This is a genomic window from Brevundimonas sp. UBA2416, from assembly GCF_002343105.1.
Lineage (GTDB): Bacteria > Pseudomonadota > Alphaproteobacteria > Caulobacterales > Caulobacteraceae > Brevundimonas.
Map to the genome: position 1 here is coordinate 55482 of NZ_DDRM01000036.1, position 53583 is coordinate 109064.

Below are 53583 nucleotides of genomic sequence, written 5' to 3' on the forward strand. Positions count from 1 at the left end.
CTGCCCCACCGCAACGAGCCGCGCGGCACGGGCGGTATCTTCTACGACCACCACGACAGCGGGGACTGGAGCCGCGACTTCGCCTTCACCCGCGACGTCGGCGTGCATTTCCTCGATGCCTACGCCGCCATCGTACGCGGACGGATGGGCGAGCCGTGGACGGAGGCGGAGCGCGAGGAGCAGCTGGTCCGGCGCGGCCGCTATGTCGAGTTCAACCTGCTCTACGACCGCGGCACCATGTTCGGCCTCAAGACCGGCGGCAACGTCGAATCAATCCTCAGCTCGATGCCGCCCGTGGTGAAGTGGCCGTAACGAACGCGCTGATCCACCCGCCCACCGTCGCCCGGTCATCCGCCGCCTTCAGGCTGTCCACCGCCCGCGCCACCAGCGCCGGGTCGATCCGGTCGTGCCGTCCCGCCGTCAGCTCGGTCGCAAACGCCGGGGTGAACTCCGGATGCGGCTGCATCGAGATGGCGTCCTCCCCCCAGGCCAGTCCCGCGAACGGGGTGAAGTCGCTGCGCAGCAAGACGCGGGCGTCCGCCGGCTTCTCGACCACCTGGTCCTGATGCGAGGCGGGAATGGCGACCGTCGCGGCGGCCGGGCTCATCCACGGCTCGGTCGACATGACCTGATAGCGGTGCAGGCCGACGCCCCAGCCCTTGTCCGACTTCTCGACTCGCCCGCCCAGGGCCTGAGCCATGGCCTGATGTCCGAAACAGACGCCGACCAGTTTCGTCCGCCCCTTGGCCGCTCGAATCCAGTCGAGCAGATCGGCGATCCAGCCGTCGGTCTCATTGACGCCCGCAGCGGAGCCGGTGATGATCGCCGCGTCGAACGCTCCCGCGTCCGGCCACTCGCCCGCCTGGACATCGAAGGTCTCGAAGGCGAAGCCGTCGCCCAGCAAATCGCGGAACATCGCCGGATAGTCGCCATGGCCGGAGGCCAGATGCGGAGGCGGCGCGCCGGTCTCCAGGATGGCGATTCGGGTCATTCGGGGCTCCTCGACACAAAAGATATGGGCGATGACGCAAGACGGGGAAAGAGCGGTCGGCTATGGGCGCTCCATGATCGAAGCCGCCCCCGATCCCGTCGTCCTGATCAATGTCTACCGCTGCGAGCCCGGGCGCCTCGATGCGCTGATGGAATTGCTGGCGGTGATGGTCCGGGCCCAGCGCGAGGCAGACGGCTTCCTCTCCGCCACCCTGCACCGCGGCCTGAACGGCAAGGTCGCGGCCGTCCATGCCGTCTGGCGTTCGCGCGAGGACTGGAAGGCGATGGCGCGCAGCCCGGCCGTCAATGCGGCGATGGAGCCGATCATGGCCATCGCCACCTTCGAGCCGCACCTCTACGAGGCGGGCGAGATCATCGAATAACGGCTCAACCCGTCATCCACACCTCGGACCGGGCCCCGTCGCCGCCCAGCGCCGACGCGACCCAGCCGCAGACCTCGTTCGCCGCCGCCTCTGCGCCCGGCGGCGGGTTCAGCACCACCACCGCGCAGCCGTTCATCTTCATCGGATCTGTCAGCGGCCGCAGCCGGGCCTCGGCGACCAGCATCCGCTTGATTCCCGCCTGATCCAGCCGGCGCAGGAAGCCGTCAAACGTTTCCATGTCCTTCAAGGGCGTCCAGATCGCCACCGTCGCCCGCGGATCGGCCCGCGCGATGGCGGCAGCCGTGTCGGCGGCGCGATTGTAGTCGTCCGGCTGTTCGAACGGCGGATCGATCAGCACAAAGGCGCCGGTCGCCTCCGCCGCCCAGGTCCGCGCCTGGTCATAACCGTCGCCGCCCTGCGCCATGGCTTGCGGAAACGCCTCCAGGGCCTCGGTCAGCAAATCCAGCACGGGCGGATGCAACTCAAATCCGACATAGCGGTCGTCCTCGCCCAGCCGCCCGGCGATCAGCAGGGGGGAGCCCGGATAGAAGGTCACACCGCCCTCCGGATTGAGCCGCCCCACCTCCGCCGCCAGCGCCTCGATCAATGGCGGCCTGTCGGCGGCGGCCATCAACCGGGCGATGCCGGCCTCAGCCTCCTTCGACCGCGCCGCATCACCGGTCAGGTCGTACAGCCCGGCCCCGGCATGGGTGTCGATCACGCTGACCGGCCCCTGCGCCCGCCGCCGCTCCAGCAGCCAGAGCAGAAGGGCGTGCTTGACGATGTCGGCGAAATTTCCGGCGTGAAAGCTGTGGCGATAGTTCATCGCCCTGCCCTCTCGCGACCCGGCCCGCGGGTCAAGGGGAACCGTTCGGCGCGCCCGGTTTGCGCCCCTGGGCTGAATCGGATGTAACTTGAGCCTTGGAGAGAACGGCGGTTTACGACCGTCCTTCGTTGGAGGGACCAGCATGTTCGTATCGAATAATTTCCTGCGCCTTGGCGCGCTGTCGGCTCTGGTCGGGATGTCGCTGGGCGTCTGGATGGGGGCCAATCAGGAATTCGTGCTGCGCCCGGTGCATGCCCACATCAACCTGATCGGCTTCGCGTCGATGATGCTGTTTGGCCTGTTCTACCGGGTCTTTCCGGCCGCCGGTCGGGGCTGGATGCCGATCACGCATTTCGTACTGTCAGTCATCGGCTTCCTGATCCTGATGCCGTCCCTGACACTGATGCTGCTGGGCAGGCCCCTGTTCGTGCCGGGGATGATCGCGTCGGAGATCATGCTGGTGGCGTCGATCGCCCTGTTCGTCGTCATCGTCTTCAAGGCGACGATGGCGAAGGACGCGTCCGCCTGATCCTCAGGCCGTAGCCCAGTAGCCGCGACTGCGGGCGCTGACCGGCGCCTGCGTCGCGTCCACCCGCGTCATGATCAACGCATGGAAGGCATCGGCCTCTGCGTCGCCGACGAGCAAACGCAGCGACCGGATGATCCGGGTGATGCGCCGATGGTTGTGATCGTTGGGCATCAACCAGTCGTGGGTCGTCTGGTAGAAGGCGGCCATTCGGTCGGTCGCTGCGCCCATGGCCATCGGCGCCAGTTCGGAGACGCGGATGGCCTGGATCTCGTCCGGCGTCAGCACCGGTGAATCGGGCACGGCCGAAGACGGTTCCGGCAGGGGGAACAGCCACTGGATGAAGTCGTGCGTCCGCTCCAGGGCCACGTCGTTCATGGACAGGACGTCGAATATGGTGCGCCCGCGGGCGTCCGTCCCCTCGCCTTCCAGAAACAGCACGATGGGCCGGGCGACCATGCCGATCAGTCCTGGGCCGCCTTGTCCCAGTTGAGCACGACCTTGCCCGACTGGCCCGACCGCATGGCCTCGAAGCCCTCCTGATAGCGGTCGTAGCTCATCTGGTGGGTGATCAGCGGCTGCAGATCGAGCCCGGCCTTGAGCAGGCCCAGCATCTTGCGCCAGGTCGTGAACATCTCGCGGCCGTAGACGCCCTTGATGGTCAGGGCCTTGAGGATGATCGCGCCCCAATCGGTCTCCATCGGCCTCGACGGAATGCCCAGCATGGCCATGCCGCCGCCCATGATGAGGGTATCGACGCATTGTTTGAAGGCGATCGGCGACCCCGACATCTCCAGCGCCACGTCGAAGCCGACCTTGAGGCCCTGCTCGTGCATCACGTCGCGAAGGTCCTCGCGGGTCGTGTTCACGGTTCGGACGCCCGGCGCGACCTTCTGGGCCAGCTCCAGGCGGAAGTCGTTGATGTCGGTCAGGACGACGGTGCGGGCGCCGGCGTGGCGGGCGACGGCGGCGGCCATCATGCCAATCGGGCCGGCTCCGGTGACCAGCACGTCCTCGCCCAGCAGATCGAACTGCTGCGCCGTGTGCACAGCATTGCCGAACGGGTCGAGGATCGAGCCTATCTCGTACGGAACATCGTCCGGCAGCTCGATGACATTGAAGGCCGGAGCCACGACGAACTCGGCAAAGGCGCCCTGACGGTTCACGCCGATGCCGCGGGTGTCGGGGTCGAGGTGGAAGTGACCCGCGCGGGCCGCTTCCGAGTTCAGGTCGATGACATGCCCCTCGGCCGAGACGCGCTGGCCGATCTTCAGGCGGCGGTCGACGTCCTTGCCGATGGAGACGATTTCGCCGGCAAACTCATGGCCGGTGATCATGGGGACGGGAACGTTCTTCTGGCTCCATTCGTCCCAGTTCCAGATGTGGATGTCGGTGCCGCAGACGGCGGTGCGGTGCACCCGGATCAGGACGTCCTCGGGTCCGGCTACGGGGATCGGCGCGTCGATCAGCTCAAGGCCGATTTCGGGCCGGGTCTTGGCCAGGGCCTTCATGGTGTCAGCCATCAGATAACTCCCAATTCGCGGCCGGCCGTCGTGAAGGCCGCGACCGTTTGATCAATCTGTTCGAAGGTGTGCGCCGCCGACATCTGGGTGCGGATGCGGGCCTGGCCGCGCGGCACCACCGGGAACGAAAAGCCGATGACATAGACGCCGAGCTCGAGCGCGCGAGCGGCGAAATCCTGGGCCAGTTTGGCATCGCCCAGCATGACCGGAATGATCGGGTGCTCGCCCGGCAGCAGGGTGAAACCGGCGTCTGTCATGGCGGCGCGGTAGCGAACGGCGTTGGCGAACAGTTGCTTGCGCAGGGCGTCGCCCTCCTCGCCGCCGGCGATGCGGATGGCTTCGAGGCTGGAGCCGCAGACGGCCGGGGCCAGGGCGTTGGAGAACAGATACGGCCGCGCCCGCTGCTTCAGCAGCGAAACCACCTCGGAGGTCGCGCAGATGAAGCCGCCCATGGCCCCGCCCAGCGCCTTGCCGAAAGTGCCGGTCAGGAAATCGATCTCGACCCCGTGGTGCGCATAGGACCCGCGCCCCTGCGGACCGAGGAAGCCGGTGGCGTGGCAGTCGTCGACCATGATCAGGGCGCTGTACCTGTCGGCCAGCGCCCGGATGTCCTTCAGCTTCGCGATATAGCCGTCCATCGAGAATGCGCCGTCGGTGGCGATGACGATCTCGCGCGCGCCGTCGGCCCGGGCCTGTTTCAGCTGGGTCTCGAGGTCGTCCATGGCCGAATTAGCGAAGCGGTACCGCTTGGCCTTGCACAGCCGGACACCGTCGATGATCGAGGCGTGGTTCAGACTGTCGGAGACGATGGCGTCCTCGGCCCCGAACAGGGGTTCGAAGATACCGCCGTTGGCGTCGAAGGCGGCGGCGAACAGGATTGTGTCCTCGAAGCCGAGATAGTCGGCCACCGATCGCTCCAGTTCCTTGTGGATCTCCAGCGTGCCGCAGATGAAGCGCACGGAGGCGGTGCCCGCGCCCCATTTCTGTTGCGCCTCGATCCCGGCCTGCGTCACCCGCTCATCGCCGGCGAGGCCCAGATAGTTGTTGGCGCAGAAGTTGAGGACGTCGCGGCCGCCGACCCTGATCACCGGTCCCTGACGGGAGGCGATGACCCGCTCGGGCTTGGTCAGACCTTGGGAATCGATGTCGGCGAGTTCCGCGCGGACGCGGTCATGAAAACTGGCTGTCATGCGCGCTCCGCTACGCCGTTTCCGGCCGCGTTTGAACCCCCCGACGTCAAGTCGAGGCGGCAGGGGCGGGTTCCGGCGTCGGCTCGGCGACTGGCCGGAACGGGCTGACCCGGATGCGTCCGCCGCAGGGCGTAAAGGTCTGGGCCAGCGAGACCGGGGAGCTATCGCCGGGAGCCGTCATCCGGATACGGGTGGCGGACGGGCAGCTCGTCTCGCCGTTTCCTTCGTTCGGCACCACATTCCAGGCGATGTCGAAGAAGGCCTTGCCCTGCGGCGCCAGTTCAACCGGCGACGGGGTTTGTCCCTGGCGGAAATAACTGCCCAAGGTCTGGTCGGCGCGAATGGCGGTCAGGTTCCGGCCCTGCCGGTCCTGGAGCACCACGGTCGGATAGCCGGTCAGGCTGCAGGCCTGGGCGCCAACGTTCTGGACCCCGAGGATCGAGACCCGGTTGCCGGCTCCGGCGTCGCCGCCGTCCGCGGACAGTCTCAACTGGGGGCCGAGGCACGGAGCCGCCACGGGAAGCACCCCGCCCGGCGCGGGCTGGGGTCCGGGAACCGGGCCGGGTGCGACGGGGCCGGAAGACGGACGGCTGCACCGTTCCAGCACGGCCACGCCGACATCCTCATTGGGGCCCAGACGGCTGAGGGTGGCGCTCTCCGAGCCGTCGCGGGTGGCGCTCCACCACTCCAGGCCGGACCCGGCATAGCGGGCCCCGGAGGCCGACTGGACCGTGCGCAATGTGTAGCTCTGACCCTTGTAGGTCAGCTGGGCCGTCGCCGTGTCGGAATAGCCGACGGTGACCGACTGTCCGCTTTCGCAAGCGTAGCTCACGGGCGGCGCCGGCGTTCCCGCGGTCTCCGGCGACGGTGTGACGGGGGCCGGCGGTGCCTCGGCCTCGGGAGAACAGGCCGCCGCCGCGAACATGGTGAGAGCTGAAACGGCAGTGCAGGCTGAGCGAATGCGGCGCATGGGGGTGTCCCGTGGTGAGCAGGTTCAACGCCAGCGAACGGCAAAGGCTCCGCTTGCGCAAGGCCCGCGGTTCAGGCCGTGAGAAGACGGGGCAGTTTGAAGGTCACGGTCTCGCGCTCGCCTGCGTCCTCGATCACATCGGCGTCGAAGCGGGCCCGCACCGCATCGACCAGCTCCTCGATCAGCCGTTCCGGCGCAGAGGCTCCGGCGGTGATCCCGAGCGTCGAGACCCCCTCCATCCACGACCAGTCGACCTGACCGGCGTCGTCCACCAGCCGGGCATCTTTCGCCCCGGCGCGCATGGCCACCTCGACCAGCCGCACGGAGTTCGACGAATTCTTCGATCCGACCACCAGCACCAGGTCGCAACCCTGACCCAGTCGCTTCACCGCCTCCTGCCGGTTGGTGGTGGCGTAGCAGATGTCTTCCTTGTGCGGGTCCGGCAGCTCGGGGAAGCGGCGCTTCAGGGTGGCCAGGATTTCCGCGGTATCATCGACCGAAAGGGTGGTCTGGGTGGCGTAGGCCAGGGGCGCATCGCCGGGGCGCTGAAAGGCCTCCGCGTCCGTGACCGTCTCGATCAGGCTGATGGCGTCTGGCGGCAGCTGGCCCATGGTGCCGACCACCTCCGGGTGGCCGGCGTGGCCGATCAGGACGATGTGGCGGCCGGCAGCATGATGGCGCTCGGCCTCGACGTGGACCTTGGAGACCAGCGGGCAGGTGGCGTCGAGGTACAGCATCTCCCGCGCCCGGGCCGTCGCCGGCACCGACTTGGGCACGCCGTGGGCCGAAAAGACCACCGGCCGGTCGTCCGGGCAGTCGTCCAGTTCCTTGACGAAGACAGCGCCCATGGCCTTCAGCCGCTCAACGACATGGCGATTGTGGACGATCTCATGCCGGACATAGACAGGCGCCCCGTATTTCTCGATGGCGCGCTCCACGATCTGGATGGCGCGATCGACGCCAGCACAGAACCCCCGCGGTGTGGCCAGACGAACGGTCAAGGGAAGCTTTGCGGGCGGCCGGAGAGGCGCATGGACGGTCATGTGCGGAACCTAGTCGTTCGAGGCCGTGCTCGCCACTGCGTTTCAGGCTCGCGCGGGTTTGCCGCGCCTCTGTTTAGCCGCTATCAGCAACCAGCGTGCGCCCCGCGTCGGGCTGTCGCCGCACCTCCTCGTTTCCGGAAGAATATTCGATGCGTCGCGTCCTCAAGGTTTCCCTGGCCTCGGCCCTCGCCGCCGCTGCCGTCGCGATGGTGGTCGTTCCGACCGCCGCCAGCGCCCAGTATCCGCAAGGCCAGCAAGGCCGACCGGGCCAAGGCTCCCGACCCGAGCAGGATCCCCAGGCGACTGAAGGGGACCGCCCGCGCCCGCCGCGCATCGCGCCCCTGCGCCGCAGCGCCGCCGCCGGCCCCTGCCCCTATGTGAAGGTGCTGTACGATGCCGCCCGCTATGTCGAACTGACCGGTGACCGTGTGACCATGGCCAACGTCGGCTTCACCGGCGAAATCGAGGGTCTGGTTTCGGATTGCTCATATCAGTCGGACCAGCCGATCACTGTACAAACCCGAGTGCAATTCAACCTGGGGCGCGGGCCGCAGGCGCAGGGCGACGGCCGCACCTATCGCTACTGGATCGCCGTGACCGAGCGGAACCGCGCGGTGCTGGCCAAGGAATATTTCGACCTGCCCGTCAATTTTCACGGGGCGACCACCACCACCGTCACCCAGGACCAGACCATCGTCATCCCGCGCGCCGCGGCGACCACAAGCGGCGACCATTTTGAAGTCCTGGTCGGCTTTGACGTCACGCCCGCGATGGCCGAGTTCAATCGCAACGGCAACCGTTTCCGCGTCAACGCCGGGACCGGCGCCGCCCAACCGCCGGCGCAGTAAATGACCGATCTCAGGACTGTTCTGGGCGAAGCGGTCGGAGCCGCCTTCGCCGCCGAAGGCGTGGACGCCGGTCTGGCAAAGGTCACGACCTCGGACCGTCCCGACCTGGCCGACTTCCAGTCCAACGGCGCGCTCGCCGCCGCCAAGGCGCTAAAGGCCAATCCGCGGGAACTGGCGGCCCGTGTCGCCGAGCGACTGAAGAACGATCCTCGCCTGTCGTCGGTCGAGGTCGCCGGGCCGGGCTTCATCAACTTCAGGCTGGCCGACAGCGCCCTGGCGACCCGCGCCGCCGCGGTCGCCGCAGATAAAGCCCACGCCGGCGCCTCCGTGGTCGAAGCGCCGCGCAAGGTGGTGATCGACTTCGCCGGTCCGAACGTCGCCAAGCCGATGCACGTCGGCCACCTGCGCAGTTCCATCATCGGCGAAAGCCTGAAGCGGATCTTCCGCTTCAGGGGCGACAGCGTCTGGGGCGACGCCCATTTCGGCGACTGGGGCTTCCAGATGGGCCTGCTGATCGTCGCCCTAGGCGACGAGGGCAGGGCCGACGGTTTCCTCGTGGAAGGCGACGGGCCTTTCCCGGCGGAAAGCCCGGTGTCGCTCGAGGACCTCGAACGCCTCTACCCGGCCGCCGCTGCCATGGCCAAGGAAGACGCCGGCTTTCGCGACCGCGCCCGCAAGGCGACCGCGGAATTGCAGGGTGGCCGTCCCGGCTACCGCGCCCTCTGGGCCCATTTCGTCGCCGTCAGCCGCACGGCGCTGGAACGCGAGTTCGGCGCCCTGGGCGTGACCTTCGACCTGTGGAACGGCGAGAGCGACGCCGATCCGGTGATGGCCGAGATGATCGCTCATCTGGAGGCCACCGGTCTGCTGGTCGAGGACGACGGCGCCCGGGTGGTGCATGTCGCCAAGCCGGGTGAGATGCGGAAGAAAAAGCTGGCCGACGGCTCGGTGATCGAGGTGCCCAGCCCGCCGCCGCTGCTGGTGATCAGTTCGGAAGGGTCGGCCATGTACGGCACGACCGACCTCGCGACCATCCTGGATCGCCGCAAGGCGATTGATCCCGATCTCATCCTGTACGTCGTCGACGAACGCCAGGCGGAGCATTTCGAACAGGTGTTCCGGGCAGCCTACCTCGCCGGCTACGCCGCCGAAGGGTCGCTGGACCACCTGGGCTTCGGCACCATGAACGGGCCGGACGGCAAGCCCTTCAAGACCCGCGCGGGCGGCGTCCTGAAGCTGCACGACCTGATCACCATGGCGGTCGACAAGGCCCGCGAGCGGCTGCATGAGGCAAAGCTCGGCGATGACCTGCCCGAGGCCGAGTTCGAGGCCATCGCCCACAAGGTGGCGGTCGCGGCGCTCAAATTCGCCGACCTGTCAAACAGCCGGACCACAAGCTACGTTTTCGACCTCGACCGCTTCATGAGCTTCGAGGGCAAGACCGGGCCGTACCTGCTCTACCAGGCCGTCCGCATCAAATCCCTGCTGCGCAAGGGCGCTGACCAGGGCGCTACGCCCGGCCCCATCGTCGTGGTCGAGCCCGCCGAGCGCGATCTGGCCCTGACGCTGGACGCCTTCTCCCAAGCCGTGGCCGAGGCCTATGACAAGCGCATGCCGCATGTCATCGCGGAGCACGCCTACCGGCTGGCCCAGAGCTTCTCGAAATTCTACGCCGCCTGTCCGGTGCTGATCGCGCCGGACGAGGCGACGCGGGGCTCGCGTCTGACCCTGTCGAAGGCGGCGCTGGATCAACTGGAAACAGCCCTGAACCTGCTGGGAATCGACACGCCGGAGCGGATGTAGGCTAGACTGGAGGCTCGCTTCAGGAGCTGTCCATGTCGCTCGACGCCTATATCGCTGGCCTGCCCAAGGCGGAACTGCATCTCCATATCGAGGGCAGCCTCGAGCCCGAACTGATGTTCGAACTGGCCCGGCGCAACGGCGTGGCCATTCCGTTCGACAGCGTCGAGGCCGTCCGCGCGGCCTATGATTTTTCCAACCTGCAGGACTTCCTCGACATCTATTACGCCGGGGCGAACGTCCTGCTGACGCGTCGGGATTTCGAAGATCTGGCCTTCGCCTATTTCGAGCGCGCGGCGGCGGACAATGTGCGTCACGCCGAGATCTTCTTCGACCCGCAGACCCACACCGACCGGGGCGTGCCGTTCGAGGTCGTGGTCGAGGGGCTGGTCGCCGGCATGGAACGGGCGAAAACCGAACTGGGCGTCACCTCGGGCCTGATCCTCAGCTTCCTGCGGCACCTCAGTGAGGCGGAGGCCTTCGCCACGCTCGAGGCCGCCACACCCTATCTGCGCCATTTCGTTGGCGTCGGACTGGATTCGTCGGAGGTCGGCCACCCGCCATCCAAGTTCGAAAGGGTCTTCGCCGCCGCCGGCGAACTGGGCCTGAAGCTCTGCGCCCACGCCGGCGAGGAAGGCCCTCCGGCCTATGTCCGGGAGGCATTGGACCTCCTGCACATCGACCGGATGGATCACGGCAACCGGTCGATGGAGGACGAGGCCCTGATCCAGCGGCTGGCGGCGTCGCAGATGACGCTGACGGTGTGTCCGCTCTCGAACCTGAAGCTCTGCGTGGTGAAGGACCTGAAGGACCATCCCGTGCCCGAGATGCTGCGGCGCGGCCTGCACGTCACCCTGAACTCGGACGATCCCGCCTATTTCGGCGGCTATGTGAACGAGAACTACCGCCAGCTGGCGCAGGCCGTGGGTCTGACGCGGGAGCAGGTGACGCAGTTGGCGATCAACAGTTTCGAAGGGTCGTTCCTGGCCGAACCTGACAAGGCGGCCCGGATCGCCGAAGTCGAGGCCTGGGCCGCCCGTTCCGCTTGACTCACGGCCAGAGTCGGGGCCTAGGTCCGATCGCTCTCGCGGGAGAGATCGGCGCCTTTTCGGAGGCTCCGGAGCCGAAGGCGCAACCGCCCCGGAAACGCTCAGGCAAACGGACCGCGAGGACATACGGACGCTGGAAAGTCGCCCCCCGTTCGTGGGATCCATGGGCGCGCCGACGGAGCAAGCGGGGAACCGCGGAATCTCTCAGGCTTCAGGACAGCGGGGGCGCGAGGACGGCGGAGCTTTCCGCCCCAGTACGCGACTCTGAAGGCCGACATGACCGACGAAATCCTCAAGACCACACCCCTCAACGCCGCGCACCGCGCCCTCGGAGCTCGCATGGTCGGCTTCGGCGGCTATGACATGCCGGTGCAGTACGAGGGCGTGTTGGCCGAGCACCGCTGGACCCGCGAACACGCCGGCCTGTTCGACGTCTCGCACATGGGCCAGTGCAAGATCACCGGCGAGGACGCCACGGCTCAGTTCGAGCGTTTCGTCCCCGGCGACTATGCGATCCTCAAGGCGGGCCGGCAGAAATACAGCCTGCTGCTGAACGCCGAGGGCGGGATCATGGACGACCTGATGGCTGGCCGCCCCGACCATGACGGCCTCTATGTCGTGGTCAACGCCGGCAACAAGGACGCCGACTTCGCCTTCCTCAAGGCGAACCTGTCCGGCGACGCCAAGTTGACGGTGCTTGCCGACCGCGCCCTGATCGCCATCCAGGGCCCGGAGGCCGCGGAGGTCATGGCCGCCCACGAGCCGCTTCTGGCCGAGATGGGCTTCATGGATTGCGCGCGCCTGATGCTGTTCGGCTGCGACTGCTTCATCTCCCGCTCGGGCTACACAGGCGAGGACGGTTACGAGATTTCCGTGCCGGCCGACCAGGCCGAGCGCGTCTGGACCACGATCCTGAAGGACGCCCGCGTCAAGCCGATCGGCCTCGGCGCCCGCGACAGCCTGCGCCTCGAAGCCGGCCTGCCCCTGCACGGCCACGACATCGACCCCTCGACCAGCCCGGTCGAGGGTGCCCTCACCTTCGCCCTGTCCAAGTCGCGCAAGGAGCGCGCCGACTTCAACGGCGCCGCCCGCATCCTGAAGGAACTGGCCGACGGCCCGTCGCGTGTCCGCGTCGGTCTGAGCGTCAAGGAAGGCGCCCCGGCCCGCGAAGGCGCCGAGATCGCCGACATGGACGGAAAAGTCATCGGCAATGTGACCTCGGGCGGCCCCTCGCCGACGCTGGGCCGCAACATCGCCATGGGCTATGTCCCGCCGGAATTCGCCGATCTGGGCACGGAGCTGAAGGTCATCGTGCGCGGAAGGCCCGCCGCCGCCGAGGTCGTCGCCATGCCCTTCGTCGCCCAACGCTACTATCGCAAACCGAAAGCCTGAGGATCGGACCGATGCATTTCTCCAAGGATCACGAGTGGGTTCAGTTCGACGGCGACATCGCCACCGTCGGCATCACCAAATTTGCCGCTGACGCCCTGGGCGACGTGGTGTTCGTCGAGACGCCGGACGCCGGCAAGACCGTCTCCAAAGGCGACAGCTTCGCCGTCGTCGAGAGCGTCAAGGCGGCCTCGGACGTCTACGCCCCCGTCTCGGGTGAAGTGATTGAGGGCAATGCCGCCCTCGCCTCCGCCCCGGAAACCGTCAACGCCGATCCCGAAGGCGAAGGCTGGTTCGCCAAGATCAAGGTGTCCGATGCCTCGACCGACGGCCTGATGGACCGCGCCGCCTACGACGCCTTCCTCGCCACCCTCTAAGCCCTTCCCTCCCGCACGGATCTCCCCGCCATGCGCTACCTGCCGCTAACGCCCGACGACCGCTCCGCCATGCTGGCGGCCATCGGGGCCAAATCCATCGATGACCTGTTCGTGGACGTGCCCGAGGCGGCCCGGCGCGACGGCTTCGTCGACCTGCCGCGCGTGGCGGGCGAACTGGAGGTCGAGCGGGCTCTGGGGGCCATGGCGGCCAAGAACGCCTCGGCGGGCTCCGTGCCCTTCTTCTGCGGCGCCGGCGCCTACAAGCACCATGTGCCGGCAACCGTGGACCATGTGATCCAGCGGTCGGAGTTCCTGACCAGCTACACACCCTACCAGCCGGAAATCGCCCAAGGCACGCTGCAGTATCTGTACGAGTTCCAGACCCAGGTCGCGAACCTGACCGGCATGCCGGTGGCCAACGCCAGCCTCTATGACGGTTCGACCGCCATGGCCGAGGGCGTGCTGATGGCGACCCGCGTGACCCGTCGGAACAAGGCGGTGATCTCGGGCGGCGTGCATCCTCACTATGTCCGGGCCACCGAGACCGTGGTCCATGCCGTCGGCGTCGAGACCCAGGTCCTGCCCGCCGCCGTGGACGCCGAAGCGGACGTCATCGCGCAGATCGGGCCCGACACCGCCTGCGTCGTCGTTCAGACCCCGAACGTCTTCGGCACGGCGACCGATGTGACGAAGATCGCCGAAGCCGCACACGCCGCCGGCGCCCTGCTGATCGTCGTGGTCACCGAGGCCGTGTCGATGGGCCTGCTGAAGTCGCCGGGCGAAATGGGGGCAGACATCGTCGCCGCCGAAGGCCAGTCGATCGGCAACGCCCTCAACTTCGGCGGCCCCTACGTCGGCCTGTTCGCCTGCCGCGAAAAGCTGGTCCGCCAGATGCCCGGCCGCCTGACCGGCGAGACGGTCGACGCTGACGGCAAGCGCGGCTTCGTCCTGACCCTGTCGACCCGCGAGCAGCACATCCGCCGCGACAAGGCGACGTCGAACATCTGCACCAACTCGGGCTTGTGCACACTGGCCTTCACCATCCACATGAGCCTGCTCGGCCAGACGGGGCTGCGGAAGATGGCCCTGCTGAACCACGAGAAGGCGCTGGCGACCCGCGATGCGCTGGCGGCCATCCCGGGCGTCGAGGTTCTGACCCCGCGCTTCTTCAACGAGTTCGCCGTTCGGCTGCCGAAGCCCGCCGCCGAGGTGGTCGAACAGCTGGCCCAGCTCCGCATTCTCGCGGGCGTGCCCTACAACCGCCTCGCCCCCGACGCCGGCATGGACGACGTTCTGCTGGTCGCGGCGACCGAGATGACCACGGACGGCGACATCAAAATCCTGGCGAGCGCGCTCGCCAAGGCCTGCGCGTAAGGAGCCGGGACCATGAGCACGATGAACACCGTCGGCCGCCCGACCACGCCGAACCGCGTCGAGAGCAAGCCCGCCACCCTGACCGGCGCGCGCGGCCTGCTGCAGGACGAACACCTGATCTTCGAGAGCGACGGTTGGGGCAAGACCGGCGTCGATCTGCCGGACCCGAAGACGAACGGTTCTGATCTGGGCGATCTCGTCCGCAAGGATCCGATCGGTCTGCCGGGCCTCTCCGAGCCCGAGACGATGCGCCACTATGTGCGGCTGTCGCAGAAGAACCACGCCATCGACCTGGCCATCTATCCGCTCGGCTCGTGCACGATGAAGCACAACCCGCGCCTCAACGAGAAGATGGCGCGCCTGCCGGGCTTCTCCGACATCCACCCGCTGCAGCCGACGTCTACCGTTCAGGGCGCGCTGGAGCTGATGGACACCCTTGCGCACTGGTTGAAGACCCTGACCGGCATGCCGGCGGTGGCCCTGTCGCCCAAGGCGGGTGCCCATGGCGAGCTGTGCGGCCTGATGGCCATCCGCGCCGCCCACGAGGCCTCGGGCCAGCATGAGCAGCGCCGCAAGGTGCTGGTGCCGACCTCGGCCCACGGCACCAATCCGGCCACCGCCGCCTTCGTCGGCTACACCGTCGTGGAAGTGGCCCAGACCGACGATGGCCGCGTCGATGTGGCCGATCTGGCGTCCAAGTTGGGCGACGACGTCGCGGCCATCATGGTGACCAATCCGAACACCTGCGGCCTGTTCGAACGCGACATCCTCGAGATCAGCCGTCTGACGCATGAGGCCGGGGCCTATTTCTACTGCGACGGGGCCAATTTCAACGCCATCGTCGGCCGGGTCCGCCCGGGCGATCTGGGCGTCGATGCCATGCACATCAACCTGCACAAGACCTTCTCGACGCCGCACGGCGGCGGCGGTCCGGGTGCGGGTCCGGTGGTGCTGTCGGAAGCCCTGGCGCCGTTCGCGCCGGCTCCATGGGTCGTGCATGACGCCGACGGCTACCGCCTGATCGAGCGCGAGGAAGACGAGGCCGCCCAAGCCTTCGGCCGCCTGTGCGCCTTCCAGGGCCAGATGGGCATGTACACCCGCGCCCTCAGCTACATGATGAGCCACGGTTCGGACGGCCTGCGTCAGGTCGCCGAGGACGCCGTGCTGAACGCCAACTACATCAAGGCCCGGCTGTCGGACCTGATGAGCGCGGCCTTCCCGGACGGCCCGTGCATGCACGAGGCCCTGTTCGACGACGAATGGCTGAAGGGCACTGAGGTGACCACGCTCGACTTCGCCAAGGCGATGATCGACGAGGGCTTCCACCCGATGACCATGTATTTCCCGCTGGTCGTCCACGGCGCCATGCTGATCGAGCCGACCGAGACGGAGTCCAAGCAGGAGCTGGACCGCTTCATCCACGCCATGCGGGCGCTGGCCGAGGCGGCCAAGGCCGGCGACGTCGACCGGTTCAAGGGGGCCCCCTTCCATGCGCCGATGAAGCGTCTGGACGAAACCCGCGCCGCCCGCTCGCCGGTGCTGCGCTGGACCGCGCCCGAGGGCTCGAACATCGCCGCCGAATAGCGACTGACCGCCAACACGGCAAAGTGAACGCCGCCTGCGCCAGCAGGCGTATGCTTCTCCCTGCGTAGTCTGAGCCACAACAAGCGTTGGGAGGCGCTGCGGTCATGATGTCACGCGTACAAAAGGGGATGATCGCCGGCCTCGCCGCGACCATCGCAGTATCGGTCCTCGAAGCCGCCAATCTGTTTTTCGGTCCCTGGGCGGCCAGTTTCCCTCGATTGCTTTCGGTCATGTTGCAGATGCCCGACCTGCTGGCCGCGGGTTGGGTCGCCCACTTGCTTGTCGGGGCCTTTGTTCTGGGACCGCTCTTCGGTGTGCTGTGCCCCCGGTTGCCGACGGATACGCCGGAGTCCAAGGGCATTCTGTTCGCCGTGGGAGCCTTTATCGTCATGGGTCTGACGGTCGCTCCGGCCGTGGGCATGCTGGGAGGACGCCCGGTCGGCATCTTCTTCATGCAGGCCGGGTTCGGAACCCTCGCCTGGATGATCGCCAGCCACGCCATCTACGGCATCGTCCTTGGCAGCGTTTACGGCCGGCTGGTCGAGCGCGCCAGGCGGGCGCATACGCCCAACGGCGCACCGGCGCATTGACGACAAAGGCCCCGCCGGCGACCGGCGGGGCCTTTGATCTCTTACCGATCCGCGCTCAACCCGCGAGCCGCCGCGCAGCGAGCGCGCCCGACTAGTTCAGCCGCGTGCCGATCTGGGCGGTGGCGGCGTCGAGCAGGGGGTCGGATTTCTGGCCGGCCAGACGGGCGGCGAGGATCTGTTCGGCGGCGCGGGCCGCAAGGTCGGCGGCCGCTGTCTTGACCTCGGTCACGGCCTGGGCCTCGGCCTGGGCGATGCGGCGCTCGGCGAGGGCCTGACGGCGGGCCAGGGTCTCTTCCAGCTTGGCCTTGGCCTCGACTTCCATCAGGCGGGCGTCCGCCTCGGCGGCAGCAAGCATTTCAGCCGCCTGGGCCTCGGCCTCGGCCTTCTCGGCGCGAATCTGGACCAGCAGGGCCTCGGCTTCGGCGCGCAGACGGGCGGCCTCGTCGAGCTCGGACTGGATCTTGGCGGCCTTGGCGTCGAGCACGCCGGCGACCAGTTTCGGCACGCCCGCGATCACGACGATCACGAAAAAGGCGATCAGACCGACGGCGACCCAGAGTTCCGGGTTGGCCAGGTCGTAGAGGTGGGGGTTGAAGAATTCCATCAGGCGGCGCCCTTCACGGCGGCAGCGGCTTCGGCGGTGGTCGGCGCCTTGCCGGTGAGGCGTTCGACGATGGCGGCGGCGGTTTCCGAAGCAATCGTGGCGACGTTGGTCATGGCGGCGTCGCGGGTCTTGCCGATGGCGGCCTCGGCCTCGGCGATGCGGGCCGAAACGACGGCCTCCTCGGCGGCGGCGCGGGCATTGGCCTCATCGGTGACGCGGGCCTTGGCGGCTGCGGCGGTGGCGCGCGACGAGGCGCGAGCCTCCTCGACCTCAGCCTTGGCGGCTTCGGCCTGACCGGCAGCTTCGGCCTGGACCTGACGCGCGGTCTGCACTGCCGTCGAAATGGTCGAGCTGCGCTCGTCAAACACGCGGCGCATGCGCGGCGCGAAGATTTTCGCGATCAGGAAATACAGGATCGCGAACAGGAAGATCAGATAAACGATCTGCCCGAACCAGTGCTGGAACTCGAACTGGGGCAGGCCGCCCGACTCGTGTTCACCGCCGTGGGCGGCTTCGGTCGTGGCGTGCGTGTCCTCAACCGCGACAGGAGGGGTCGCGTCTTCGGGCATGACGGGTTGGGCTTGAACGGTCATCGGTCGCCTGGTGGTAGGTCTGGAGGGTCGTCAGCCGGCGGCGCGAACCGGGTTCGCGCCGCCGAAGCCGATTACGAAATCCAGATCAGGATGCCCATGACGAAGGCCAGGATGCCCAGGGCTTCGGCCAGAGCCGCGCCCACGAACAGGTTGCCGATTTGCGAACCGGCGGCCGACGGGTTGCGCAGGGCGCCCGCGAGGAACTGGCCGAAGATGTTGCCGACGCCGATGCCGGCGCCGATCATGCCGCACATCGCGATGCCGGCGCCAATGAGTTTAGCGGCTTGGGGATCCATGGTCTTAATCCTGTAGGTCTGGGTTTGGTTGGGTTTGGTTGGAACGAACTGGTCGCGGCCTAGTGGCCGTCGCCCAGGTTGACCACATCGTTGAGGTAGATGCAGGTCAGAACAGCGAAAACGAAGGCCTGAAGGAAGGCCACGAGGAACTCGAGCGCGGTCAGGCCGATGGTCATGCCCAGCGCGAGCGGGAAGATCAGGATGCCGAACCAGCCGGCGGCGCCGACAACGGCCGTGGCGACGAAGCCCGCGAACACCTTCAGGGCGATGTGGCCGCCCATCATGTTGCCGAACAGACGAAGCGTGAGGGTCAGCGGGCGCAGCAGGAAGGAGAAGAACTCGATCAGGCCGACGACGGGCCGCATCACCAGCGGCGCGCCGGTGGGCCAGAACAGCTTCAGGAAGTTGGCGCCGTTCTTCACCAGGCCGACGATCACCACCAGGCCGAAGGTGATCAGACCGAAGGTCGCCGTCACCGCCAGCTGCGAGGTGGCGGTGAAGCTGAGGAACATGCCCAGCAGGTTCATCGCGAGGATGAAGGTGAAGACGGTGAAGACGAACGGGAAATATTTCTTGCCGTCATGACCGATGATCGACTCGGTCAGGCCGTCAATCATGCCGAACAGGGTCTCGCCCACGGCCTGGGTGCGGCCCGGAACGACCTTGGCGTTGGAGGTCACCAGATGCAGGAATGCGACGACCATCAGGAAGCCGAGAGTCATCGCGAGATGGGAATTGGTGAAGGCCAGATGCACCGTCCCGACGACGGGCAGGGTCACTTCGCCGAAATCCAGACCCGGAAGCGGCTTAACCTGAAACTGATATAGCGGATCGGCCATATGGCGATCAGGCTCCCTGGTCTTCGTCGTCATCGAAGGGAACCGACTTCGGCTCCCCGTACTTTTTTGCCTCGGCCATCAGACGCTGCGCCGTGCGCCACGCCATCCATACCGATACGCCGAAGCCCAGCAGGACTCCGCCGATAAGGCCCACCGGCGAGGTGCCGGCGAAATGGTCGACCCCGAAGCCCAACGCGAGGCCTACGAAGACGCCGCCGAACAGGTCGGCGATGATCTTCCAGGCCTGTCCCGCCGCCGCCTGTCCCGCCGCCTCGTGAGAGAGCGGCGGAGCCGTGCGCGCCTCCAGATCGGATGCGCTGTCGGCGAGGCGTTTGATCGCCTCTTCGCGCGATTCCGGTGGAAGGGACATAGGGGCCTCAGCGCCTCTCCGCTGACGTCGAAAGACGGGCGTCGAGGAGGGTCTGAATTCGGCGCGGAACCTATAGGGGCGACCCCGATTGGTCAAGGCGATCAGGTGACTCATTAGTCTTTTGATATCTCAAGGGATTGTTACGTCCGTACCGGGGTGTGACGTTATGTTCGTTCGTCCATACCAGCGGCAGGCCGATCGAGGGGAGACCACAGGCGCGCGCGTGCTGCCGGGCCTTCCATTTCTTGAAGACGAAAACACGGTGAAGGTCGCGGAACCGCCGCTCGAGGTCTGCGATCATGGCGGCGCGCTCCTCGGGCGGTATCGCCGGGCCAGGGTCAGGACGGGGTTGGCGGGCTCTGGGCATGCGGTCTCCTGGAGGGTTGGAGGATTGCGGACAGCCGTCTTCTCCGCGCTGTTTTGCAGGGCGGTTGCGGGAGGCATGGCGGAGCGCCCGGGCCTTCGCCCGGATGAGGAGACAGAATTACCGTTTCGGCGAAAGACAGGCGCTCCGCGCAGTCGGTCTTGCGGAAGCTTGCGTCGGGTGGCCGTATTCGGGCCTTACCGCAGCGCCTCCGGCGGGCAGGTCGGGCGACGAACCCGATCCCTGGAACGACCTGGGTATCCCCCCCGGTCCTCCACCCCGGCCGGCCGACCCTTAGGAGGTCACCGGATCCGGTCCGGCCTCCCTGCTTGCGCAGCGAGATCCCGCTCCATCCGCTCCCGCCGCCGCTTCGGATCGCCGGCCGAGCGAGCCTCCCTGCGACGGGACGGGGGGAGTCTAGGACGGGGTCTTCCTATGGCGGGTTCGTGACGCTGCATTTTTTTGAAAGTGCGCGAAGTCAGTGGGTTGGCGGCGCGGGATATGCTGACAATCGGTGGATTGTCAGCATGATTTTCTGTCTCCTCCCTGTCGCGAAGCGATGGGGAGGAGACGGTGGGGCTGCCTATTCCGACTCATCCACCGGGGCGGCGTCCGCGGGTGTCGCCGGGGTCGGACCCAGGGCGTCGGCGGCGGCCTGGCAGCGCAGGCCGGCATAGAGGCCGTTCAGATAGTACCAGCGGTGGCGGACGGCGGCGGCCTCGGCCTCCTTGCGTTCGCGCTCGGGGGCGGTCAGGGCGTCGGCGCCGGCGATGGCGAGGCCGGCTCCGGGAATCACCATGGAGGCGCCGGCGCGAGCGACACCGCCGAGGCGGCCGAACAGCCCGCCACCGGGTTCGCCGCCCATGGCCTCGCTGAGCCGGGCCGCTTCTTCGGATACGACGGCGCAGCTCATGCCAACGTCGGTGGCGCGGATGGCCTCAATGGGGCCCGACGGCCGGACCTCAGGCTCCTGCGCCCAAACGGGTGAAACGGCACCCAGACCGAAGGCTATGGCGGCGCAAGCGGCAACGGACTTCATGATACTCAACCCTCAAAGCCCCGCGAAGGAACGGGTGGGAGGGATGGCGGTTGCGTTCTCCCTCCCCTTCATCGGGAGGGACGGCGAGGCGCAGCCGAGCCCGGGTGGGGAACGCCAGTCTCGATCCGGCGGAGCCCGGCTTCGCAGTTCCCCACCCTGTCGTCGCTTCGCGCCGACATCCCTCCCCATGAAGGGGAGGGAGAACGTGGTGCTTACGCCCTCACCGCCCGCGTCGCTTCAACCCCGAGCGCCTGCAGCGCCGCGGCGGCGATGTGGTCGGCGTTGAGGCCGGCGGTGGCGTACATGGCGGCGGGATTGTCCTGATCCTGGAAGACGTCGGGCAGACAAAGGGTGCGGATCTTCAGGCCCGCGTCGAGCGCGCCCTTGTCGGACAGGAGCTGGAGCACGAAGGCGCCGAAGCCGCCCATGGCCCCCTCCTCCACCGTGATCAGGCATTCGTGCTCACGGGCCAGACGCAGGATCATGTCGGCGTCCAGCGGCTTGGCGAAGCGGGCGTCGGCGACGGTCGCCGAGACCCCGCGGGCGGCAAGCGCATCGGCGGCCTTGAGCGATTCCTGCAGCCGGGTGCCAAGCGAGAGGATGGCGACGGTCGTGCCCTCGCGGACAATGCGGCCCTTGCCGATCTCCAGCGGGGCGGCGAGCTCGGGAATCTCGATCCCGACGCCGTCGCCGCGCGGATAGCGGAAGGCGGAGGGGCGGTCATCGATCTCGAGGCTGGTGGCGATCATGGCGGCCAGATCGGCCTCGTCGGCGGCGGCCATCAGCACCATGCCCGGCAGCGCCCCCATGAAGCCGATGTCGAACGAACCGGCATGGGTGCAGCCATCGGCGCCGACCAGACCGGCGCGGTCCATGGCGAAACGCACCGGCAGGGACTGGATGGCCACATCGTGGACGACCTGGTCGTAGCCGCGCTGGAGGAAGGTCGAATAGATGGCGCAGACCGGCTTCATCCCGTCGGCGGCGAGGCCGGCGGCGAAGGTGACGGCGTGCTGTTCGGCGATGCCGACGTCATAGGTGCGGGTCGGGAAGGCCTGGCCGAACAGGTCCAGCCCGGTGCCCGAGGGCATGGCGGCGGTGATGGCCACGATGGTCGGGTCCAGCTGCGCGCGCTTGATCAGCTCGGTCCCGAAGACCTTGGTATAGCTGGGGGCATTGGAGGCGGCCTTGGCCTGTTTGCCGGAGATGACGTCGAATTTCGCCACGGCGTGCAGCTTGTCGGCGCTGGATTCGGCGGGGGCGTAGCCCTTGCCCTTCTGGGTCACGACATGGACCACCACCGGACGGTCGGTGATGGCGGCGGCGTTCTTCAGGATGGGGACCAGGTTGTCCATGTCGTGGCCGTCGACCGGCCCGACATAGTAGAAGCCCAGCTCCTCGAAGAAGGTGCCGCCGACGATCATGCCGCGGGCGTATTCCTCCGCCTTGCGGGCCGCGTTGCGGAACGGGCGCGGCAAGTGTTCGGCGACCGACTTTCCGAAGCGGCGGAAATTACGATAGGCGCCGCCCGAGACCTGTTTGGCCAGATAGGCGCTCATGCCGCCGACCGGCGGGGCGATCGACATGTCGTTGTCGTTGAGAATGACCATGAGCTGGCCATTGGTCGTCTCGGCCGCGTTGTTCATGGCCTCATAGGCCATGCCGGCGGACATGGAGCCGTCGCCGATGACGGCCACGACGCGGTTCTTTTCGCCCTTCTGGTCGCGCGCGGCCGCGAAGCCGAGGGCGGCGCTGATCGAGGTCGAGGCGTGGGCGGCGCCGAAGGGGTCGTATTCGCTCTCGCTGCGCTTGGTGAAGCCCGACAGGCCGCCGGGCTGGCGCAGGGTGCGGATGCGGTCGCGCCGACCGGTGAGGATCTTGTGCGGATAGCACTGGTGGCCGACGTCCCAGATCAGGATGTCCTTCGGCGTCTCGAACACATGGTGCAGGGCGACGGTCAGCTCGACCACGCCAAGGCCGGCGCCGAGATGGCCGCCGGTGACGGAGACAGCGTCGATGGTCTCGGCCCGCAGCTCGTCCGCCAGCTGGCGCAGCTGGGGAATGTCGAAGTCCCGCGTGTCGGCGGGGACATGGACCTGGTCGAGGAGCGGGGTGTCTGGCATGCGGGCGGTTCGTACCTAAGCCTTTGGTCTTCCAACACGCTGTAGCGCATTTCGCTGCGATGCGGGCCGACGTGATCTGATTTTTCGCTGCGGGGCCGCCGCAGCCCCCCCCCGGAACGACTCAGGACCGGCGGTGGAGGACGTAGTCTACACTGGCCTTGAGGATGTCCGCGTCGGGACCGAAGAGATCGAGGTGGGCGCGGGCCTGGTCGGCGAGGTGCGCGACCCTGTGCCGCGCCTGGTCGACGCCCAGCAGGGTGACGAAATTGGTCTTGCCGCGGGCGGCGTCCTTGTTGGCGGCCTTCCCGAGGATGTCCTCGTCGCCCTCGACGTCCAGCAGGTCGTCGACGATCTGGTAGGCCAGGCCGATGTCGTGGGCGAAGCTGGTCAGGGCCTGACGATGGATCTCGCGGGCGCCGGCGATGATCAGGGGAATCTCGAAGGCGTAGGTGAACAGTGCCCCGGTCTTGAGGCGCTGCATGCGGGCCACGCCGCCGAGGTCGTCGCGGACGCCCAGCAGGTCGATCATCTGGCCGCCGGCCATGCCGCGCGCGCCACTGGCCAGCGACAGGCGGGCGGCCAGCTCGCAGCGGACGGCGGGATCGTCGTGGGTGTCCTCGTGCAACAGGATGTCGAACGCCGCCGTCTGCAGCGCGTCGCCGGCGAGGACGGCGGTGGCCTCGTCATAGGCCTTGTGCACCGTGGGACGGCCGCGGCGGACGTCGTCGTCGTCCATACAGGGCAGGTCGTCATGGACCAGGCTGTAGGCGTGGACGCATTCGAGGGCGCAGGCGGCCCGCAGAACGGGCCGTTCCTCGATGTCGAACAGATTGGCGGCCTCAAGGGCGAAGAAGGGGCGCAGCCGCTTGCCGGGGCCGAGGGCGGCGTAGCGCATGGCCTCGGTCAGGCGCGATTCGGGGCCGTCGGCGCGCGGCAGGAGCTCGTCGAGGGCGACAGTGACCAGATCGGCGATCTCGGCCACCCGGTCGATGACGCCCTGCTCCGGCGAATTGGCGGCGAGGACCGTCGCTGGCGGGGGGGCGGTCAGAACAGCCTCCCGCCGATGGGGACGTCGCGATCGACGCCGACCAGGACGACCTCGCCGGCGGCGTCGGGGAAGCCGAGGGTCAGGACCTCGGACATGAAGGGGCCGATCTGGCGCGGCGGAAAGTTGACGACGGCGGCGACCTTGCGGCCCAGCAGCTGGTCGCGCGTGTAGTGGACTGTGATCTGGGCCGAGGACTTTTTCACCCCGATGTCGGGGCCGAAGTCGATGGTCAGTTTCCACGCCGGCTTGCGGGCCTCGGGGAAGGGGTCGACGGCGAGGACTTCACCCACGCGGACATCGACCTTCATGAAGTCGTCGAAGGCGATCTGGCCGGCGGGGGCCGGCATCAGCTGAACTCGGCCGGTTCGACGCCCTTCGCCTGACCGTCGGGGCCGACCACGATCTTCTCGACGCGAAGCTGGGCGGCCTTGAGCCGGCTTTCGCAGTGGGCTTTCAGGCGGGCGCCCTCCTCGTAGAGGGCGATCGATTCCTCCAGCGGGGCCTGGCCGGACTCGAGTTTGGAGACGATAGCCTCGAGACGCTGGAGGGCGTCCTCGAAACTGAGCTCGGCGGGGATGGCGGCGGAGTCGGTCATGGCGGGCGACCCTAGAGGGGGCGGCGGCGGGTCTCAAGCGGAGACCGGCATTTGCTAGCCGGCGGGGACGACCCGACGGGCGGAGACGATGCGGACGCGGGGGTCGAGCATCTGGCCGCGCATGAAGCCCTCGCCCTCGGTGGGGGATTTGGGAGCGGCGAGGATGGCGCGGACCACGTCCATGCCGTCGACGACCCGGCCGAAGACGGCGAACCCTGGGTCGCCCGGGGCGGACCGGCCGGCGTCGAAGCCGGGCAGATTGCCGACGATGATGAAGAAGTCGCCGTCGGCGGTGCCGGGATCGAAACGGGCCATGGACAGGGCGCCGTCGACGTGGCGCAGGCCGGTCTGGCTGGTGGGCTCATGGGCGATCGGCGGCAGGATGCGGTCGGGCGCATTGGCGGTCCCGCCCTGGACCACGCCGGTTCCGGCGCCCAGTTCCATGCCGCGGTAGAAATCGGTTCCGTTGAACCGGCCCTCGTCCACATAGCGCAGGAAGTTGGCGGCGGTGATCGGAGCGCGCGGGTCGGTCTCGACGAGGATATTGCCGGCGGAGGTCTCGAGCAGAACGCGGACAGCGGCGACCGGGGCTGGCGTTGCATCCTGGGCGAAGGCGGGGGCCGACAGGGCGGCGGCGAGGCAGAGGGCGAGCAGGGACCGGCGGATCATGGTCGTCTCCTCGCCGTCAGCGCTTCTCGTAGCGACGCTGGGACCAGTATTTGAAGCCCTGGTTGTGGACCAGATCCCAGCCGTCGGCGCGCAGGCGGCGGCCGACCATATGGTTGAAATAGCCGTGGGCGAGAACCAGCACGTCCTGACCGCTCTCGGCGCGGGCGATCAGGGCCTGGGCGGCCTTTTCGGCGCGGCACTCGGCCTGACGACGGGTTTCCTGACCCTCGTGGTGGTTGAAGACATGCCACCAGAAGCGGGCGACGGCACCCCAGTATTTCGGCGGCAGTTTGAACCAGCTGGGGAAGTGGGGCGGCGGCAGGGGGGCCTCGATGAACAGGGCGTCCGACATGACCTCGCGGCCGGCGGCTATGGCGGCGGCGGTTTCCTGAGCGCGGGGTCGGGTCGAGGCGTAGATGGCGCCGGCGCCCTCGGCGGTCGCCAGCAGCTCGGGCGGCGGGGTCTGACCCGCGCGCAGGCCGCCGACCTCGTATCTGGCCCACCAGTCCCGGTACTGGTCAGAGGTGAGGTAGCATTTGCGCGACAGGGCCGGCTCGCCATGGCGGGCCAGAACGATGGCTCCCGGACGCACCGAGACCAGGGCGGCGCGCGGCGCGGCCGGTTGGGCAGGCTCCGTTCTGGCGGGCGCCGGCGTGTCGGCCATCAGTGAGTCTCTGGCGGGGGCGGACATGATTTCCGGACGTAAGCGATTGGCGAACCGTCCTTTATTCCTCCCCCAAGGCCTGAACGTGGGCGACCGCAGAACGGCCCAGCCCCTCTAGGTCGTAACCGCCCTCGAGCGAGGACACAACCTTGCCGCCACAGCACGATCTCGCGACCTCGAGCACGGCGCGGGTCGCCCAGGCGAAATCATCGGCCTCGAGCGACTGGTGGGCGAGCGGATCGCGGCGGTGGGCGTCAAAGCCGGCGGAGATCAGGATCAGGTCGGGGGCGAAGGCTTCGAGCGCCGGCATCAGGCCGCCGGCGAAGGCGCCGCGCCAGGCCTCGCGGGCGGCGTGGGGCGGGACCGGGACGTTGACGATATTGCCGACGCCGGTCTCGGAGGCCGCGCCTGTGCCCGGGTAGAGCGGCGACTGGTGGATGGAGCCGAGGAACAGGCTGTCGTCCGCCTCGAACGCCGCCTGGGTGCCGTTGCCGTGGTGGACGTCGAAATCGATGACCGCGACGCGGGCCATGCCTTCGGACTGGGCCACGCGGGCGGCGACGGCGACGTTGGAGAACAGGCAGAAGCCCATGCTCTGGCCGGGTTCGGCGTGGTGGCCGGGCGGGCGAACGGCGGCGAAGGCGCGGGCGGTCTCGCCACGGGCCACGGCGCGAACGGCGTCGATCGCAGCGCCGGCGGCGAGGCGTGCGGCGCGGACGCTGCCGGGAGACAGGACGGTGTCGGCGTCGAGCTGGCGGAAACCGCTGGCGGGCGCGGCGGCGAGCAGGCGGGCGACATGGTCGGCGGGATGCAACCGCTCGAGATCGGCGATAGCTGCCTCGGTCGCGGCGCGGCGGTCGCGACCGAGGTCCGCGGCATCGAGCGCGTCGAGCACGGCCTGCAGCCGCTCCGGGCTTTCGGGATGGCCGACGCCGGGGCGGTGCTCCAGCATGTCGGGATGGGTGAAGAGGGCGACGCTCATCGGGCGGAGGATACGCATCCCCGCTCGCAAACAACACCCGCTGATCCCGGATTGGGGTTGAGTCCCGCATGTCATCGGGCGAAAGCGAACTCATGACCGAGCCCTTGATCCGCCCCGCCATTGAAGCCGACGCCGCCGCCCTGGGCGTGCTGGGGCGGCAGACCTTCCTCGATACCTTTGTGGACGGGTTCGGCATCCCCTATCCGGCCGACGATCTGGCGGCCTTTCTGGACGCCAGCTTCAGCCCGGAGACCATCCGGACGAAACTGCAGGAGCCCGGCGCGGCATGGTGGGTGGCAGAGCGGGACGGCGAGCTGCTGGCCTTCGCCAACACGGGGCCGAACACCCTGCCCCACCCGGAGGCCCGTGCCAGCCATGCGGAGCTGCGGCGGCTCTATGTGTCGAAGGCGGCGCAGGGTCTTGGGCTGGGGACGAGGCTGCTGACGGTCGCCCTCGACTGGATGGAGGCCCACACCGACGGGCCGCTGTGGATCGGGGTCTGGAGCGGGAACCTGAAGGCGCAGAAGCTTTACGCCGCCTGGGGGTTCGAGAAGGCGGGCGAGTACCAGTATCCGGTCGGGGCGTGGATGGACGACGAGTTCATCCTGCGACGGGGCTGACGGCCATCAGTCCGGCCGGTAGGCGCGCTCAAGATTGGCGTCGATCTCTTCAGCCGTGAACCAGGACGGTTTGAACTCACCGCGCGCAAAGATCGGAGCCTGATCCATCCAGTGTGGTGAGGCGGGGTCGCCGCTTTGGCCATGGGTCCGGATCGACGCCGCCTTCTGCGTCGGACCGAACTCGATCACACTGACGTAGGAGTTGCCCGAACTGCCGTAGCGGGCGGCGGTCGACGCGAGGTCCGTCGGGTTGGCGACACGGAAGTTGAAGATCGTGCCCATCCATCCCTGACCGCCCGCGACCGGCAGGCTTGGCCTGGCGTCGTCGAAAGGCTGGTCTCCGCTCCAATGGGTCCGCTGCAGGCGGCTGATCCGCCCGAAGGGCACCCGCCAGTCGCCGAAGACGCGCTCAAGGTCGGCCCGGGCCGCCCTCAGGGCGTCCAGACGCCGGCCGGCGATCGGTTCTACCGAGCCTCCAGGCCGGGCTGTCATGGCCCAGCGTGTGAACAGGGCGGCGGGCTCGGACTCCACCGTAACAACCTTGTCCCAGGTCCGCAGCGCCGCCAGCTGGGGCGCGAGGTCGGCGGCGGCGGGCCCCGCGGCCTCCGCCTCGGCGAACAGACCCGGCAGCCAGTCCTCCGCGGCCTGGGCCCAGGTGTCGGTGGACGCGCGGGTCCAGTCCTCGAAGCTGATGACGCGGTCTCCGGACAGGAGACGGCGCGAGGACCGCGCGCGGGCGTTGTCGGTCTCCGGGCCGATCATATAGGCCGGGTAGCGGGCCGGATCCGGGTTCTGGCCGGGCTCGGTCGTCGTGAAGGGGGTTGAATTGCAGTTCTGGACATAGCCGCTGGCCGGGTTCAGCACCCGCGGCAGGTCCTCATAGGGGTGGTAGCCGTCCCAGTCGTTGACGGGGTCCGAGCCGTCCAGGACCCCGGAGGGATCAACGCCCGGACGCCGTCGAGGGATGGCACCGTTGTAGACGTGGAGGATGTTCCCGTCCCGATCGGCATAGACGATGTTCATATAGGGAATGGCGACCCGCCTCAGCGCGGTTTCGAACGCCGGCAGATCGCGCGCTTTGGTCATGGCGTACCACTGGTCCAGCCAGCCGCCTTCGACGTGTCTGGCCAGGCGCACGGCAATCGGCATGCCGTCACGCTCGCCCAGAACGGGACCGTTGCGCGTGCGCATGAAGCGGACCGGCCGGGCCTCCAGTCCGGCGTCGGTCTTCACCCGGATGACCTCGTCCCAGGTGATCGCCCTGAGCTTCCGATCGCCGTGGCGGTAGACCAGGGGATCCGCCGGATCGTCAAAGGTCTCGGCGTAGAGATCGCCGTGGTCGGGATAGTTGTCGGTGTGGGCCCAGCCCAGCGCCTCGTTGCGGCCCATATAGGGGAAGGGCAGGCCGTAGCGGCCAACGCCGGAGAAATTCCAGCCCTCGTCGCTGATCACGTGATGCTCATGATACTGGGCCGGGCCGAAGAAGCCGACGTGCGGATTGATCAGCAGCAGCGCGTGCCCGGAGGCGCTGCGCGACGGGGCGGCGGCCCAGGCGTTGGAGCCGGTCGGGCGTTCCGTCCAGTCCGTCCTGGTCATGCTGTGCGTCAGGCCCGCGTAGCCGATGAACTCCAGCTGCTGATATTTGTACCGCATCACCGCCAGCGGAAACCACGGCTCGAACCGGTCCAGCAACCGGGTCGCGCGGGTGGCCGCGTAGGCGTTCAAGCCATCGGCGTAGGCGTCGTAGATGGCCTTCATGGATGGCTCGGCGCGGGCGTACTCATCGCGCGCCAGGCGGGCGTGCTCCATGGCGCGGGCCAGGCGGTCGGACTCGACCAGGGCCTCGCCGCGCAGTTCGGCGGCGCGGCCGAGCGCATGGATGAAGGTCGCCTCGAGTTGTTCGAAATCGTCCTCGGCCTGGGCCCAAGCGACGCCATAGGCCACCGACGCGTCGGTGGGTCCGTGGATGTGGGGCACGCCGAAGCGGTCGCGCTTGATGGTGACACCGCGATCCCGCGGGGTTGCGGCGGCGACGCCTACGGCGGCTATGCCCGCTGCCGCCAGGGCGCTCCGGCGGGTCAACCACGGACCGTCGCACCCTAGTGCTTCCTTGGAGTGCGCCATCGATTTCCTCCCTGACCCCATTACTAGGATGGACGTTTCGGGGTTGCCAGCCCGCGGGCGGATCAGCCCGCGACGACGCTACCTGACCGCGACCGTGCAGCCTGCTACAGTCGCCGGATGCTCCTCCCCTTCTTCACTGCCCTTCGCGACGCGCGCGTGCCCGTGTCGATGAAGGAATGGCTCCATCTGATGGAGGCCATGGACCGCGAAGTGGCGGGGCGGAAGGTCGATGACTTCTACCACCTGTCCCGCGCGGTGCTGGTCAAGGACGAGAAACACTACGACCGGTTTGATCAGGTCTTCGGCAAGGTGTTCGCCGGGATCGAGACGGTCGGCGCGGGCGAGGAACCTTCGTTGGACGTGCCCGAGGCGTGGCTGAAGCTGCTCAACGAGAAATATCTGACCGACGAGGAGAAGGCGCAGATCGAGGCGCTGGGCGGGTTCGACAAGCTGATGGAGACGCTGAAACAGCGTCTGGAGGAGCAGCAGGGCCGGCACGAGGGCGGCAACAAGTGGATCGGCACGGGCGGGACCAGCCCGTTCGGCCACGGCGGCTACAATCCCGAAGGCGTGCGCGTCGGCGGGCCGGGCAAACAGGGCCGGGCGGTCAAGGTCTGGGAGAAGCGCGAGTACCGGAACCTGGACGACCAGGTCGAACTGGGCACGCGCAACATCAAGGTGGCCCTGCGCCGCCTGCGCCGGTTCGCGCGGCAGGGGGCCCAGGACGAGCTGGACATGGACGCCACCATCGACGGCACGGCGCGGCAGGGCTGGCTGGACATCCACATGCGGGCGGAGCGTCGCAACACGATCAAGGTGCTGCTGTTCCTCGACATCGGCGGCTCGATGGATGCCCATGTGAAGATGTGCGAGGAGCTGTTCTCGGCCGCGAAGACCGAGTTCAAACATCTGGAATTCTTCTACTTCCACAACTGCCTCTACGAGGGGGTGTGGAAGGACAACCGGCGTCGGCACGAGCAGAAGATCCCGACCTGGGAGGTGCTGAACAAATACCCCGCCGACTGGCGCGCCATCTTCGTCGGCGACGCCACCATGAGCCCCTATGAGGTGACCATGCCGGGCGGTTCGGTCGAGCACTGGAACGAGGAGGCGGGCGCGGTCTGGATGAAGCGGGCGACGCAGCAGTGGGACAAGGTGGCCTGGCTGAACCCGTCGCCGGAACGCTACTGGAGCTATTCCGCCTCGGTCGGGATGGTGCGCGAACTGGTCGATGAGCGGATGTATCCGCTGACGCTGGAGGGGCTGGAGAAGGCGATGCGGGCGCTGGCCAAATAGGCTAGGGTCGCCGGACCCGTCCGGAGTGTCCCCCATGCTCGCCATCGTGTTCGCCGTGATGCTGCAACAGACCGCTCCCCTTCCCGCCGCGGCCGGTCAGGTGGTGTGGGAGACGCCGGCGCCCGTCGAGGCCGCTCAGCCCGTCGCGGCCGCCGATATCCCCGCGATCCCCGATTCCGCCCGCGCCGATCCGTATGGCTATGAGCGGGCCGAGTGCAGCCCGCTGATCCGCTCGAGCCGGGAAACGCTGGAGGCCTGCCAGGCGCGGGTCCGGGTGATCCTGGCCGCGCACCTCGGCGATGCCCTGCCGGCCGGCCTGACCCCGGCAGGCGCGCCGGACGAATGCCGACAGGAGGCCGCGGGGGATCGCTACGCCCTTCAGTGCGGCGCCCCGGCCCGCCCCGACCGCCCGGCCGTGGCGCTGGAGGAACGCAACTGCGAAACCCGTCCCAGGGTCCAGCCGCAGGGCGGCGTGGCCTGGACCGAGGAATGCCGCCCCGCCAGCGGCGTCCGCGAAGACGAGGGATTGACCCTTCGGCTGGGCGGCCGGGACTGACCCGCCTCGCATAGCGGCGTCAGGTATCGAAAGTTGATCGCTTCGCCCGCCCGTGCGTCTCTCGTCGTCGGGAGGGCATGCGATGCTGCTGACGATGATGATGGCGATGACGATCCAGCTGGCCTCGCCGGCCGGAGACCCGCAGATCGAGATTCCGGACTCCGCCCTGCGCGACCCCTACGGCTTTGTGCTGTCGCATTGCAGCCCGCTGGTGCGGCGATCGAGCGAGTCGCTGGAGGCGTGCGAACACCGTGTCGGGACAGCGCTGCGTGAACGCCTGCCCAGCTTCCGCCCGCGACCGCTCTCCACGACGGTCGCCTCGGCCTCCGATGATCCCGCCCCTCGCACCGGCTCGGCCTTCGGCGGGCGCTGCACCACGCGGCAGGACAGCGAACAGGGTGCGGACGGCTCGTCGTCGTCATCCGGCTCGATTGTTTGCGGCGACCGGTCCGGCCCCGCCGCAGCGATGCTCGAAGGCCTGCTGAGGCCGCAATGATCATCACCCTGCTGCTCTTCGCCCTGTGGCAGGACGGCCCGATCCAGACCGCGCCGGAGCGGCCGCCGACGGAGAGCGCGGCGCCCCAAGCCGACGACGACGCCAATCCATCGGAGGCGTTGAACAGCTCGGGTCCGGGACAGGCCACGCCCCGGCAGGGCCGCTACAACAGGCTGCGGGAGGCCGTGGCGGCGACTCGCCAGGAGCGGCAAGACACCATCGAGTGGAACGTCAGCCCCGCGACGAGCGAAGCGGGCGGAGAGGTTCCGGCCTGGGCGTTCACGGACCAGGCGCGGTGGGAACTCAGCCAGTGCGGCGCGTCCGGAGACGACGCCTGTCGTCGTCAGGCGCGCAACCGGCTGGCGATGGCGCGGGCCGGGGTGGCGGCGGAGCCGGCGGCCTCGGGCGGCGCTTCCGGCGACGGAGAGAACTGCCGAATGGTGATGCGGCGCTCGGAAAGCGGATTTGGCGGTTCGCTGTCGCGCGTCTGCGGCGACGAGGCCGCGGTGCAGGACCTGCCGGGGCGGCTCGACGTTACGGCGCAGCCGAGGCCCGAGCCGTGCGACCGGCCCGGCTCGCTGGAGACGCAGGCCGCCTGGATCGCTCGCTGTCAGGCCCTGCCGGCACGCTGACATGACAACGCCGCGCCCGGGGTGCGGACGCGGCGTTGTATCGGTTCGCAGAAGGCCTAGTTGCGGTTGTCGCCGCGCAGGGTGTCCTTCATGCCGCCGACGGCGTTCTGGACCTTGCCTTCAACCTGGTCAGCGCGGCCTTCGGCCTTGAGTTTTTCATCGCCGGTCACCTTGCCGGCGACTTCCTTGGCCTTGCCGCCGAGGTTCTTGGCGGCGCCTTCGACTCGATCATGATCGGGCATGGGGTCATCCTTTTCCTGGACGCCATCGGGGGGCGGCGCCTCGTACAGGAACAACGGGTTACGGCCGCGCGCGTTCCACCCCTGCGTCAAAGGATGCGGGGTCAGGCGTGTCGACGGAGCCAGACCGTGACCGCCCATGAGTGGGCGTCGTGGCGGAGTTGGGCGAGAGCCTGGTGCGGATCAAGCCAGACGAGATCGTGATCGGCCTCGACCTTCTCGGCGGGGTTCAGCGCCAGCCGTTCGGCGATCCAGAAACCGCCGATGTTGTTGATCGGCTCGCCGTCCGACTTGCGGAAATACTGGGATGCCTCGGCGATGCGGGCGAGCGGGCGGACCGTCAGGCCGGTTTCCTCCAGGAACTCCCGGACAACGGCCTGTTCCTCGGTCTCGTCGCCGTCGATGGCGCCGCCGGGCAGGTCGAAATAGCTGCCCTCGCCCCGATCGACGCGGACGCAGGCCAGCTTTCCGTCGTGGACAACCAGTCCGAACGCGGTCGGGCGCAGGCGATAATCAAGACCGTGCGCGGCGGTTCCGAACTGCAGGCGGGTCATGGTCAGAGGTCGAAGGCCAGATGGGCCCGGACGCCCTTGTGGGCCTTGTCGAACTCGACCGCCGACCGCAGGCCGGAGGCCATGGCGGAGATGATCTTGCCGCCCAGACCGGTGCCCTTGACCGAACCGTCACCCATGCCGGGACCGTCGTCCTCGACCGTCAGTATGGCGCGGCCGTTGGCATCCTGGCCCAGGCTGACCCGGATCTGGCCCGGTATGCCCGGCTCATAGGCGTATTTCACGGCGTTGGTGACCAGCTCGGTGACCACCACGCCGAGCGAGACTGCCTGATCGGTCGAGACCCGCATGGGGGCGGCCTGGAGATGAATGGAGCAGCCGTCCTTGTCCGGACAGAGGGACTGCGACAGCTCGCCGATCAGCCCTTCCAGATATTCGTCCATGGCCACAGAGGACATGTCGCCCGAGGTGTAGAGGCGGCGGTGGACGTGGGCGACGGCCTCGATCCGGGCCTGGGATTCCTTGAGCGCGGCGCGGGCGCCCTCATCGACCAGATGGCGCAACTGCAGGGACATGAAGCTGGACACCAGCTGCAGGGAGTTGCCGACGCGGTGATTGACCTCGCGCAGCATGGCCTCGGCGCGGTCGCGGGCGATGCGGACCTGTTCCTGGGCCTCGTCGTTCTCGCGCTGCAGCCGACGGCGGGACACGGCCTCTTCCAGCGCATTGCGCAGCAGGGCGGTGAAGTCCTCGGACACGTCCTTGATGACATAGTCGGCGGCGCCGGCGCGCAGGGCGGCGACGGCGATGCGGCCTTCCTGGGCCCCCGTGACATAGACCACCGGCGGCGGGTTCGGCAGGGCGATGATTTCGGGCAGGACGTCCAGGCCCTCACGGCCGGGCATGTAGTGATCGAGGGCGACGACGTCGAAATCGCCGGGCCGGGCGACGAGCGTGCCGAGGCCGGCGTCACCGTCGGGCGCACAGGTCACGGCATAGCCGTGACGGCCCAGCTCCTTCTCGACCAGCCGCGACAGGCCGCGGTCATCGTCGATGTAGAGCAGGCGGATGAGCTCGCCGTGGGGCAGGGCGGAGACAGTCACTCGATGTCCGGAGCCTGCATGACGGAAAGGAACAGCCCCAGCTGGCGGATGGCGCCCGCAAAGCTCTCATAGTCGACCGGCTTGGTGATGTAGACGTTGCAGCCGAGGTCGTAGCAGCGCTGGATCTCGTGCTTGTCGTCCGTGGTGGTCAGGATCACCACCGGGGCGCGCCTGAGCCGCTCGTCGTTCTTGACCCTGACCAGGATGTCGGTGCCCGACATGTCCGGCAGGTTCAGGTCCAGCAGGATCAACATCGGCCCGTTGAGGCGCACTTCCTCGCTGAACAGATAGTCCATGGCCGACCCGCCATCCGCGAAATGCTCGATCTCGTTGGAGATGTTGGCGCGACGGATGTTCTTTTCGATCAGCTTGGCGTGGCCGAGATCATCCTCGACCATCACGATCTTGACGGCATGGCTCATGCGTACTCTCCGGCATCCGGCAGGATGAGGCGTGTGGGGAATTTCAGCAAAAATGTCGAGCCCTTACCAAGCTCTGACTCGAGCGTGATGTCGCCGCCGAGTCGGCGAACACTGTTGCGGACAAAGGCCAGTCCCAGGCCCTCGCCGGGGCGGTCCTGCTTGCCCGAACGGCGGAAGAGCTCGAAAATTCGTTCGTGGTCGCGGTCGGAGATGCCGCGGCCGTTGTCGGAGATGCGATAGACGATCCAGCCGCCCGCTGCCTCCTCGCCGCTGACGACGATCCGGCCGGAACGCGAGGCGTCCAGATATTTGATCGCGTTGTCGATCAGATTGCCGAAGATCTGTTCGACCGAGAGACGATCACTCTCGAGCAGCGGCAGGGACTCGACCACGATTTCGGCCCCTGAGGCCTGGGTCTGGTGGCGGACGCTGTCGGCGATGTTGCTGACCATCAGGGTCATGTCGAGCTGTTCGGGCACGAGGTTGCGACGGCCCTCGCGGGACAGTTTGAGGATGGCGTTGATCAGCCGGTCCATCTTCTCGGTCGAGGCCCGGATGAAGCCGATGGCCTCGGGCACGTCCTCGCGCACGGCCGTGAGTGCGTCCTGCTCGACCAGTTTGGGCGCCCTGGTCTCAACCGCCGTCATCTGTTTGTCGATGATCCGCCCGGCCTGTTCGAGTTCCGAGGTGTAGCCCATGACATTGACCAGGGGCGCGCGAAGGTCGTGGCTGACGATATAGGCGAAGCGCTGGATCTCCTCATTGGCGCGGGTCAATTCGAAGGTGCGGTCGCGGACCTGGTGCTCAAGTCCGGCATTGGTCCGGTCAAGCGCGTCGCGGGCGGCCTGAATCTCGATGACATAGCGGCGGATCAGCCAGGCGCTGGCGCCGGCAAGGACCAGGATCATGACTCCGCCGAGGGCGTTGGCGATGACGGTGATATTGCCCGCCCATTCGGACTGGCGCGTCCTGAACTGCAGGCGGGTGGCCTGTATTTCGTCGATGGCGGCGATCTCGGTCCGCATGGCGTCCATCAGGAGCTTGCCCTGATCGCTGCGGAGGACGCCGACCGCCTCATCCATGCGGCCGGTGCGGGCCAGGGAGATGCTTCGGTTCATCACGGCCAACCGCTGGTCCGAAAGTTCCTGGACGCGCTCGACCCGCGGTGCGAGGTCGGGATCGCCTCCGGTCAGGCCGGCGAGTTCCTGCAACAGGTCCGGCAGCAGCTGGGTCGCCTCTTCGTGAATGGACAGGTATTCGAGCCGTTCGGTGAGGAGAAATCCGCGCTGGCCGGTCTCGGCATCGACCAGCCGGGTCAGGACCTCGCGCGACACCAGGCGAACCTGCTGGGCCTCGTCGACCGTATCGTTGAACGCTACCGTGCGCTGGATCAGGACCAGGACCGAGAGGTTCAGGACCAGCATCAGCACGATGGCCAGCACCATCAGCCCGGCCACGCGCCGTCCGAGGGTAGGCGTACGGACGAAGCGGGCGAGCGCGAGAAGCGTGGGGCGGAGGGCCGAAATCATCGTGCGGGAGCATTAGCGGGGCGTTTGGCCCTGTCCAGTCGCGTCACGGGAGAAACCCTCGCTGTTCTGAGGATTTAGGGTAATGATTGCCTCCCGTCAGGATCGGGGGAGTTTGACATGGTGTGGTGGTGGTGGATCGCTCCGGCGGTCGTGGGCCTGATCGGCGTCATTCTGCTGATCCGCGGCCTGATGGCCCTGTTTCAGGGTCGGGTGTTCAGCGGACTGCTGGTCGGCGCGGGCGGCGGGGGCTTCATGGCCGCGGCCGCGATCGCCGCCCTGCTGGCGCTGGACGTCCAGACCTACGGCCGTCTGACCTATGAGCGGCCGGTCGCGACGATCCAGACCCGGCAGCTTGGACCGCAGTATTTCGAGGCCACGGTGATGCAGCCCGGGATGGGCGAGAACGCGCCCGGGGTCAGCAATCTGTATCCGCTGCATGGCGACGAATGGCGCATCGAGGCGCAGGTGTTGAAGTGGAAGCCCTGGGCCAATGTGCTGGGCCTCGACACCCAATACCGCCTCGACCGTCTGTCGGGCCGCTATCAATCGGTCCAGCAGGAAGTCAACGCGACCCGCAGCGTGCATCCGCTCGTGGGCGGCGACGCGGGCCCGGACTGGCTGCCCTGGCGGATCAGCGCCTGGGATACGGCGCGGAAATACCGGAAATACCTCGATGCGGTCGACACCCTGTACGGCGGCGGCGCCTATATGCCGATGGCCGACGGGGCGAAGTACGAGGTCTGGATCACCCAGTCCGGACTTGTGGCGCGGCCGGCGAATGATGCAGCACGGGCGGCTTCGGCAGGGGGTTGGACGGAGGTGGAGTAAGTATCCTTCTCCCCTTGCGGGAGAAGGTGGCAGCCGAAGGCTGACGGATGAGGGGTCGCACCGGCAGCTCCATTAGTCCTTGGTCAGTCTGGCGTCAGCCGCGGTGAGAATCGCCGCTATGACCTCTTGCCCACGGTTCTCGATCTGCTGGTTGGGAAACCTCAAAACCCGGAATCCCTGCTCGGACAGCCAAGCGTCCCGGGCCAGGTCGGAAGCGCTTCCTTCATGCTGAGGACCGTCGGCCTCGACGATCAGCCTGTGTCTCAGGCAGATGAAATCGACGATGTAGCGGCCAATCGTGAACTGACGGCGAAACTTCAGATTCTCCAGGCGGCGATCGCGCAGCAGTCTCCAGAGGCGGCGCTCGTACAGGACGGGCTTATGCCGCATTTCCTTCGCACGTTGTCGAAGCAATTCTTCCATAGGTTGTTTGAAACATTTTTGCGTCGGTCTGTCGAGAGGGTGGTGCGACCCCTCATCCGACCTCGCTCCGCTCGGCCACCTTCTCCCGCAAGGGGAGAAGGATCGTTTCAGACCGTCCCGATCGTCCGCAGCCGGGCCCGCGGATGCACCTCGTTCTGGCTCATCACGACTGTCTGGCCGCGGAAGCGTTCGATGATCGAGCGGACATAGGGCCGGATCTGCGGGCCGGTCAGGAGGACGGCGGTCTCGCCGGCCATGGCGGCGCGTTCGAAGACGTCGCGGACGGCGCGGATGAAGTCCTGCAGCCGTGACGGGGCCATGGCCAGCTGGCGGTCCTCGCCCTGGCCGATCAGGGCGTCGGCGAAGGCGGCCTCCCATTCCGGCGACAGGGTGACGATCGGCAGGGCGCCGTCGTCGCCCTTGTGCTGCCAGCACAGCTGACGGGCCAGACGGCCGCGGACGTGCTCGACCAGGGTGGTGACCGAGCTGGTGTGCGGGGCGGCCTCAGCCAGACCTTCCAGAATGGCGCCCAGATCGCGGATCGAGACCTTCTCGCGCAGCAGGGTCTGGAGCACCCTTTGCAGGGTGGTGACGGTGACGACCGAGGGGATCAATTCGTCGACCAGCTTCTTCTCTTCGGTCCCCAGTTCCTTGAGCAGCTTCTGCACCTCGGCATAGGTCAGCAGGTCCGCCATGTTCTCCTTGAGGATTTCGGTCAGATGGGTGGTCAGCACCGTCGAGGGATCGACGATGGTGTAGCCGCGGAAGGTCGCCTCCTCGCGCAGGCTTTCGTCGATCCAGGTGGCGGGCAGGCCGAAAGCCGGCTCCTTGGTGTGTTCGCCGGGCAGTTCGACCTGGCGTCCGGCCGGATCCATGGCCATCAGGCAGCCGAGGCGGACCTCGCCCTGCCCGGCCTCCATCTCCTTGATGCGGATGGCGTAGCCCTGGGTGCCGAGGCGCATGTTGTCGAGGATACGGACCGACGGCATGACGAAGCCGTACTCCTGGGCCAGCGAGCGGCGCAGGGCGCGGACCTGATCGGTCAGACGGCGGCCCTCCAGATCGTTGATCAGGGACAGCAGGGAATAGCCCAGCTCGATCTTGACCTCGTCGATGGACAGGGCCGTGCCGATCGGCTCCTCGATATCCTCCTTGGGACCGGTGGCGGTGGCAGCCATCTCGGCCTCGGTCGGTTTGGGCTTGAGCCGCTGACGACCCAGACGCCAGGCCATGAAGCCCGTTCCGAGAGACAGGGCCGCGAACGGCAGCAGGGGCATGCCGGGGATCAGGCCGATCAGGCCGGAGGCGGCAGAGACGACTCCGAGGCTGACGGGGTTGGTGGCCAGCTGGGCGACCAGGGCCTTGTCGGCGGTGCCCTCGACCCCGGCCTTGGAGACGAGGAAGCCGGCGGCGATGGAGATGATGATGGCCGGAACCTGGGTCACTAGACCGTCGCCGATGGTCAGGGCGATGTAGGAGTTGGCCGCGTCTCCCATGCTCATGCCATGTTGGAGGGTCCCGATCAGAATGCCGCCGATGACGTTGATGAAGACGATGATCAGGCCGGCCACGGCGTCGCCGCGGACGAATTTCGAGGCGCCGTCCATGGCCCCGAAGAAGGTCGACTCCTGCTCCAGCTCCTTGCGGCGGCGTTTGGCCGAGTCCTCGTCGATCAGACCGGACGACAGGTCGGCGTCGATGGCCATCTGCTTGCCCGGCATGGAGTCCAGGGTGAAGCGGGCCGAGACCTCGGCGATACGGGTCGAGCCCTTGGTGATGACGACAAAGTTCACCACCAGAATGATGGCGAAGATGATGATGCCGATGATGAAACTGCCGCCCATCATCAGGGCGCCGAAGGCCTCGATGACCTGACCGGCGCCGCCCGTGCCCTCGTGGCCGTGGCTGAGCACCAGCCGGGTGGAGGCCAGGTTCAGGCCGAGCCGGAACAGGGTCGTGACCAGAAGGACGGTCGGGAAGATGGCGAAGTCCAGCGGCTTCTTCATCATCACGGCGGTCATCAGGATCAGCACGCTGGAGACGAGCGACAGCGCCAGCAGCACATCCATCAGGAAGGCCGGGATCGGCAGGATCAGCAGCAGGATGACGCCGATGACGCCCATGGCCATGGCCACCTCGCCGCGCACCACCCAGCCCATCATGTCGCGGCCCGTGGGGCGCGCCATGCCGTCGCGCATCATGGTCGAGGCGGGGACGTCGGTCATGCGTAGCCTAGCGCGGACAGGGTCAGGCGTGTGGCGTCAGCGATCACTGCCTCATTCTCGGCATCCGAGGAGGCCCGCACACCGTGGTAATAAACGGCGAGCGTGATCGGGGTACCCGTTGGGGGATAGAGCAGACCGATGTCGTTCGTGGGACCGTAGCCGCCCGTGCCGGTCTTGTGCGCCACACGCCATCCGACCGGGACCCCTGCCTTGATCCGTCCGACCCCGGTCGGCGAGGCAAACATCCAGCCGAGAAGTTTTTCTTTTGAGGACGGAGACAACGGCGTCTCGGACGCCTCGAACAGCCGGTACAGATTTATCCGCGACTGCGCTGGCTGAATGGTATCCTTGTCGCCATCGAGACGGTTCATCTCGGGTTCCAGACGATCAACGCGTGTGCTGGTGTCGCCGATGCCGCGATAGAAGGCGCGGAGGGCATCAAGCCCGCCCAGTTCGCGGATCAGGATGTTGGCGGCAGGATTATCGCTGACCTCGACCGTGCCCTTCATCAGCTGGTCGATCGTCAGCGTTCCGCCGATCGCGGGATCGGTCACCGGGGCGTGATTGATCATATCGGCGCTGGTGATCGGGACCTGGCGATCAAGGCTCTCCTCGCCAGCCTGCACCCTCAGCAACGTTGCGGCGGCGAGATACATTTTGAACGTCGAGCAGTAGACGAACCGTTCGCGGCCTCGCCAGGAGACCGCGCCCTTTTCACTCCACGCGTCGATGCCGATACGACCGCCGTGACGGGCTTCAAGGCTGCTGAAATCAACCCGGCGTGTCGGCACGACCATCAACGGCGGGTTCGGTTGAGGGTCCTGCTGCTCGCAGCCCGTCAGCCCCAGCGCGCCGAGGCCGGTCAGGACGCTTCTGCGGTCCGCACCCTCTGTCATGATCAGGCGGCCGCGTAGCCGCTGGCGGCGACGCCCGACTGCGGGGCGATGATCTGGACGCCCTCGTCGGCGTATTCGTTCAGCTTGTTGCGCAGGGTGCGGATCGAGATGCCCAGGATGTTGGCCGCATGGGTGCGGTTGCCGAGGCAGTGCGACAGGGTGTCGAGGATCAGCGTCTTCTCCATCTGCGCCACCGTCTGGCCGACGTGGGCGCGGGTGACGGCGTCGGCGGTCTGGGCGGCGCGGGCGGCGGGGTCATTGTACGAGGCGGCGCCGTGCGATCCGGCGCCGAGCGGCTGGCCGTCGGGCAGGCGGATGGCCTCGACGTCGATCTCCGGTCCGACCGCCAGCAGCACGGCGCGGTGCATGGCGTTCTCCAGCTCGCGGACGTTGCCGTTCCAGCGGTGCGAGACCAGGGCCAGCCGGGCGGCGGCCGAGATCGGCCGCACCGGCACGCCGTTGGCGGCGGCGTATTTCTTGACGAAGTGATCGGCCAGCACGGAAATGTCGCCCGGCCGCTCGCGCAGGGCCGGCAGGCGCAGATTCACGACGTTCAGGCGGTAGAGCAGGTCTTCCCGGAACGTGCCCTCGGCCACCGACTTGGCGAGGTCGCGGTTGGACGTGGCGATGATGCGGATATTGACCGGCACGGGCTTGGTGCCGCCGACGCGATCGATGACCCGCTCCTGGATGGCGCGCAGCAGCTTGGCCTGCAGGCGGACGTCCATTTCGGAGATTTCGTCGAGCAGCAGGGTGCCGCCGTCGGCTTCCTCGAACTTGCCGATGCGGCGGGCCATGGCGCCGGTGAAGCTGCCCTTCTCGTGACCGAACAGCTCCGATTCCAGCAGATTGTCGGGAATGGCCGCGCAGTTGACGCTGATGAAGGGGCGTTCGGCGCGTTTCGAACCGTTGTGAAGGTAACGGGCCATCACCTCCTTGCCGACGCCGCTTTCGCCGGTGATCAGGATCGAGGCTTCCGAGCGGGCCACCTGGTCGGCCAGCATGATAACGGCCTTCATCGACGGATCGGCCGAGATCAGGGGGCGGTCGTCGTCGGCGACGGCGGACAGGACCGCGGCGATCAGATCGGCCTCGGGCGGCAGGGGGATGAACTCCTTGGCCCCGGCGCGGATGGCGGCGGCCGCATCGCTGGCGTCTGCATCGACCCCGCAGGCCACGACCGGAACATGGATCCGCTCGGCCTCGTTGGCCGCGATCAGGCCGGCGATGTCGATGCGATAGTCGACCATCAGCAGGTCAGCGCCCTGCCCTCGCCGGAGCTGTTCCGTCGCCTGATCGCCGCGCTCGACGTGACTGACCTTGGCGCCGTGCGCCATGGCCATCTTCACCGCCGTCGCCAGCTGCCCGCTGAGTCTGCCAACCACCAGAAGCCGCATCGGTCTTCTCCTCTATTCTCTACGCACTGTCCGGCCGCCGATCAGGCGCCGGAGTCCTCGGTCTTGATGATTTCCGTCATGGTCACGCCGAGGCGGTCCTCGACGACGACGACCTCCCCGCGGGCGACCAGACGGTTGTTGACGAAGATGTCGATGGCCTCGCCGACCTTGCGGTCCAGCTCGAGCACCGAGCCACGGTTCAGCTTGAGCAGTTGGGCCACGGACATGTGGGACTTGCCGAGCACGGCCGAAATGTTGACCGGCACGTCAAAGACGGGCGTCAGATCGTGCGCCGTCTTGTCAGACGGATCGTCGCTGACGGTGATCGCGGCGGAGTCCGGAAACTCCTCCAGGGCCATGGTGTCGGACGCCATTACGGCCTCCCTTCCATTGTAGATTCAGGGGTGAGGTTTTCGGCATGCCCGGCCTCGGCGGCCAGGGCGGAGTTGAGGGCTTCGCTGATGCGGGCGAAGGCTTCTTCGGGATCAAAGGCGGCGCGGCCGTCGGCCCATTCCAGCTGGAAGGCGGCCGGGGCCATGCCGGGCTCGGTGCGGAAGGCGACGATGCCCGAGAAGCCGGCGTCGGCGCACAGCTGCTGGATCCGGGCGTGGGTCGCCTCGGTCAGGTCGCCGGTGCGGATGACCAGACGCGGCGAGGCGTCGATCTCCTGGGCCAGGGCCTCGAGCGCGGCCTGCAGGGGGGCTTCGGGGTGGCGGTCGAGGGCCGAGGCGCTGACCACCCGGGCGGCGCTCAGCGCCAGTTCGGCGGCCTGCTGGCGATGCTGCTGGGCGACCTGGGCCAGGGCGGGGGCCGCGGCGGTCAGCGCCTGACCGATGGCGGAGAGGGCCATAGCCTGGATGCTCTCGACTTCGGCCAGGGCCTCGTTGCGGGCGTCCACCCGGGCCTGGGCGACCAGGGCGTCGACCTCGGCCGGACCGTAGGCGCGCTTGATGGGCCGGAAGGCGGCGGCGGCGTTCACGACCACGCCGGCGGCGTCGAACTCGGTGTCGAAGGCGAAGGGGGTGCTGAGGGGCTGATGGGTCATGTCAGTAGATCAACTCATCATCGCCGCCCTGGCCGACCAGCATGATCTCGCCCTTGGCGGCAAGATCCTTGGCGACCTGGACCATGGCCATCTGGGCCTGATCGACGTCCTTGAGACGGACCGGACCCATGGACTCCATGTCCTCGCGCATGATCTTGGCGGCGCGTTCGGACATGTTGGAGAAGAACAGTTCGCGCAGGGACTCCGACGAGCCCTTGAGGGCCAGGCCGAGGGAGTCCTTCTCGACCGCGCGCAGCAGGGTCTGGATGCCGCCGGGATCCAGCTTGGCCAGGTCCTCGAACACGAACATCAGGGCGCGGATGCGTTCGGCGGCCTCGCGATTGCGCTCCTCGAGGGCGCCGATGAACCGGGCCTCGGTCTGGCGGTCGAAGCTGTTGAAGATGTCGGCCATCATCTCGTGGCTGTCGCGCTTGGACGTGCGCGCCAGGTTGGACATGAATTCGGTGCGCAGGGTCTGCTCGATCTTGTCGAGGATTTCGCGCTGCACCGGCTCCATCCGCAGCATGCGCTGGACGCATTCGAGGGCGAAGTCCTCGGGCAGGCTGGTCAGGACGCGGGCGGCGTGATCCGGCTTCACCTTGGACAGGACCACGGCGACGGTCTGGGGGTATTCGTTCTTCAGATAGTTGGCGAGCACGGCCTCGTTCACATTGCCGAGCTTGTCCCACATCGTACGACCGGCCGGACCACGGATCTCCTCCATCAGTCCTTCGACGCGGTCGGACGGCATGAAGGAGGCGAGCAGGCGCTGGGTCTGTTCGAAGCTGCCCATGACGGCGCCCGAGCCGCTCATGCCGGAGACGAACTCGACCAGCAACTCCTCGACCACCACGGCGCTGACCGTGCCCAGCGAGGCCATGGCCTGGGAGATTTCCTTGATCTCGTCCTCGTCCAGCCCCTGCCACAGGCGGGTGTGATCCTCGCCGAGCGACAGCAGAATGACGGCGGCCTTTTCAGGCCCCGTCAGCTTCCTGGCGTCCTCGACCGCCGGCTTTTTGTTGGTCAGGCGCGCCATCAGCCCTCGTGGACCCAGCTGCGCAGGATGGATGTGGACTCATCGGGATGCTTCTCGACGAAGTCAGCGACCTTCTTGACCGAGGACGCCTTCACCTGACCCTCGATGCGGGCGATGTCGAGCCGCTGATCCATCTCCGAGGGGCCCGCCAGCTGGGGCATGACCCCGCCGGCGCCGCCCATGATGGTGGTCTGCAGCGAGGTCACCCCGCCCGGGCCGCCTGCGCCGGCGCCGGCCAGCTGCAGCGGACCGCCGCCCCCGCCACCGGCCGACTTCAGCAGCGGGCGCAGGACGAAGAAGATGAGCAGCAGGCCAGTGATCAACAGCACCAGCAGCTCCACACCGCGCATGATGTCGTCCTTGGTGAAGTTGAACAGCGACGACGCCGCCTCCTCACCCCCGACCACGGCCAGGTCGCGGTTGAAGCGGACGTTCAGCACTTCGATCTTGTCGCCGCGCTCCGCGTCGATGCCGACCGCGGCGGCGACAAGGGCCTTGATCTGCTCGATCTCGGCGGGCGTGCGGGCGGCATAGGTCGGGGCTCCGCCGTTGGCGGCGGGCGTCCATTTGCCGTCCACGGCGACCGAAACGGCCAGCCGCTTGATCTCGCCGGCCTCCCTCACCGTGGTCGTCGTGGTGTTGGAAATTTCGTAGTTGGTCGTTTCGGTGGTGTCGGTCGAGCGCGAGCCGGCCGGGGTCGCGCCGGGCGCCTCGCCGCCCGGAATATTGTTGGTCGCCGTGGCCCCGCCGTCGGCGACGCCCGTGGTGTCGGCGGTCTCGGATCCGTTGGTCGAGGTCGAGCGCACCACCTGACCGTCAGGGTCGTAGCGCAGTTCCTGGGTCGTCGAACGGCTGTGGTCGATGTCGGCAGTGACCTGGACACGCGCGCCGCCGACGCCGACGACGCCCTCGACGATGTCCATGATCCGGGCCTGCAGCTGGGCTTCGGTCGAGTCGCGCGCGTCCTGGGCGGAGGCGGCGCTAAAGCCCGCAGAGTCGGATCCGGCCGCCAGGGTGCGGTTGGAGGTGTCGGTCAGGGTGACCTTCTCGGGCTTCAGATTGGGCACCGAGGAGGCGATGACATTGCGGATGGCCTGGACCTGGGCGCCCGACAGCTGGCCGCCGGTGACGCCCACGACCACCGAGGCGGTGGGTTCGGCGGCGTCGGACTGGAACAGTTCGCGGCGCGGCAGGGCGATCATGACCCGGGCGGAGGTGATGCCGCGCATGGACAGGATCGTCCGGGCCAGCTCGCCCTCGAGGGCGCGCTTCTCGTTGAGATTCTGCTGGAACTCGGTCTGACCCAACACCGACTGGTTGTCGAAGATCTCGTAGCCGACCGAGCCGGAGGTCACGAGCCCCTTGCCGGCGACCAGCATGCGGGCTTCGCCGACCTCGTCACGGCTGACGAAGATGGTCGAGCCGTCGCCGCGCGACGAGTATTTGATGCCGGCGCTGTCGAGGGCCGTGGTGACCTCGGACGCTTCCTGCAGGTCGAGGTTGGAATACAGCAGGGCGTCGGGCGCCTGGCCGATGCGCAACATGACGGCGACCAGCACGGCCGCGACACCGGCGGCGACGCCCAGCACCACGGTCAGCCGACCGATCCCGAATCTCTGCAACGCCGCCGTGAAGCCGCCCACGCGTCCCGCCCCGAATACTCACGGGTCCTTACAGACGCCCGCCAGGCAGAAAATGCCGGGCTCATGGTAAATGTCGGGTTAAGACCTTTGGCAGATCAGCGTTTTTTGCGCTTCTGCATGACGAAGCCGATGACCTTGGCGGCCGCTTCGAAATGTTCGCGGGGGATCGTCTCGTCGATATCGACGGCGGCATAGAGGGCGCGGGCCAGGGGCACGTTCTCGACAATCGGAACATTGTGCTCGCGCCCGACCTCCCGGATGCGCAGGGCCAGCGCGTCAACGCCCTTGGCCACGCAGATCGGCGCGGCGTCACCCTCGCCGGGCTCGTAGCGCAGGGCGACGGAATAGTGGGTCGGGTTGGTGACGATGACCGTGGCGTTCGGCACATTCTGCATCATCCGCTGACGGCTGCGCTGGTTCCGGATCTGTCTCAGCTTGGCCTTGATGTGCGGGTCGCCCTCGGACTGTTTGTAGTCTTCCTTCAGCTCTTCCTTGGACATCTTCATCCGCTCGGCGAAGCGGTATTTCTGCCAGAGGAAGTCGGCTCCGGCGGTGAAGCCGAGGAAGATGATGGTCGCCATCATCAGGGCTACGGCCAGGTCGCGCGCCATGGGCAGGACCATCGCCGGCGGCATGGCGGCCATGTTTTCGAGCTCGCGCAGGTGGGGCCTCAGCACCAGCCAACAGATCAGGCCGACGGCCAGCAGCTTCAGAAACGTCTTTACGAACTGGACCAGACCGTCCGGACCGAAGATGCGTTTGAAGCCCTTGAGCGGATTCACTTTCGACCAGTCGGGCTTCAGCTTCTCGGCCGTGAAGATAAGCCCCGACTGGGCGACATTGCCGCCGACGCCGCCCAGTATGGTGGCGAGCATGACCACGCCGAGGAAGGGCGCCATCGTCCACAGGGCCATGGCGCCGATCTCGATCCCGGCCCCGGCGTCCAGTCCGCCCAACATGGTGTGCGGCGCGGCGATGAAGGGCAGAAGCTGTTCGGCCATGGAGGTGGCGAACCAGCCGCCGGACATGAGCACCACGGCGGCGGCGCCCGCCAGCGACAGGGCCGCGGCGACGTCCGGAGACTTGGCGACGTCGCCCTTCTTGCGAGCCTCATCAAGTTTTCGCGGTGTCGCCTCTTCTGTTTTCGACTCGGGATCGGCGCCTTCAGCCACCGGCGCCTCCCGCGAAGATCCGGGCCAGGGCGCGATAGCGGTCGATGAAGACCGTACCGACCACGCCGAGGCTGAGGGCGAAGACCGACAGGCCCAGCAGGATGCTGAGCGGAGCGGCGGCGAAGAAGACCTGGAAGGACGGCATGACGCGGCCGACGAGGCCTGATGCCAGGTTGAAGATCAGGGCGAAGACCAGCAGCGGCGCCGACAGCTGGACCCCCAGCATGAAGGCGTCGCCCAGGGTCCGGATGGCCAGTTCGGCGAAGTCGCCGGTGACCAGCGGGGCCACCGGACTGATCAATTCATAGGAGCCGACCAGACCGGCGATGAACAGGTGATGGGTGTTGGTGGCGAAGATCATGGTCGTGCCCAGCAACATCAGGAAGGCGCCGATCGTCGAACCCGGCTGGGCCTGCATGGGGCTGGCCGTCTGGGCAAAGGCCAGGGTGGTCTGCAGGGCGACGATCTCGCCGGCCGTGGCGAGGGCAGTCAGGAAGGACCGCAGCAGGGCGCCGATCATCAGGCCGACAACGACCTCACGGATGATCCATCCCGCCATGCCGCCGATCGTCGCCGGCAAGGCCGGCAGGGCGGCGGCGATCACCGGCCACAGGGCGAGACTGACGACCAGGGCGAGGGACAGGCGGATGCGCGGCGATACATAGCTTTCGCCGACGCCGGGCAGCATCAGCAGGACGGCGCCGATCCGCGCGAAGATCAGCGCACCCTGCCAGACCTGATCCGATGTCGCCCAGGGCTCCACCTAGTGAGGTCCCATGGCGATCACATGCCGGCGATGCGCGCCGCGATCGTCCGCATGAAACCGCCCAGCAGCGCTCCCATCAGCGGCAGGAACAGCAGCAGGCTGATGAAGATGGCGATGATCTTGGGGGCGTAGATCAGGGTCTGTTCCTGGATCTGGGTCAGGGCCTGGAACAGGCCTATGGCCACGCCAACGACCAGGCCGACCAGCAGGACGGGCGCGCACAGCTGGATCGTCAGCCACAGGGCGTCACGCCCCACATCCATCACTTCCGCGCCGCTCATTCCACACTCCACCGAATACCGGGCAGAAAATGCCGGGAGCGTGGTTAACGAGGGGTTAGTGAGTCCGCGTTCTCCCTCCCCTTCATGGGGAGGGACGACCGGCGCAGCCGGTCCGGGTGGGGTTCGAAAGGGCCGGGGCGCGGACTGACACACCCCACCCTGTCGCCGCAGGGCGTCGACATCCCTCCCCATGAAGGGGAGGGAGGGCTATAGGGCCTGAATGACCAAGCCCCCCGTCTCCCAGTCCGACGCCGAAGCCGCTGTGCGCACCCTGATCGAATGGGCGGGGGACAACCCCGACCGGGAGGGTCTGCTGGACACGCCGGCGCGGGTGGCGCGCAGCTACAAGGAGCTGTTCGCCGGCTATGAGGTGGAACCGCGGGCCTATCTGGAGCGGACGTTCGAGGAGGTCGGCGGCTACAACCAGCTGGTCGTGCTGAAGGACATCCGCTTCGTCAGCTTCTGCGAGCACCACATGCTGCCGGTCGTCGGCGTGGCCCATGTCGGCTATCTGCCGACCGACCGGGTGGTCGGAATCTCCAAACTGGCGCGGGTCGTGCGCGGCTATGCGCGCCGCCTGCAGATTCAGGAGAAGATGACCTCCGAGATCGCCAACGCCATCGACGAGGTGCTCAAACCCCAGGGCGTCGGCGTCGTGATCGAGGCCGAGCACAGCTGCATGACCCTGCGCGGCGTCGACGTGCCGGGCGCCAGCCTGACCACCAGCGCCCTGCTGGGCGTCGTGCGCGACGACGCGCGGACACGGGAAGAGTTCCTGCGGCTGGTGCGGGGATGACATGGGCCGGCTGATCGAGGAACTGGACTATCGCCAGACCGCCATGGGGCCGCTGATCCTGCGGCGGCGCTGGGTGGCGGCGATCGATGCGGATGTGGTCGAGGTCATCCTCGGCGAAGAGCATCTGATGTCGAGCCTGTTCACGGTCGGCGAGACCGAGCTGGCGGTTCGAGGCCTGGCGGCCGCGAAGGGAGCGGCATTGCGGGTTCTCGTCGGCGGTCTGGGACTGGGCTACACCGCCCGGGCCGCGCTGGCCGACGATCGGGTCACATCCGTGGATGTGGTCGACGCCCTCGCCCCGGTGATCGAATGGCATGAGGCCGGGCTGGTGCCGCTCGGGGAAAGTCTCGGGCAGGAGCCGCGCTGTCACCTCAGGCTGGGCGACTTCTTCGGCTGGTTCGACGAGGCGCGGACGCCGGCGGATCGGTACGACGTCGTGCTGCTCGACATCGACCATTCGCCCCGCGCCCTGCTGCACCCCGAACATGCGCGCTTCTATTCGGTCGAGGGGCTCGGACGACTGCGCGACGGGATCGCGGAGGGCGGGATTTTCGCCATGTGGTCGGACGAGGGGCCGGACGAGGCCTTCGTCACCGTGCTGGAGTCCGTGTTCGCCAATGTCCGCGCCGAGGTCGTCGCCTTCGACAATCCGCTGACCGGCGGAGCCTCGACCTGCACCATCTACATCTGCGACCGGATCTGACGCCGCCGAACTGACGGCCCGGTCCTTGCGGAATTCGCCTCAGAAGAGGTGTTTTCCATGGCCTGGACCGCGATTTCGACCCGAAATGAGACACCGCCCATCGTGCGCGGTGGCTGGCTGGACGCGCTGCGTTTCATTGTGGCCGCCCTGATCATCCTGCATCACTTCCAGGGCGCGGGGCCGATCGCCCTGGCCGAGGGTCTGCATCCGGTGTTCGAGCGGGGCGGTTTCCTGCTCACCAACTTTTTCCTGATCGACAGCGGCTATGTGCTGATGCGGGTCTATGGCGGCTCGATCGCCGGAGGCCGGATGTCGGCCGGCGACTTCTTCGCCAAACGCTATCTGCGGGTTCTGCCCGCGCACCTGATCATGGGGTTGAGCCTCGTCGCCCTGATCGTGGTCGGCGGCGCCGTGGGCGTCTCGCCGCGGGCGCCGGAGTGGTTCCGCTGGGACCAGCTGCCGGCGCAGCTGACCCTGACGCAGGCGTTCGGCGTGCCCGGCGGCCTCGGCTGGAACGCGCCCAGCTGGTCGATATCGGCCCTGATCGGCTGCTATCTGGCCTTCCCGTGGATCCTGAAGGCGCTGGTCCGGCTGGGACCGTGGAGCGTGCTGGCGCTGGGCGTCGGCCTGTATCTGGTCGCCAACCAGCTGACCTGGGCCCTGCTCGGCTATCCCGTCTATCAGATGCCCATGGGCTTCGGCTTCATCCGCGCCCTGCCGCTGTTCTTCCTCGGCATGGCCCTGGCCTGGTTCGCCCAGAAGGTCTGGATCGCGCCGAAGCTGGCGGGCTGGGCCGGGATCGCGGCGGCCCTGATGCTGGCCTTCGTGCAGTATTTCGACAAACACGCCCTGATCTCGCTGGTCTGTATCTCGACCATCATCCTGGCGGCCGGCGCCGTGCCGACCGTGCGCCCGTCGAAATGGGTGGAGAAGGCGGCGCAGGTCTCCTTCTCGATGTTCATCACCAATGAGGTGGTGCGGATCGCCTGGTTCGGCGTCGCCAACGTTATGATCGCAAAATTCGCCCTGCCCGTGGCCGCCCAGTGGGCGCTGTGGGGGATGGGCGTGATGGCGGCATTCGTCTTCGCCTTCCTGTTCCACGCCCTGATCGACACGCCGATCCAGGACCGCATCCGCGTCTGGCTGAAGGGCCGGTCGAGGTCGCGGCCGATGGTCGGGGCCCAGCCGGTCGTGTCGCTGGAAGGCTGAGCCTGACCCACATCGGGCCGGATCGCACCGTGGCCGAATTGGGCTAGAACAGTCGGGTGAACACGCCCGCGCCCGAAGATACACACGCCCTCGCCACAGCGGCAGACGCCGGAGACGCCGGCGCCGCGCACCTGCTGGCGGTGTTGGCCGCCATGGGACTCGGCCTGCCGCAGGACTGGCGCCTGGCGCTGGAGCGGCTGACGCAGGCGGCGGCGCTAGGGCATCCCACGGCGGAGCGGCAGCTGGCCTTGCTGTCGAGCGACGGCCAGATCGACATGGCCGGTTGGCTGACCCCGCCCGCGCCCCGGCTTCTCCGTCAGGGACCAGCCATTCTCGCCATCGACGGCTTCCTGTCGGCCAAGGTTTGCGACTGGCTGAAGGACCGGGCGGAGGCCGTGACCGAGCCGGCGCTGGTCTATGATCCCGACACCGGCGAAGGGCGACGCGAGACCGTGCGGACCAACTCCGGGGCGCAGTTCGACCTTACGCGAATGGATGTTGTCCTGGCCGTGGTGCGCGAGCGGATCGCGCGGGCGGCGGGCCTGCCGGTTCCGGGGCTCGAGTGGACGCAGGTGCTGCACTATGCGGTCGGCCAGACGTTCGACTGGCACGTGGACTGGCTGGACCCCGCCCTGCCCGGCCATGCCGCCGACCTGACCGCGCGCGGACAGCGGATCGCCACCTGTCTGGTGTTCCTCAATGACGATTTCGAGGGGGGCGAGACGGCGTTCGAGGCCGGCGGCCTGAGGCATCGCGGACGCAAGGGCGACGCCCTGCTGTGGGCCAACACCCTGCCCGACGGGACCATCGACCGGCGCACGCGCCACGCGGGCCTGCCGCCGTCAGCAGGCGAGAAATGGGTCTTGTCCCAGTGGCTCCGCGGGCGGGCCCCAAATACCTGAAGTCTGGCGGCTGAACGCCGTCAGATCGGCATCCGCATGATCTCCTGATAGGCGGAGATGACCTGGTCGCGCACGGCCATGACGGTTTCCAGTGAGGCCTCGGCGGAGGAGACGGCGGTGACGACGTCGATCAGACTGCCCTGCCCCTGAACGGCCGAAGCCATCTGGGTTTCGGCAGCGCGAGAGGCCTGGGTCATGTCGCCCATGACGCTGGTCAGCATGTCGGCGAAGCCCGGCTGGCCCACGCCGCCGGTTGGTGACGCCGGCATCTCCGTGCCCTGGATCGCCGAATAGGCGCGCGCTGCGGCCAAGGGGTTCATCGGTCAGTCCCTATCTTTTCAGCAGGTCGAGGGTGCGGGCGTCCATGGCCCGCGCGGTCTCGATGATATTGAGGTTGGCCTCGTAGGCGCGCTGGGCTTCGCGCATGTCCATGGCCTCGACCAGGGTGTCGACATTGGGCCGCAACACATAACCCTCGGCGTTGGCCGCCGGATGGGTCGGGTCGTATTCGGTCTTGAAGTCACCCATATCGGGCCTGACCTCGGCCAGGGTGACACCCGTGACACCGTTGATCTCGCGGGCCTGGAAGACGGGAATCTGGCGGCGATAGGGCTGGCCGCCGGCGACGGGCGCGGTCGACTGGGCGTTGGCGATGTTCTCGGCGATGATCCGCATGCGCGACTGCTGGGCCTGCAGGGCGCTGGCGGCCACGGCCATGGCCGAGTTGCGGGGCGGGATCGGGTCGGGCATCGGCTATTCCTCGATCAGCGGCCGGGCGGCCGGGCGGCCGTGCGCAGCATCTGCATGGATTTCTGGTAGAAGCCGATGGCCGCGTCATAGGCCATGCGGCTCTCGGCCATCTTGAGCATCTGTTCCTCGACGACGACCGAATTGCCGTCGAGCGTGGTCTCCGAATCGGGCGCGGCCCGGCTCTCGAACCGCGCGGTCGGGCCGGCCGGGGCGATATGCATGGCGCTGGTGCGGACCATGCGAACACCGCCTCCGCCCTCGGCGAGCGCGCGGGCGAAATCGGTGGGCTGATTCAGGTCGCGGCTGACGTAGCCGGGTGTATCGGCGTTGGCGACATTCTGGGCGATGACGCGCTGGCGCTCGTCCAGCCAGGACAGGCGGCCCTTGATCTGGCTGAGCAGCGGCAGGTCTGTGAAGCCCACGGGAGCCTCCCCGGGCGCGGATCGCCCGTCTTGAGATGGGCAGAAACTGCCGCCTGCATGGTTAACGGGGGGTTATCTCAATGCGGCGTTAACCATGTCAGGCGAAATCTGCCGCATGAATTTCCTCGACCTCGCCCGGGCGATCTTCGCGCTCGCCATCACCCTCGGGATCATCGGCCTGGCCGCCTGGGCCTCGCGGCGATATCTGCCGCAGTTGCTGGCCCGGATCAGCGCCGAGCGCGGCGAACGACGGATGACCGTGGTCGAGACCCTGGTGCTGGACCCCGCGCGCCGGCTGGTGCTGGTGAAAATCGACAACGAGGAGCGGCTGCTGATCCTCGGCGAGGGCCGGGAGCTGATCGAACCGCGCGGGGGCGACAAGTGAAGGGCGCTGACGCTCTCCCTCCCCCTCCGGGGGAGGGTCGTCGGCGCGAAGCGGCGGCGGGGTGGGGACGCTTCGGCAAGGCAGCCCGCGCCCCTGTCGCCAAACCCTCCCCACCCGGTCGCTCCGCGACCACCCTCCCCCCGAGGGGGCGGGAGAAGATATTCGCTCTTCCCACCCGCGCGGAGTTCAAGCGCGCGGCGATGTTGTCGCTGATCACCACCGGCTTCTGCCTGCTGTGGCCGCTGGCGGCCCTGGCCCAGGATCTTGCGGCGGCCGGGGGGTCCGGGTCGGCCATCAATGTCGACCTCGGCACCGGTTCGGGCCTGACCGAGCGGGTGGTCCAGCTGGTCGGCCTGATGACCGTCCTGTCGCTGGCGCCGTCGATCGTGATCATGACGACCAGCTTCGTGCGGATCATCGTGGTGCTGTCGCTGCTGCGCACGGCGCTGGGCATGCAGCAGTCGCCGCCGAACGCCGTGCTGGTGTCCCTGGCCCTGTTCCTGAGCGCCATCGTCATGGCCCCGACC

General features: G+C 67.8%; 63 protein-coding genes and 2 riboswitches (2 of these 65 running past the window's edge). Of the genes, 23 read left to right on the plus strand and 40 right to left on the minus strand.

What is annotated here, in order from left to right:
- Positions 1 to 312, plus strand: the 3' portion of a protein-coding gene (gene hemF / locus B3E43_RS10895; RefSeq protein WP_292029363.1) for an oxygen-dependent coproporphyrinogen oxidase. 564 nt of this gene lie to the left of the window's left edge; the window shows 312 of its 876 coding nt (coding positions 565-876); the start codon falls outside the window, past its left edge; it ends in the stop codon at positions 310 to 312.
- Here hemF and B3E43_RS10900 read toward each other — a convergent pair.
- Positions 278 to 991 (minus strand): glutamine amidotransferase-related protein, encoded by a 714-nt coding sequence (locus B3E43_RS10900; RefSeq protein ID WP_292029365.1) that lies wholly within the window; start codon positions 989 to 991, stop codon positions 278 to 280. The genes hemF and B3E43_RS10900 overlap by 35 nt on opposite strands.
- A gap of 73 nt (positions 992 to 1064) precedes the next feature.
- On the opposite strand from B3E43_RS10900, the gene B3E43_RS10905 reads away from it, so the two are divergent.
- Positions 1065 to 1373: an antibiotic biosynthesis monooxygenase family protein gene (locus B3E43_RS10905; protein WP_292029367.1), complete on the plus strand. Its 309-nt coding sequence runs from the start codon at positions 1065 to 1067 to the stop codon at positions 1371 to 1373.
- A 4-nt stretch (positions 1374 to 1377) separates the two neighbouring features.
- Here B3E43_RS10905 and rlmJ read toward each other — a convergent pair whose 3' ends face one another.
- Complete coding sequence (gene rlmJ / locus B3E43_RS10910) at positions 1378 to 2199, minus strand: 23S rRNA (adenine(2030)-N(6))-methyltransferase RlmJ (RefSeq protein WP_292029368.1); 822 nt, start codon at positions 2197 to 2199, stop codon at positions 1378 to 1380.
- Positions 2200 to 2341: 142 nt separating this feature from the next.
- Here rlmJ and B3E43_RS10915 point away from each other — a divergent pair, with 142 nt between their 5' ends.
- Complete coding sequence (locus tag B3E43_RS10915) at positions 2342 to 2728, plus strand: hypothetical protein (protein WP_292029369.1); 387 nt, start codon at positions 2342 to 2344, stop codon at positions 2726 to 2728.
- 3 nt (positions 2729 to 2731) lie between these two features.
- Here B3E43_RS10915 and B3E43_RS10920 read toward each other — a convergent pair whose 3' ends face one another.
- The 5 genes from B3E43_RS10920 to ispH form a co-directional block, all read right to left on the minus strand.
- Positions 2732 to 3184 carry an opioid growth factor receptor-related protein gene (locus B3E43_RS10920; RefSeq protein WP_292029372.1) on the minus strand — a complete coding sequence of 151 codons (453 nt, stop codon included), beginning with the start codon at positions 3182 to 3184 and terminating at the stop codon, positions 2732 to 2734.
- 5 nt (positions 3185 to 3189) lie between these two features.
- Positions 3190 to 4236 carry an L-threonine 3-dehydrogenase gene (gene tdh / locus B3E43_RS10925; protein WP_349677582.1) on the minus strand — a complete coding sequence of 349 codons (1047 nt, stop codon included), beginning with the start codon at positions 4234 to 4236 and terminating at the stop codon, positions 3190 to 3192.
- Positions 4237 to 4247: 11 nt separating this feature from the next.
- A complete protein-coding gene (locus B3E43_RS10930) occupies positions 4248 to 5438 on the minus strand; it encodes a glycine C-acetyltransferase (protein WP_292029376.1) in 1191 nt (396 codons plus the stop codon).
- Between the two features lie 46 nt (positions 5439 to 5484).
- Positions 5485 to 6408: a DUF4232 domain-containing protein gene (locus B3E43_RS10935; RefSeq protein WP_292029377.1), complete on the minus strand. Its 924-nt coding sequence runs from the start codon at positions 6406 to 6408 to the stop codon at positions 5485 to 5487.
- Positions 6409 to 6479: 71 nt separating this feature from the next.
- Entirely contained in the window at positions 6480 to 7451 is a 972-nt protein-coding gene (ispH, locus tag B3E43_RS10940) for a 4-hydroxy-3-methylbut-2-enyl diphosphate reductase (RefSeq protein WP_292029378.1), read from the minus strand.
- A 149-nt stretch (positions 7452 to 7600) separates the two neighbouring features.
- Here ispH and B3E43_RS10945 point away from each other — a divergent pair, with 149 nt between their 5' ends.
- The 8 genes from B3E43_RS10945 to B3E43_RS10980 all read left to right on the plus strand — a co-directional run bounded on the left by B3E43_RS10945 (position 7601) and on the right by B3E43_RS10980 (position 16462).
- Positions 7601 to 8299 (plus strand): Tat pathway signal sequence domain protein, encoded by a 699-nt coding sequence (locus B3E43_RS10945; RefSeq protein WP_292029379.1) that lies wholly within the window; start codon positions 7601 to 7603, stop codon positions 8297 to 8299.
- Positions 8300 to 10102, plus strand: coding sequence for an arginine--tRNA ligase (gene argS, locus B3E43_RS10950; RefSeq protein ID WP_292029380.1), 1803 nt, complete (start codon positions 8300 to 8302; stop codon positions 10100 to 10102).
- A 32-nt stretch (positions 10103 to 10134) separates the two neighbouring features.
- Positions 10135 to 11148, plus strand: a complete 1014-nt coding sequence (locus B3E43_RS10955; protein WP_292029381.1) for an adenosine deaminase — start codon at positions 10135 to 10137, stop codon at positions 11146 to 11148.
- Between the two features lie 29 nt (positions 11149 to 11177).
- Positions 11178 to 11275, plus strand: a riboswitch (glycine riboswitch).
- A gap of 4 nt (positions 11276 to 11279) precedes the next feature.
- Positions 11280 to 11370, plus strand: a riboswitch (glycine riboswitch).
- A 54-nt stretch (positions 11371 to 11424) separates the two neighbouring features.
- Positions 11425 to 12540, plus strand: a complete 1116-nt coding sequence (gene gcvT / locus B3E43_RS10960; RefSeq protein WP_292029382.1) for a glycine cleavage system aminomethyltransferase GcvT — start codon at positions 11425 to 11427, stop codon at positions 12538 to 12540.
- An 11-nt stretch (positions 12541 to 12551) separates the two neighbouring features.
- Positions 12552 to 12914 (plus strand): glycine cleavage system protein GcvH, encoded by a 363-nt coding sequence (gene gcvH, locus B3E43_RS10965; protein ID WP_292029383.1) that lies wholly within the window; start codon positions 12552 to 12554, stop codon positions 12912 to 12914.
- Between the two features lie 30 nt (positions 12915 to 12944).
- Positions 12945 to 14288, plus strand: coding sequence for an aminomethyl-transferring glycine dehydrogenase subunit GcvPA (gene gcvPA, locus B3E43_RS10970; RefSeq protein ID WP_292029384.1), 1344 nt, complete (start codon positions 12945 to 12947; stop codon positions 14286 to 14288).
- Between the two features lie 12 nt (positions 14289 to 14300).
- Positions 14301 to 15872 (plus strand): aminomethyl-transferring glycine dehydrogenase subunit GcvPB, encoded by a 1572-nt coding sequence (gene gcvPB / locus B3E43_RS10975; RefSeq protein ID WP_292029385.1) that lies wholly within the window; start codon positions 14301 to 14303, stop codon positions 15870 to 15872.
- A 104-nt stretch (positions 15873 to 15976) separates the two neighbouring features.
- Entirely contained in the window at positions 15977 to 16462 is a 486-nt protein-coding gene (locus B3E43_RS10980; protein WP_292029387.1) for a DUF6789 family protein, read from the plus strand.
- A gap of 91 nt (positions 16463 to 16553) precedes the next feature.
- Here B3E43_RS10980 and B3E43_RS10985 read toward each other — a convergent pair whose 3' ends face one another.
- From B3E43_RS10985 to B3E43_RS11045, 13 genes are all read right to left on the minus strand, one after another.
- Entirely contained in the window at positions 16554 to 17066 is a 513-nt protein-coding gene (locus B3E43_RS10985; protein ID WP_292029389.1) for a F0F1 ATP synthase subunit B, read from the minus strand.
- Positions 17066 to 17659, minus strand: a complete 594-nt coding sequence (locus tag B3E43_RS10990; RefSeq protein ID WP_292029390.1) for a hypothetical protein — start codon at positions 17657 to 17659, stop codon at positions 17066 to 17068. Before B3E43_RS10990 ends, B3E43_RS10985 begins: the two co-directional genes overlap by 1 nt.
- 71 nt (positions 17660 to 17730) lie before the next feature.
- On the minus strand, positions 17731 to 17955 hold the full coding sequence (locus B3E43_RS10995) for a F0F1 ATP synthase subunit C (protein ID WP_056619394.1): 225 nt from the start codon (positions 17953 to 17955) through the stop codon (positions 17731 to 17733).
- 59 nt (positions 17956 to 18014) lie between these two features.
- On the minus strand, positions 18015 to 18794 hold the full coding sequence (locus tag B3E43_RS11000; RefSeq protein ID WP_292029393.1) for a F0F1 ATP synthase subunit A: 780 nt from the start codon (positions 18792 to 18794) through the stop codon (positions 18015 to 18017).
- A 7-nt stretch (positions 18795 to 18801) separates the two neighbouring features.
- Entirely contained in the window at positions 18802 to 19164 is a 363-nt protein-coding gene (locus tag B3E43_RS11005; RefSeq protein ID WP_292029394.1) for an AtpZ/AtpI family protein, read from the minus strand.
- Between the two features lie 947 nt (positions 19165 to 20111).
- A complete protein-coding gene (locus tag B3E43_RS11010) occupies positions 20112 to 20567 on the minus strand; it encodes a hypothetical protein (protein ID WP_292029396.1) in 456 nt (151 codons plus the stop codon).
- Positions 20568 to 20779: 212 nt separating this feature from the next.
- Entirely contained in the window at positions 20780 to 22690 is a 1911-nt protein-coding gene (gene dxs, locus B3E43_RS11015; RefSeq protein WP_292029398.1) for a 1-deoxy-D-xylulose-5-phosphate synthase, read from the minus strand.
- A gap of 121 nt (positions 22691 to 22811) precedes the next feature.
- A complete protein-coding gene (locus B3E43_RS11020) occupies positions 22812 to 23681 on the minus strand; it encodes a polyprenyl synthetase family protein (protein ID WP_292029536.1) in 870 nt (289 codons plus the stop codon).
- Positions 23682 to 23734: 53 nt separating this feature from the next.
- Complete coding sequence (locus B3E43_RS11025) at positions 23735 to 24085, minus strand: tRNA-binding protein (RefSeq protein WP_292029400.1); 351 nt, start codon at positions 24083 to 24085, stop codon at positions 23735 to 23737.
- Positions 24085 to 24333: an exodeoxyribonuclease VII small subunit gene (locus B3E43_RS11030; RefSeq protein ID WP_292029403.1), complete on the minus strand. Its 249-nt coding sequence runs from the start codon at positions 24331 to 24333 to the stop codon at positions 24085 to 24087. The genes B3E43_RS11025 and B3E43_RS11030 overlap by 1 nt, the downstream gene beginning before the upstream one ends.
- A gap of 54 nt (positions 24334 to 24387) precedes the next feature.
- Entirely contained in the window at positions 24388 to 25002 is a 615-nt protein-coding gene (locus tag B3E43_RS11035) for a peptidylprolyl isomerase (RefSeq protein ID WP_292029405.1), read from the minus strand.
- Between the two features lie 16 nt (positions 25003 to 25018).
- On the minus strand, positions 25019 to 25666 hold the full coding sequence (locus B3E43_RS11040) for a histidine phosphatase family protein (protein ID WP_292029406.1): 648 nt from the start codon (positions 25664 to 25666) through the stop codon (positions 25019 to 25021).
- Positions 25667 to 25727: 61 nt separating this feature from the next.
- Positions 25728 to 26648 carry a histone deacetylase family protein gene (locus tag B3E43_RS11045; RefSeq protein ID WP_292029538.1) on the minus strand — a complete coding sequence of 307 codons (921 nt, stop codon included), beginning with the start codon at positions 26646 to 26648 and terminating at the stop codon, positions 25728 to 25730.
- Between the two features lie 92 nt (positions 26649 to 26740).
- Here B3E43_RS11045 and B3E43_RS11050 point away from each other — a divergent pair, with 92 nt between their 5' ends.
- Positions 26741 to 27268: a GNAT family N-acetyltransferase gene (locus B3E43_RS11050; protein ID WP_292029409.1), complete on the plus strand. Its 528-nt coding sequence runs from the start codon at positions 26741 to 26743 to the stop codon at positions 27266 to 27268.
- Positions 27269 to 27274: 6 nt separating this feature from the next.
- Here the strand turns inward: B3E43_RS11050 and B3E43_RS11055 are convergent, their stop codons facing one another.
- A complete protein-coding gene (locus B3E43_RS11055; protein WP_292029410.1) occupies positions 27275 to 29350 on the minus strand; it encodes a penicillin acylase family protein in 2076 nt (691 codons plus the stop codon).
- 159 nt (positions 29351 to 29509) lie between these two features.
- Here B3E43_RS11055 and B3E43_RS11060 point away from each other — a divergent pair, with 159 nt between their 5' ends.
- The 4 genes from B3E43_RS11060 to B3E43_RS11075 all read left to right on the plus strand — a co-directional run bounded on the left by B3E43_RS11060 (position 29510) and on the right by B3E43_RS11075 (position 32372).
- Positions 29510 to 30688, plus strand: coding sequence for a vWA domain-containing protein (locus tag B3E43_RS11060; protein ID WP_292029412.1), 1179 nt, complete (start codon positions 29510 to 29512; stop codon positions 30686 to 30688).
- A gap of 34 nt (positions 30689 to 30722) precedes the next feature.
- Positions 30723 to 31244: a hypothetical protein gene (locus B3E43_RS11065; RefSeq protein ID WP_292029414.1), complete on the plus strand. Its 522-nt coding sequence runs from the start codon at positions 30723 to 30725 to the stop codon at positions 31242 to 31244.
- An 82-nt stretch (positions 31245 to 31326) separates the two neighbouring features.
- On the plus strand, positions 31327 to 31740 hold the full coding sequence (locus tag B3E43_RS11070; RefSeq protein WP_292029415.1) for a hypothetical protein: 414 nt from the start codon (positions 31327 to 31329) through the stop codon (positions 31738 to 31740).
- Complete coding sequence (locus tag B3E43_RS11075) at positions 31737 to 32372, plus strand: hypothetical protein (RefSeq protein WP_292029417.1); 636 nt, start codon at positions 31737 to 31739, stop codon at positions 32370 to 32372. Before B3E43_RS11070 ends, B3E43_RS11075 begins: the two co-directional genes overlap by 4 nt.
- A gap of 56 nt (positions 32373 to 32428) precedes the next feature.
- On the opposite strand, the gene B3E43_RS11080 is transcribed toward B3E43_RS11075, so the two are convergent.
- From B3E43_RS11080 to B3E43_RS11100, 5 genes are all read right to left on the minus strand, one after another.
- Entirely contained in the window at positions 32429 to 32614 is a 186-nt protein-coding gene (locus B3E43_RS11080) for a CsbD family protein (protein WP_292029419.1), read from the minus strand.
- Between the two features lie 101 nt (positions 32615 to 32715).
- Complete coding sequence (locus B3E43_RS11085) at positions 32716 to 33165, minus strand: NUDIX domain-containing protein (RefSeq protein WP_292029421.1); 450 nt, start codon at positions 33163 to 33165, stop codon at positions 32716 to 32718.
- A 2-nt stretch (positions 33166 to 33167) separates the two neighbouring features.
- Complete coding sequence (locus B3E43_RS11090) at positions 33168 to 34226, minus strand: sensor histidine kinase (protein WP_292029423.1); 1059 nt, start codon at positions 34224 to 34226, stop codon at positions 33168 to 33170.
- Positions 34223 to 34648 (minus strand): response regulator, encoded by a 426-nt coding sequence (locus B3E43_RS11095; protein WP_292029425.1) that lies wholly within the window; start codon positions 34646 to 34648, stop codon positions 34223 to 34225. Before B3E43_RS11095 ends, B3E43_RS11090 begins: the two co-directional genes overlap by 4 nt.
- Complete coding sequence (locus B3E43_RS11100) at positions 34645 to 36105, minus strand: sensor histidine kinase (RefSeq protein WP_292029429.1); 1461 nt, start codon at positions 36103 to 36105, stop codon at positions 34645 to 34647. Before B3E43_RS11100 ends, B3E43_RS11095 begins: the two co-directional genes overlap by 4 nt.
- Positions 36106 to 36294: 189 nt before the next feature.
- Here B3E43_RS11100 and B3E43_RS11105 point away from each other — a divergent pair, with 189 nt between their 5' ends.
- Positions 36295 to 37005, plus strand: a complete 711-nt coding sequence (locus B3E43_RS11105; protein WP_292029431.1) for a hypothetical protein — start codon at positions 36295 to 36297, stop codon at positions 37003 to 37005.
- 72 nt (positions 37006 to 37077) lie between these two features.
- Here B3E43_RS11105 and B3E43_RS11110 read toward each other — a convergent pair whose 3' ends face one another.
- The 11 genes from B3E43_RS11110 to fliQ all read right to left on the minus strand — a co-directional run bounded on the left by B3E43_RS11110 (position 37078) and on the right by fliQ (position 47889).
- On the minus strand, positions 37078 to 37428 hold the full coding sequence (locus tag B3E43_RS11110; protein ID WP_292029434.1) for an endonuclease domain-containing protein: 351 nt from the start codon (positions 37426 to 37428) through the stop codon (positions 37078 to 37080).
- A gap of 107 nt (positions 37429 to 37535) precedes the next feature.
- Positions 37536 to 39629 carry a flagellar biosynthesis protein FlhA gene (gene flhA, locus B3E43_RS11115; RefSeq protein ID WP_292029540.1) on the minus strand — a complete coding sequence of 698 codons (2094 nt, stop codon included), beginning with the start codon at positions 39627 to 39629 and terminating at the stop codon, positions 37536 to 37538.
- A 20-nt stretch (positions 39630 to 39649) separates the two neighbouring features.
- Positions 39650 to 40549 carry a class A beta-lactamase gene (bla, locus tag B3E43_RS11120; RefSeq protein ID WP_292029436.1) on the minus strand — a complete coding sequence of 300 codons (900 nt, stop codon included), beginning with the start codon at positions 40547 to 40549 and terminating at the stop codon, positions 39650 to 39652.
- A 2-nt stretch (positions 40550 to 40551) separates the two neighbouring features.
- A complete protein-coding gene (locus B3E43_RS11125) occupies positions 40552 to 41946 on the minus strand; it encodes a sigma-54 interaction domain-containing protein (protein WP_292029438.1) in 1395 nt (464 codons plus the stop codon).
- A gap of 41 nt (positions 41947 to 41987) precedes the next feature.
- Positions 41988 to 42320 carry a flagellar motor switch protein FliN gene (gene fliN, locus B3E43_RS11130; protein ID WP_292029439.1) on the minus strand — a complete coding sequence of 111 codons (333 nt, stop codon included), beginning with the start codon at positions 42318 to 42320 and terminating at the stop codon, positions 41988 to 41990.
- Entirely contained in the window at positions 42320 to 42991 is a 672-nt protein-coding gene (locus tag B3E43_RS11135; RefSeq protein WP_292029441.1) for a flagellar assembly protein FlbE, read from the minus strand. The genes fliN and B3E43_RS11135 overlap by 1 nt, the downstream gene beginning before the upstream one ends.
- A gap of 1 nt (position 42992) precedes the next feature.
- Positions 42993 to 44027: a flagellar motor switch protein FliG gene (gene fliG, locus B3E43_RS11140; protein ID WP_292029443.1), complete on the minus strand. Its 1035-nt coding sequence runs from the start codon at positions 44025 to 44027 to the stop codon at positions 42993 to 42995.
- Positions 44027 to 45670 (minus strand): flagellar basal-body MS-ring/collar protein FliF, encoded by a 1644-nt coding sequence (gene fliF, locus B3E43_RS11145; RefSeq protein ID WP_292029444.1) that lies wholly within the window; start codon positions 45668 to 45670, stop codon positions 44027 to 44029. The genes fliG and fliF overlap by 1 nt, the downstream gene beginning before the upstream one ends.
- 95 nt (positions 45671 to 45765) lie before the next feature.
- Positions 45766 to 46842 (minus strand): flagellar biosynthesis protein FlhB, encoded by a 1077-nt coding sequence (gene flhB, locus B3E43_RS11150; RefSeq protein ID WP_292029446.1) that lies wholly within the window; start codon positions 46840 to 46842, stop codon positions 45766 to 45768.
- Positions 46835 to 47605 (minus strand): flagellar biosynthetic protein FliR, encoded by a 771-nt coding sequence (gene fliR / locus B3E43_RS11155; RefSeq protein ID WP_292029448.1) that lies wholly within the window; start codon positions 47603 to 47605, stop codon positions 46835 to 46837. Before fliR ends, flhB begins: the two co-directional genes overlap by 8 nt.
- 20 nt (positions 47606 to 47625) lie before the next feature.
- A complete protein-coding gene (fliQ, locus tag B3E43_RS11160) occupies positions 47626 to 47889 on the minus strand; it encodes a flagellar biosynthesis protein FliQ (protein WP_292029450.1) in 264 nt (87 codons plus the stop codon).
- 220 nt (positions 47890 to 48109) lie between these two features.
- Here fliQ and folE point away from each other — a divergent pair, with 220 nt between their 5' ends.
- Genes folE through B3E43_RS11180 form a run of 4 tightly spaced genes read left to right on the plus strand, consistent with a single transcriptional unit; the run spans position 48110 to position 51499 of the window.
- The gene (gene folE / locus B3E43_RS11165) at positions 48110 to 48685 is read left to right on the plus strand and encodes a GTP cyclohydrolase I FolE (RefSeq protein WP_292029451.1); all 576 of its coding nucleotides are present in this window, start codon (positions 48110 to 48112) and stop codon (positions 48683 to 48685) included.
- Position 48686: 1 nt separating this feature from the next.
- The gene (locus tag B3E43_RS11170) at positions 48687 to 49388 is read left to right on the plus strand and encodes a hypothetical protein (protein ID WP_292029453.1); all 702 of its coding nucleotides are present in this window, start codon (positions 48687 to 48689) and stop codon (positions 49386 to 49388) included.
- Positions 49389 to 49445: 57 nt separating this feature from the next.
- Positions 49446 to 50597 (plus strand): acyltransferase family protein, encoded by a 1152-nt coding sequence (locus tag B3E43_RS11175; RefSeq protein WP_292029454.1) that lies wholly within the window; start codon positions 49446 to 49448, stop codon positions 50595 to 50597.
- Positions 50598 to 50653: 56 nt separating this feature from the next.
- Positions 50654 to 51499 (plus strand): prolyl hydroxylase family protein, encoded by an 846-nt coding sequence (locus B3E43_RS11180; protein ID WP_292029455.1) that lies wholly within the window; start codon positions 50654 to 50656, stop codon positions 51497 to 51499.
- A gap of 20 nt (positions 51500 to 51519) precedes the next feature.
- Here the strand turns inward: B3E43_RS11180 and B3E43_RS11185 are convergent, their stop codons facing one another.
- Genes B3E43_RS11185 through flgB form a run of 3 tightly spaced genes read right to left on the minus strand, consistent with a single transcriptional unit; the run spans position 51520 to position 52671 of the window.
- Positions 51520 to 51819, minus strand: coding sequence for a flagellar hook-basal body complex protein FliE (locus B3E43_RS11185; protein ID WP_292029456.1), 300 nt, complete (start codon positions 51817 to 51819; stop codon positions 51520 to 51522).
- A 10-nt stretch (positions 51820 to 51829) separates the two neighbouring features.
- Positions 51830 to 52249 (minus strand): flagellar basal body rod protein FlgC, encoded by a 420-nt coding sequence (flgC, locus tag B3E43_RS11190; protein WP_292029458.1) that lies wholly within the window; start codon positions 52247 to 52249, stop codon positions 51830 to 51832.
- A 14-nt stretch (positions 52250 to 52263) separates the two neighbouring features.
- Positions 52264 to 52671 (minus strand): flagellar basal body rod protein FlgB, encoded by a 408-nt coding sequence (gene flgB, locus B3E43_RS11195; RefSeq protein ID WP_292029460.1) that lies wholly within the window; start codon positions 52669 to 52671, stop codon positions 52264 to 52266.
- Between the two features lie 115 nt (positions 52672 to 52786).
- On the opposite strand from flgB, the gene B3E43_RS11200 reads away from it, so the two are divergent.
- Positions 52787 to 53056: a flagellar biosynthetic protein FliO gene (locus tag B3E43_RS11200; RefSeq protein WP_292029463.1), complete on the plus strand. Its 270-nt coding sequence runs from the start codon at positions 52787 to 52789 to the stop codon at positions 53054 to 53056.
- Between the two features lie 200 nt (positions 53057 to 53256).
- Positions 53257 to 53583, plus strand: partial view of a flagellar type III secretion system pore protein FliP gene (gene fliP, locus B3E43_RS11205; protein ID WP_292029465.1) — the 5' end (the start) only. 441 nt of this gene lie beyond the right edge of the window; only the first 327 of its 768 coding nucleotides appear in the window; it begins with the start codon at positions 53257 to 53259; its stop codon lies off the right edge, out of view.

What these genes read in the sequence shown, in the direction of transcription:
- B3E43_RS11085 (WP_292029421.1), bottom strand. Translation starts at nt 33,165, where the DNA reads ATGACCCGCCTGCAGTTCGGAACCGCCGCGCACGGTCTTGATTATCGC.
- B3E43_RS11095 (WP_292029425.1), bottom strand. Translation starts at nt 34,648, where the DNA reads ATGAGCCATGCCGTCAAGATCGTGATGGTCGAGGATGATCTCGGCCAC.
- B3E43_RS11135 (WP_292029441.1), bottom strand. Translation starts at nt 42,991, where the DNA reads ATGACCCATCAGCCCCTCAGCACCCCCTTCGCCTTCGACACCGAGTTC.
- B3E43_RS11185 (WP_292029456.1), bottom strand. Translation starts at nt 51,819, where the DNA reads ATGAACCCCTTGGCCGCAGCGCGCGCCTATTCGGCGATCCAGGGCACG.
- B3E43_RS10980 (WP_292029387.1), top strand. Translation starts at nt 15,977, where the DNA reads ATGATGTCACGCGTACAAAAGGGGATGATCGCCGGCCTCGCCGCGACC.
- B3E43_RS10995 (WP_056619394.1), bottom strand. Translation starts at nt 17,955, where the DNA reads ATGGATCCCCAAGCCGCTAAACTCATTGGCGCCGGCATCGCGATGTGC.
- B3E43_RS11005 (WP_292029394.1), bottom strand. Translation starts at nt 19,164, where the DNA reads ATGTCCCTTCCACCGGAATCGCGCGAAGAGGCGATCAAACGCCTCGCC.
- B3E43_RS11040 (WP_292029406.1), bottom strand. Translation starts at nt 25,666, where the DNA reads ATGGCCGACACGCCGGCGCCCGCCAGAACGGAGCCTGCCCAACCGGCC.
- B3E43_RS10915 (WP_292029369.1), top strand. Translation starts at nt 2,342, where the DNA reads ATGTTCGTATCGAATAATTTCCTGCGCCTTGGCGCGCTGTCGGCTCTG.
- B3E43_RS11125 (WP_292029438.1), bottom strand. Translation starts at nt 41,946, where the DNA reads ATGCGGCTTCTGGTGGTTGGCAGACTCAGCGGGCAGCTGGCGACGGCG.
- fliG (WP_292029443.1), bottom strand. Translation starts at nt 44,027, where the DNA reads ATGGCGCGCCTGACCAACAAAAAGCCGGCGGTCGAGGACGCCAGGAAG.
- ispH (WP_292029378.1), bottom strand. Translation starts at nt 7,451, where the DNA reads ATGACCGTCCATGCGCCTCTCCGGCCGCCCGCAAAGCTTCCCTTGACC.
- B3E43_RS11025 (WP_292029400.1), bottom strand. Translation starts at nt 24,085, where the DNA reads ATGCCGGCCCCCGCCGGCCAGATCGCCTTCGACGACTTCATGAAGGTC.
- fliQ (WP_292029450.1), bottom strand. Translation starts at nt 47,889, where the DNA reads ATGAGCGGCGCGGAAGTGATGGATGTGGGGCGTGACGCCCTGTGGCTG.
- B3E43_RS11105 (WP_292029431.1), top strand. Translation starts at nt 36,295, where the DNA reads ATGGTGTGGTGGTGGTGGATCGCTCCGGCGGTCGTGGGCCTGATCGGC.
- B3E43_RS11110 (WP_292029434.1), bottom strand. Translation starts at nt 37,428, where the DNA reads ATGGAAGAATTGCTTCGACAACGTGCGAAGGAAATGCGGCATAAGCCC.
- tdh (WP_349677582.1), bottom strand. Translation starts at nt 4,236, where the DNA reads ATGAAGGCCCTGGCCAAGACCCGGCCCGAAATCGGCCTTGAGCTGATC.
- B3E43_RS11035 (WP_292029405.1), bottom strand. Translation starts at nt 25,002, where the DNA reads ATGATCCGCCGGTCCCTGCTCGCCCTCTGCCTCGCCGCCGCCCTGTCG.
- B3E43_RS11060 (WP_292029412.1), top strand. Translation starts at nt 29,510, where the DNA reads ATGCTCCTCCCCTTCTTCACTGCCCTTCGCGACGCGCGCGTGCCCGTG.
- bla (WP_292029436.1), bottom strand. Translation starts at nt 40,549, where the DNA reads ATGACAGAGGGTGCGGACCGCAGAAGCGTCCTGACCGGCCTCGGCGCG.
- flhA (WP_292029540.1), bottom strand. Translation starts at nt 39,629, where the DNA reads ATGATGCGCGACGGCATGGCGCGCCCCACGGGCCGCGACATGATGGGC.
- B3E43_RS11175 (WP_292029454.1), top strand. Translation starts at nt 49,446, where the DNA reads ATGGCCTGGACCGCGATTTCGACCCGAAATGAGACACCGCCCATCGTG.
- B3E43_RS11050 (WP_292029409.1), top strand. Translation starts at nt 26,741, where the DNA reads ATGACCGAGCCCTTGATCCGCCCCGCCATTGAAGCCGACGCCGCCGCC.
- B3E43_RS10990 (WP_292029390.1), bottom strand. Translation starts at nt 17,659, where the DNA reads ATGACCGTTCAAGCCCAACCCGTCATGCCCGAAGACGCGACCCCTCCT.
- B3E43_RS11000 (WP_292029393.1), bottom strand. Translation starts at nt 18,794, where the DNA reads ATGGCCGATCCGCTATATCAGTTTCAGGTTAAGCCGCTTCCGGGTCTG.
- B3E43_RS11075 (WP_292029417.1), top strand. Translation starts at nt 31,737, where the DNA reads ATGATCATCACCCTGCTGCTCTTCGCCCTGTGGCAGGACGGCCCGATC.
- rlmJ (WP_292029368.1), bottom strand. Translation starts at nt 2,199, where the DNA reads ATGAACTATCGCCACAGCTTTCACGCCGGAAATTTCGCCGACATCGTC.
- B3E43_RS11200 (WP_292029463.1), top strand. Translation starts at nt 52,787, where the DNA reads ATGAATTTCCTCGACCTCGCCCGGGCGATCTTCGCGCTCGCCATCACC.
- fliN (WP_292029439.1), bottom strand. Translation starts at nt 42,320, where the DNA reads ATGGCGTCCGACACCATGGCCCTGGAGGAGTTTCCGGACTCCGCCGCG.
- B3E43_RS11065 (WP_292029414.1), top strand. Translation starts at nt 30,723, where the DNA reads ATGCTCGCCATCGTGTTCGCCGTGATGCTGCAACAGACCGCTCCCCTT.
- B3E43_RS11170 (WP_292029453.1), top strand. Translation starts at nt 48,687, where the DNA reads ATGGGCCGGCTGATCGAGGAACTGGACTATCGCCAGACCGCCATGGGG.
- B3E43_RS10900 (WP_292029365.1), bottom strand. Translation starts at nt 991, where the DNA reads ATGACCCGAATCGCCATCCTGGAGACCGGCGCGCCGCCTCCGCATCTG.
- gcvPB (WP_292029385.1), top strand. Translation starts at nt 14,301, where the DNA reads ATGAGCACGATGAACACCGTCGGCCGCCCGACCACGCCGAACCGCGTC.
- B3E43_RS10955 (WP_292029381.1), top strand. Translation starts at nt 10,135, where the DNA reads ATGTCGCTCGACGCCTATATCGCTGGCCTGCCCAAGGCGGAACTGCAT.
- flgC (WP_292029458.1), bottom strand. Translation starts at nt 52,249, where the DNA reads ATGCCCGACCCGATCCCGCCCCGCAACTCGGCCATGGCCGTGGCCGCC.
- dxs (WP_292029398.1), bottom strand. Translation starts at nt 22,690, where the DNA reads ATGCCAGACACCCCGCTCCTCGACCAGGTCCATGTCCCCGCCGACACG.
- B3E43_RS10985 (WP_292029389.1), bottom strand. Translation starts at nt 17,066, where the DNA reads ATGGAATTCTTCAACCCCCACCTCTACGACCTGGCCAACCCGGAACTC.
- gcvH (WP_292029383.1), top strand. Translation starts at nt 12,552, where the DNA reads ATGCATTTCTCCAAGGATCACGAGTGGGTTCAGTTCGACGGCGACATC.
- B3E43_RS10945 (WP_292029379.1), top strand. Translation starts at nt 7,601, where the DNA reads ATGCGTCGCGTCCTCAAGGTTTCCCTGGCCTCGGCCCTCGCCGCCGCT.
- B3E43_RS10935 (WP_292029377.1), bottom strand. Translation starts at nt 6,408, where the DNA reads ATGCGCCGCATTCGCTCAGCCTGCACTGCCGTTTCAGCTCTCACCATG.
- gcvPA (WP_292029384.1), top strand. Translation starts at nt 12,945, where the DNA reads ATGCGCTACCTGCCGCTAACGCCCGACGACCGCTCCGCCATGCTGGCG.
- B3E43_RS10920 (WP_292029372.1), bottom strand. Translation starts at nt 3,184, where the DNA reads ATGGTCGCCCGGCCCATCGTGCTGTTTCTGGAAGGCGAGGGGACGGAC.
- gcvT (WP_292029382.1), top strand. Translation starts at nt 11,425, where the DNA reads ATGACCGACGAAATCCTCAAGACCACACCCCTCAACGCCGCGCACCGC.
- folE (WP_292029451.1), top strand. Translation starts at nt 48,110, where the DNA reads ATGACCAAGCCCCCCGTCTCCCAGTCCGACGCCGAAGCCGCTGTGCGC.
- B3E43_RS10930 (WP_292029376.1), bottom strand. Translation starts at nt 5,438, where the DNA reads ATGACAGCCAGTTTTCATGACCGCGTCCGCGCGGAACTCGCCGACATC.
- B3E43_RS11070 (WP_292029415.1), top strand. Translation starts at nt 31,327, where the DNA reads ATGCTGCTGACGATGATGATGGCGATGACGATCCAGCTGGCCTCGCCG.
- B3E43_RS11030 (WP_292029403.1), bottom strand. Translation starts at nt 24,333, where the DNA reads ATGACCGACTCCGCCGCCATCCCCGCCGAGCTCAGTTTCGAGGACGCC.
- B3E43_RS11010 (WP_292029396.1), bottom strand. Translation starts at nt 20,567, where the DNA reads ATGAAGTCCGTTGCCGCTTGCGCCGCCATAGCCTTCGGTCTGGGTGCC.
- argS (WP_292029380.1), top strand. Translation starts at nt 8,300, where the DNA reads ATGACCGATCTCAGGACTGTTCTGGGCGAAGCGGTCGGAGCCGCCTTC.
- B3E43_RS10905 (WP_292029367.1), top strand. Translation starts at nt 1,065, where the DNA reads ATGATCGAAGCCGCCCCCGATCCCGTCGTCCTGATCAATGTCTACCGC.
- B3E43_RS11045 (WP_292029538.1), bottom strand. Translation starts at nt 26,648, where the DNA reads ATGAGCGTCGCCCTCTTCACCCATCCCGACATGCTGGAGCACCGCCCC.
- B3E43_RS11080 (WP_292029419.1), bottom strand. Translation starts at nt 32,614, where the DNA reads ATGCCCGATCATGATCGAGTCGAAGGCGCCGCCAAGAACCTCGGCGGC.